The sequence below is a fragment of the Marinomonas pollencensis genome (genome assembly GCF_003387375.1).
In the GTDB taxonomy this organism is placed as follows: Bacteria; Pseudomonadota; Gammaproteobacteria; order Pseudomonadales; family Marinomonadaceae; genus Marinomonas; species Marinomonas pollencensis.
In genome coordinates this window covers 57,672-115,342 of record NZ_QUNG01000002.1, presented here as the reverse complement: position 1 = coordinate 115,342, position 57,671 = coordinate 57,672, and the positions used below count along the sequence as shown (strand labels likewise).

Here is a 57,671-nt window from a genome sequence, read left to right as displayed (position 1 = left end):
TCTTGAAGCACTCGAACCAGCTTTCGTTGAACCGAAGTGGGTAAATCTTGTATCTCATCCAAGAACAATACTTTTCCATTTGCTTCTTTCAAAAGCCCATTGCGATCCTTTTCCGCCCCAGTGAACGCACCTTTTACGTGACCAAACAACATGCTATCAACTACTTGAGAGTCTAACCCTCCACATGCAAGCGTAACTACCTGCTTTTGCTTCACCTTACCGACAACGGTTTCAATTAACCTCGTTTTCCCAGTACCACGTTCACCGAGTACAAGTAACGGAGCTTTGGGAACGCAAGAGAACTGCTTTAACGTTTGTAATGCATCCTGCCTTGCTTTTGATTTAGGGTCTAAATCGTAAAGGGCGTAACCACCCTCTGAACTTGAAATAGCAGAGATCTCTGCCAGATACGTGTTTACACTGAAATCAACTTTGGCAATGCTAGTTCTTTTGGTATCAGGGTTATATTGTGATGACCAGAGGATTGTTTCCCGTGGAAAATACCCTCGAGCATGAAGAATCAACCAAACCGCATGCATCGCCGGAGTTCCCGGCGATACATTAATATGAAGATGCTGTTCAAGCTTTAGTTCTGGAATCATCTCAGATTCTATTGCGTGATAAATTTCGTTGTGATCAGCTGGGTTCTCGATAGCTACAGTTCGAAAGGTAATCTGTATATCGCCAAATTCATGCTCTTTGTACAGACTGCTATCTCCAGCTGACTGAGTAAGCACAATTACTTTGCCAATATAAACTTTACGATTCTTAAGCCGCTTTAACGCTTCATCTAATACCTCAACCCCAGCTCTTTTTGAGTGCCAACAAAGCAGCGTGTTTTTGATATCCAAAGTTATGCCTCCAACACAATTCGGGCGTTTGGCAATTCACTTTGCTTTAGCCTTTTTGCCATGGAAAGTTCAGATTGTTGACGAACTATAATCGCTAGCTGTTTTTTTGTCAGTCGAACAACCTTTGGTTCATAACTTTCTCTAAGCGAGCCTGTATCCTGCTTTTTAGAAGTTTCATCCTTAGCTGCTGAAGGTCTGAAATACTCTGAGCTTGTGTTAGTGATAACAGGCGGCTCTATGCGCCATTTATACTCAATCCTGTGCGAGGTATTTCCCCGCCAGTTTGCATTGGGTATGTTTGGTTGTTTATCCATATCAGACAAACAATCTGCTTTTATAGACGATAACTCAACTATGTCTACCTCGTTGACTGAATACCCCTTGAATGTATTATTTTCCCAAGCTTCAAAACCACCAGAAATCATCCCTAGACTCATATTTATGTGCAGTTCATTGTGGGTATTAGCTAAAAATACATCGAAGCAGTTCATCAGCTCTGTTACCTGAGTACCGGTGAGTTTCACACCTAATTCAAAGCCTTGATCCATACCATATGTTTGAAAATTGGCCGACATCACCATGCCATGTATTCCATCCACTATAATCGCTTTTGCATGCAGCCATTTAAAACACATCACAGATGCACCAGCCTGCTTCATAGCCAATAGCGCTGGCATGGCTGCGGGTCTTTGGCGGGATAGAACGGTGACTTTTATCCCCGATTTCGCACGCTCACATATTGCTTTTACAAGCTGATGGTCTTCTTGCCACCCAAAACTCGATATGATGAGTTCTTTATCTGCTTTATTGATCAACGTTAAAGCGTGTTCCCTAATTCGAGCGTCTTCACTAGATGTGACCAGTATTTCAGTTAATTCTCTTGGATATCCGACATTTCCCGGAGACTTGTATGCTGAGAATTCACCAGGACTTGTCATATGGTGCTGCGCACTCTCGAAGATTGCCCAACGGAACACTTTAACGATCTCATCTATTTGATGGCGTGAAAGCGAGACACCCAACTCTTCATTTCGTTTAAGTGCTTCTTCTGTAAGGTTTGCCGTTAAAAGCAACCCTTTCGCATTACCGGTTTCATGTAATGCGTCTATGACAACAGCTTTTGCATGGAAATGCGGCGCAGATGCAAAGTGAACATATCCAGACAATTTGTTTAACATTTCCTTATGCTGCACAAGACACTTTTTACCAAAGTCATCATCAGGCACATCGCCATCAAGACGAGTCTCACATGCCAATAGTATGTACACACGAACTTTGCGCTTGGCAGCTTTTAAGACCGCCGACTCGACATTCTCATCAGCAAGCAAAAACGTACTAAGAATAACCGAGTGCTCAGCTTTATCGATTAATTCGACAACTCTTGATTGCAGCTCATTGCAGAATAAAGAACTATTGATAGGTTGTGGATCAGATACCTGTTTAGTTAAAACAGGTAAAAGCACAGGGGGTAACTTGGTATTAGATTGATCAACAATCTTGGTTTCAGTCTTAGTAAACTTTTTAATTAGATTCATCACTATTATTCCTTATAGGTTCCAATCATGGGCTGCAATGACATGCCAGGTATGCTGATTTTGCTGGTCTTCTTTAATCCAAAATTGATTTGCCAGCTCAGCCCTATCAGGTAGTGTGAAATTCCAACCTTTAAAAGGTTCGAGTGCTTTTTCTCTCCAAACTTGATACTTGCTATTGGTGACATACATATTGATATTTTTCTCTAATCTCCATTCAGCCCACTTTTTAGCATCCAATTCAGTCAATGCTGATATTGATATATTGTGTAACTTCATCGCATCAAACGAGCCAAACTTGTGAACAGATGGTTTGTTTACTCTTACCGAGCGCTTCATGTTGATCCGCTCAGATTCAGTTGTATTTTCAAAAACCACTGACAAGATTTCCGTTTGCTCATCCCATTGTTCAAGCAAGCCCTCACTATGCAGAAGTACTTTCAAAACTTGCAGACGACTGATTGGCTCAACCCGACGTGAGAAAATAAGGCTCTTTCCGCACTTAACATCGACATTACCATCAGTCACATTCCATTCGATGTAATACGGTTTTCCTTGAGATGAGATGCGCTCACCTTTATGTTCAATTTTGTCCACACGGACTTCCGAGCCACCACCTATTGGTTCAACCTTCAGGCCACGAACGTCTTTGACTAGCTGTGGAATCTCAACGAGTCGCTTTGCTCTTTCATTTAGCTCGTTTCTGTTCTTACCAAGTCCGACTGAAACTGCACTTGGCTCTGTGTGCGCATCAATTGTAAGAAGTGGATGAGGCAATAAAGGCTCATGAGAAACGCAAAGGCTCCAACATCCATCTTCTGGCACTAGGATTTGATCTTTCTCAAGAGCAATCAGTCCTGATTTAGTGAGCCTGTATTGGTCTCGACTAGACTCAGCAAGCCCATATAACCGACAAATATTTAGTAACCTATCAGCAACGACACGACGTCCGATTTTGTCTCCAAATAAATGCTCGGAGCACTCAGCAGAACTAGCATTCGGATAGTCGTGAAGGAATTGCAGCACGCAGTTAATTTCTGGACGGCTATCTGCCAGCGCGATCTCACCCTGTATGAGCCAAGTTTCAGTCTTAATTTCTCGTTTTAGTATGATGTCCTGGCTCATAGTGCCTCCTGTGATTCAGTCTCAATGGTTGTAGACCAGTATGAATTGCTTGCAAAAGCACCTAACACACCCGATGCCTTTTGCATTGCAGGGCGGTTTCCGTACACAATGAGCTGATGCTTGGCCCTCGTAATTGCCACATTCAAGCGATTTGGGCTTTCAAGAAAACTCGTGGGATGATTATTTGCGAAACTAAGCATGACAAAGTCAGCCTCATGTCCCTGAAAGCGGTCTACGGTACATATCTGAATATCAATATACGGTGAGGATTTTTCACCTCGATAGAAATGCCTTACTCCGTGATGATTTCCCGTCCACTTTCGTAAAGCTCGACGTATAGCTCGCTCTTGCACCCGATAGAAAGCCAAAACAGCAACTTCCCAAGGCTTTTGTTGGTTTTTCTCAACATATGGGTTTGATTTTGCCCAAGAATCAAAGCGACTTAATTCTTTTAATATTTCTTCTACTTCAGCGGTGATTTCACCTTCTTTGCCTTTTCGACCTTTAACATCGTGCCATATACAACGATGTGAGCCGTTTCGGTAATCCCAATCCCGCTTTTCAGCCTGGCCATCAGGGCTTTGCAGTGCTTTTTCACGGTATATATGTACTCGGGGAAATTCGGCAATGTCTGGATGCATCCTGTGCTGATAGCTAAGCCGTATTTGTCGTTGATTTAAAACACTGCCTGGAAGTCCATCAGACAAAGCGGTGCCTTGTTTCTGATACTCTGTTCGTTCAAATCCAACTTGCAGTGATTCAAGAATAGAAGGCAGTGCTATCCTACGTACCCTGTCTATTGCAGTGAACGTATCTTTTTCTGAGTCAAATGGTAGTAGTGCTTTGATATCTTCCTCTAACTTGTTAGCAGTTTTAGAACTTCCGTTAGTTTCTGTATTTAGTCGCTGTTCGTACATACGAGCCAGTCGCCACGCTAACTGAGATTCCCAGCTATCGGACTCGGCCTTGATTTTTGTACGAGTTAACCTCGAATGCGCTGCAAGTCGCATTTCTAACTTTTTCGGTAACGCAGGCAGCCCCCTTATGGTCGTCAAATCTAGGGGAAGGTGATTAGCATTCTGAGCAATGAACGCTGACGAACCAAGGACTACTGATGCGTAAGGGAGATCTGTCTTCGGTCCTTTAGATGATGCAACCAATACATTTTTGGCCTTTGCTTGCTGATGATAAAATTCAATTGTCTTTTCATCGTCAGTGCAAACCAAGGATACTTCTCGTTTCTGAATATTGCTTTGTCGAGCAGAGAAAACATCTGCGCATGCTTCTCGCTGATAACTATCCTGTAAACATGGCTGCAAATTTACTTCGGTAGCTTCATCATCAACATAAGGTGAAAGCTGTTTTGGGTCTCCCACCATGATCCAACGCTTGGCAAGTACCGCTGGCACCAAAAACTCTTGAAACGTTGTTTTTGATGCTTCATCAATAATCATCACATCGAAGATTGGCGATGTTGATTGTTTATTTTTGATATCAGGATGCTGAAGCAAACCAATAGTTGTCCCGCAAACTAAATTCGCCGCTTCAAGAACAAGACGTTCAACAATATGCCTACCTTCACCGACCTTACTTTTAAGTAACTTCTGACTAACTGAAAGGTGTGGTTGTTGCTGAAGATGTTTTAGCAATCTTGTGCGTTCAGTTTTAACAAACTCTTCCAATTGCCATGGCTTTGCCTTTTGAGAAACGCTTGATTTATCTCCAATCCGCACAGGTAACACCATGTCGCGATAAATACTTTCCTCAGACATCATTCGTTCAAGAACATTATCAACTGCAACGTGTGTTGATGCGCAAAGTAAGATGCGCTTACCTCGCTTTATGAATTGAAGAATCAGCTCGCAAATGGCTGTAGTTTTGCCAGACCCAGGGGGGCCCTCAAGGAAGGCAAAGTCTGGTGTATTGAGTGCTATATTTACAAACTCACGCTGCTGAGATGTTCCCTCTCTTGCACCATCGCTAAGAACGTAATAGTCATCGTTAAATAAGTGCTCATCATAAGGAACATTCGGCCACTTAGCATGATCCTTACCTTCAAATAGCCTCAATAGTGGAAGATGGTGAATAGAAGGGGTGTCTTGTAAGCTTTGTAATGCATTTATCTGACATTTTAACTGGTATGTGTTTGGACGAATAACCAAATAGTCGTGGTTAGGTAAACGATCCAATAACAAGCTGTCATTTTCTACATTTCTGTCCAGAACTGAAATTTCGTTGGATTTGTTGAATCCCACGTTGCCTTGCGATTTCCCAGTCAAATGCCAACCATAACCGTCTGGACACTCATACGACGACAACCCATTACCTAATTCACTCGCAATTTCGTCCGCGTGCTCCTCAGTGGCATAAGCCATTTTAGGTTTACCGTGACTTCTACAATTTGGGCATTCTCTAGCGGCACTACCTACGGCTTTCCATCTAGCGGGGCTTGCTTCGTATACCGTGTCGGTACTTTCATCTAAAAAGAGCTTCAAGTTCTTTTCGAAATCACCGCAGTTATCAGCAGGCTCAACTAATTGTATCCATACTCCACTTTGAGCATCGTCCAGCTTTTCCCAAGCTATCGCTTTAACAGCCTTCGTACTTTCTAGGTATTTTCGAGTGATGTCTAAATACTTATAAAAGTCACCAAGACCACTCACTGCTTTACTAAGCAGGATGTCTGGCCTGTGAATTCCTAAGTTTGCGTATCTTAATAACGCCATGTTTCGTCCTTTTATCGAATAAGTTGTTCTTCCTAAATATCAAGCATCGTGCCAACAACCTTCGACTAAAAGGCCCTATTAATTGCGCACCACCGAAAAAATAAAGGTTTTTACAGAAAGGTATTTTTCACACTCTTTAGGTAAATTTATAACCTATAAGTACCATCTTGTACATCACATAACTCTCTTAGCCAAGACGATGAAAAGAACCCAAACTACTTTACTTTGGCTACTTCTAACTGAAACGCCGTCATGATAGACGGGTACGGGGTGGGATGACGCCCAAACCGTCAGATATCTGGCCGCTTGGGCGTTTTTGTTGTTATCAGGTGCCCAGTAAAACTGCGCTGATTGCTGGTGTTCTGGTCCGTTTTTTACACCCATGTGGACTCGGTTAGATAGATTGAAGAAATCGCAATCTAACTAGGGGGCTTATAGCTCGTTGATGTTTGTTATAAACGAATTACTCAGCGTTTGCGTTAACAAGCCAATCATCAAGCACTTGCTTCAATTTATCTAATTGCTCTTGATGTTTTGCTTTATTCTTTTCCAATTTTTTAATGTTCTGCAACTTCCAACGAATCGCTGGCAAGTCTGCTGCATTAGGATAATCAAACAATGCCCAGTCAGGTTGCCCTCTTTTGAATGACATGAGGAAGGCATGATCCCTTTCTGTGAAATGTTTTTGCAGTTCAATTAACATGATAGGCCTAACAGAGGCTAAGTCTTCGCATTCAACTTTTTCAAAAGTCATTCCGTCAAATTCTGCCTGAAATTTCTCATTCAGAGGCTGCCAGTTTGGCGACATGACTTCATTAATAGGCCGAGGATGACTTAGTGTATAGGTTAAAAAGCCCACTAAAATTTCTCTCGAAATCCCTTCACTACCAAGTAACATACGCACATCAAATAAGTCGCGAGGATGTTGGCGATCCATTGCAGCACACAATTTCCCACCATACAGATCGGGAAGACTGACTACCTGAATCTCAGCATAACCAAACTCGTCTTCAACAGACTCTTGAACTGGCATTATCTCTGCACTACGCAATGTACCTCTGGCGACGGGCGACACTTCAATTTTGATTGTCGCAACCGGACTTGATACAACTATTCTCAGTTCATCAGCTTTATTATCCTGAAATGCCGCTCGGATATCTGGTTGAGTATTGATTCTGTCTGTAATGCGCTGCAATGCAGCCCTGACATTAACCAAAGCCTCATTTCTTGGTTCAAGTGGAAGATAAGCAAGATCAATATCTACAGATAACCGAGGAAAATCTCTCACAAATAAATTAATGGCGGTGCCACCTTTAAGTGCAAAAACCGTCTCTGTTGCTACCACAGGAAGCATTCTTATGAGCAAGGAAACCTGTTTGTAATATGGGCTATCTTTATCCATTATGTTGTTCACCTTTTTTGACGCTTAATATCTCTGGCACTGTGATTTGATATCGCTCATCAAAACGTCCTTTTTCGACAACCTGCCGCTTTCCTGCACCCAATTTAATTCTCGTTTCATCTACGCGATTGACCCACTGGTGATCGTAGTATCGACCCAGAAATAGAAATATTCGGTTTGCCTGGACAGAGCTGCTTCGCTCAAGAATATTTTGTACTTTTCTAGGGCTAAGATTAACTAAACCCTGAAATAATTCTGCGACATGCTCAAAAGAAATCAGCTTGCCAATCGCGTCTACCACTTCATAGGCAGCAAGTTCTGCGCAGCTGACAGTGAGTTCTTTCTCTTTAACCGTGATCCTTTTCAAATCTTTCTCGGGATTCACTTCAAGCTTATGGTTTCCACAGTAAAACCAATTCTGATAAGGGAATTCACGAAACCATTTTGGTAAGGACGACTTGTTTTTAACGCAAATCCAAACTTGCTCTTTGTTCAGCTGTAAATAGTGACTCAGTCCTTGGTGAGTTAAGCTGCTCAATCCTGCCAAATGAACTGAAACGCCCAATTGCACATCTAATGCTTGAATGGCATCAACCCAAGCTGGCTTTATATCGCCCTGCGCATTTGGACGATAGTACACACCAGAACTAAGCTTCTTCAGCCAACCGTTCTGCGCGTACTTCTGAGCCAACGAGTAGCTCACGCCGTTTTCAGTCAGCCATTGCTGAAGTACTAGCGCACCAGGAGAAGTATGAGCAACAAGCCAGTTTATCTTAGATGACATTTTAACACCAAAAGTATGAATATCACGAAAAGTATAAACCATTTAGTTTATTTTGACAGGGATTTTAACACTTTAGGTATTAATATACTAAATACTGTAAACTAAACCCGCTAATGTGGCGTTGTTGAAATTAAAAGGTCTACACAACATCACCAACAACCCGATGTTGTGTAGACCTAGTTTGATTACCTTAAGTGAACTGCCTACTGTGGCTCACATTCAAGTGCCCAGTAAGACGCCGCTGATTGCTGGAACTGTTGTGCCAATGACTTCTTGAGTGCTGGCAACGACAGGTAAGGTTGCAGACATAACACTTTCAACGACGGTTGGCGTATTGTAGAGACCCATACCGCCACCAATGCCCAAGGCAAAAGCCATCAAGCTTTGGCGAGCAATACCGCCCACAATACCCACCAGAACCATGGCTCCCGCTACGATCCGTCCCAAAGTACCTTGGGTCCAATCTTTTAGGGTATCCCACACATCAGTGAAAGCATCACCACCGGTGCCCGCAAATGAGGGCTCCGAAATCATTAACGCCATCAAACTAAGTGCACCAATGGTCATTAGGCGCTGAGTCTGAATGGTGCGAACTGCATTTGTCATTCGTTAGTTTCTCCGTAGATACTCAAGTTATCGCGCTTACCATCAGCTCCCGCTGAGGCTGAATCGCTTTGAGTCTGAAGTGGACGTAGCACTGGCGAAACCGTTCGAGGTGCTGACACCCCAATATCCCACCGGCGCGGTTCAATTTCGGTAAACACGTAGCTGGATAAATTCAGATCCCCACGGTCATCCTCCCAAGGCGCAATCCAAATCCGCATTACCCTTGAAGGAATGCGAATAGGTGCAGATTGCTGCGTCTCGGGGAATGCTGGATGGCTCAGCAGTCCTGTCTCTAAATCAGATTGTGAATACCCAGAGGGAGAACCAATTCGAGTCGCCACAGCATCAATCGTCTTGGGCGAAGCGCCATTACTGGTAAGCTCATAGACTTCACGAGCGGATAAACAGCGCACACCGTCAGGCATACCTGAGCATCCATATTCACTACTCCCTAGACCCAATGAACTACAGCCAGACAATAAGGTTGAGCCGACTGCCAATAACAGTAATCCAGTTTTAGACCACTGTTTTGAATGGTACTTTTGGTTGTTCTGCATTAGTGTCGTCATGGTTAGCTCTCCTCTAGATACATATCTTATTGTCAGATACAGACTTCGATCGGTTAGCAACATGCAGAATTTTTTCATCTTCTTACACCTCCTCCTTGCGAAGTGGTCAATGACAACGAGGTCCCACGAGTTACTATGACTTCAATTTTCCTTGCCGCATCTACCTCTATGACTGGGAACATATTTTCAGCCATGTCCAAATAAAACTTGGCTACACGATCCAGTGCTTTGCCAGTGCCATTTATCACCGCACCTTGTAATGCTTCTTGACTCATGACTTGCTGATACAGCTGAGTATCACTAGCATTGCCCGTCTGAATCGTCGGTATTGGATTAACATCAAATGCGCCTGCTAAGCCCTGAAGAAATCCAGCTGCCATAGATTTGGCCACCAGCTGTCCTTGTTTAGATACTAAACGACCTCGAATGCCTGCTTTGCCATCTTCACCCACGGCATAAGAATCCAATCGCGTTTCAATGACGCCACCATCTTCTCTGACACATGAAATGGTCTCACCTCGTAAATAAGCACGCTCAGAACTCAAATCACCGTAACCTGCGGCGATCAAGAAACACTCTTTGATATCCGCTCTAAATCGGTTGGGTAAAATGGCTTCCTTATGAATCCTCAGCAATGCAGGAAAAGGTTCACGTCTTGCGGACTCGTGAGTAGGTGCATCCAAACCCGTGATCAAAGTACCCGAGATAATGCTGCCCGCCGGTAGATACAAAGGCGGGGCTTCTTGCACAACAACTTCGGGTTCGACAACCACTTCAGGCTCAATCATACGAATGGTATTTGAAGGTAATGACGAATCCCCTTTCCGCCCTTTTGGATTGCTGACGGATGTTTGATGTGCCGAATCAGGCAGCGGCGCATTGGCAAAATAGTCGCCTGGGTTAGACGGCAGTGGCTTTTCTTCTTTAGGTAATTCCATGGCAGATAAAGGCACTTCAAAACGGCTATTTTTGCCTTCAACTGCTGCATCACCTCCAGCGCGAACATCATCAAGTTCCGCTCGAAGGCGAGCCAACTCCGCTTTAACTTCACTTGGTATAGAAGGCGAACTTGGGCTTAGCCGTCCTGAATCGACGTCACGACGTAAGCGCTCAACTTCACGACGTAACTGTTCATTGCGCTCACTGAGTCGCTTTACGTTCGCAGCCAAACTATCAACCCCAACATCACGAGTATTAGTATCCGTAAGAATGTGCCGGATCGTTTCCTGTCGATTACGACTGTTTGAACCATCTTCAGGATTAGGTGAAAACACCATCACCATAAGGATTAAACCGCCAGCAATACCAACAACCGATAGGCCCCGCTTCATGTTCGGGCTCATTTGTTCCCATTGTGCTTTCATCGTTACTCACCTCCTACAAGAAGCGAAGGTCGCTGACTTTCCACCGCTTCTTCACGATGATTGCGAACAACCACATACAATTCAGTCTTTTCACTCGGCAACAAGATATTGCGAGGCCAGTAGGCGCTTGCCACTATATCTGGTGAATGACAGGCTATTTCACTGGCTTCTATCGGCTCATCGGCAAAGCTTTCAACCAGTCCTACATAGACGGTGAAGTAATGTCCCGTGACAATTTGCCCCTGCTTAAAGCCAAACTTCAAGCCAGGCTGAAAACATTTCGGGCTTGTGTCAGTTTGGCCAGCTAAACGGATGTCATAGCCTTGTGGTAACTCATTTAATGCAAGGCGTCTGAGTAAATCACGTAAGCTATCGACGTATGGCTGAGCTGTTTCCCAAGTGGCGGCTTTTCGGTTCACGACGCCCTTAATAGGCCACTGCTGACCATCAATAGCTAAAGTGATTTCACGCGGTGGAATACGACGAGGTACTAATGTGACAGATAATCCGGGCGCTTCCTTACCAGGCGGAGTGATGTAAAGTGAAACCGGTGATTCTTTGTCCGTGGCCACATATACAACATTCCCCTTGATTTGCGTCTGAGCATCACTGGTTGTTCTCACCTGAGGCGATTCAAACGGCGTGACAATCCGATTCAGATGCCCAAGAGCTACAGGGATCAGTTCATTGACTCCCGGTGTCATTAGTAGCGTTGTTGGCACATCCGTTGAAACCGTATTGCTTTGAACCGGTGGATTTGCAGTATCGGACTGCTTCATCACACTGGCTGGCACAATCGGCAATTCTACGTCTGCATACGACGCTTGAGATAACAGGACGCCACTTAAGCTGATTGCGATTAAGCTTGGTGTCATCCATCGACTAATTTTGGTTCGCATCATTCACCCTCCGGTTTTGCTCTTGGGTCAACTTTTCACGAACTCGCTTCGTTCTAGCTTGCCCCTCGTACGTATCCATCCAACTGAGCTTTGGACGGTATTGCTCAATATCGATGTCAAACTCATAAGTGCGAGTTTGGCGCTGTTCATCTCCAGATGGTCCAGAGACCAAGGAATAACCGGTCACAAAGACATGGCCGGTTTCATACTCATACTCCACTTGTCTGGGTTGGAATTTGAGCGTGACTCGGTCTTCACGGATTTGTCTTGCCTGAATCTCCAGTGCATCGACCACTTGCTGGTACACCGCAGGTGAAAGTAGCGGCTCGATAGCAACTCGTATAAAAGACACATTACCCGGCGTCACGTTGCCCATAAGCTCAGCCAGGTAGAGTCCCCAGGATTCCAGGTAAGGTTGAGTGGCTTGGTTTCGTGACACTTCAGACGTTTCAGACAAGGTTGGTGGTTGAATGGCCACCACGGTATTGCGAGAAAATGCCGCTACCGCAAGCAGCAAGTTAGATAGCACCAGCACCGCAATCAGGAACCGTTGCCATCGGTTCTCTAATTGCGTGCCTTGCCATGATTTTAAAAACACGTCGAACTTCACGGCAGATAGCTCCTGATAAATGGGTTAGGGATCGTCTTGGCTTTGGTTGGCAACAATCCGGCCCAGTAGATGGTGTGAAGAATAAAACCATCTGGGCGGCCATCACGAAAACGCCGATAGAGCTTGGTTGTTACCAACCCCAACAGACATAAAACCAAGGCATTACCTGTAAAAATGCCGATCACTAGCCCCAACAGAATAGGAGCCATCTCATCGGCACTCCAAAGCAGGAAGTGCGGCGGGTCATCGATATAGGATGGAATATTTACAGGTTCCATAGTCACTCCTCGTTGTTTTAATTGAGAAGTGAAGAATGCCTTGGGATTGACAGGTTCAGTGGTCAGCTAGATGCCGAATTCTTGAAGGTTTTTAGGTGGCTTAGCAATTCTTCTCTTACAATTACTTTGGTTTACAATTGGTTAACGATAATCGGTACATTACGTTCAGATTTAATGGACATGATGCGGAAATTGTTAACTATGAGGATTATTACTAATGACTACGTATAACCTCGCTCACCCTGGTGAGATATTAAAAGAGCTGGTTATCGAGCCGTTGGAGTTGATTATGAAGCATGGACCAAATTAAGAAAATTTGTTGTGAAAAAACATAACGAATAAAAAAGAATGTGTCAGTACGAGGAGAGAAATCACACATTACGGTAAAACACCTTGAGCTCAATATAAAAAACGGATATCAATGAAAGTGTGATCACTTGATCTTATGGAAAACAATTCTGGACTACACGATGACAAAAAATGAAGAGCTTAGAGAGGCTTACCTCGAAGTACTCAAGGACTTTGACGAGAGTTACCTCATTTCTAACCAATCAGACAATCCATCGACCAAAGGGTTGTCTGGTTTATTTTTAACCTCTGTAAGCCCTCACTACAACTCAGCTAAAAACAAAATCATGATCATTGGTCGCGAAACGAAAGGCTGGAAATGGAACGAGACAAAAGACCTAGATTTACTAGATAAAAAAGCTTGTATCGCACAAGCTTTAAAGACCCATAAGACATTCTTTTTTAATCAATTGAAAAAGAAAAACTCACGGGGACAAGCTTTTCATAACTTTACTCGCAGCGTGGCAAAAAAATCCGGAACAAAAGGCCTCATCTATTCCAATTTATTCTGTTTTGCCCTGAATAAATCTATTCCAACCCATTCCCCGATTTTTTCGGACATTAAAAGTATGTCCGAAAAACTGTTGCGAGCTCAGATTAAAATCTTAAAGCCAGATATCATTCTATTTATGAATGGTTTTGACAAGGCATCTATGGCGGCACGTCGCCAATATTTTCCAATCGACGGAGAGAATAATGTCTGCATAAATCGCAAAGATTACTTCGAGGATTATGGTATATCGAGTAGGCAGTTGTGGCGTTTTGACTTAAAGTTTGAAGACAAGTTAATCACTTCCTATCGCACTTATCATCCAAGTGCAGTATCTCAAAAAGCAAAAGTGGGACGTGAACTTCTCATCCGTTTACTACCAGATAAGGACAATATATGACAAAAACACTAATCATTCGAATAGGCGGACCTTGAATTAAAATTAGTCAGTTACTTGTAGAGAATTTAAGTGGTAGTTATGAACGGCTTCTGATCAACCTTTTGAAGCTTATTGGACTTATTAACTCGAACCAAGAGTGAGTTAATAAGCCGTCAGTTTTAAACTGCCTCTGATTCTTTCGGCGCATACAATTAATGCGCGTTTCTTTAACTCACGTGCGCCAGCTTATACCGAGTGCTCCGCCCCCCGGCTTCACTTTTTACCAAGCAACCAATCTCGACCAAAGCCGCTAAATGACGAGATGCGGTTGGCTTACTCACTTTCGCCACTTTATGGTATTGCGACGTATTAATGCCTTGGTCAAAATCTCCATCAAGCATTCGATTGAGCACTTTTACTTGTTCCGAGGACAGTCGCGTTTGATCGACATTTCGCCAGAAGTTTGCTTTAAAAACCGTTTGGTCGATTTCTTCAAGCACATTGGTGAATGTTTCACCTAAGGTGTTTAGAAACCACATAAGCCAAGCGCTAATATCAAGTTCACCTTTCTGGGATTGCTCTAATATTTCGTAGTAGCTTTTACGGTTGGCTAAAATCGCCACTGACATTGCATAGAAACGGACAGATTTACGCTCAGCCTGGGCCAGCGCCAAATCAGTGAGTAAGCGGGTGATCCTGCCATTGCCGTCATCTAAAGGATGGAGCGTCACAAACCAAAGATGTGTTATCGCAGCTCTAAGCAATGGATCTAAAGCTGGGTCCTCACGAGAGTCATTAAACCAGCGAATAAACACGTCTAGTTCGGACTCAAGCACATCTCGGCTCGGCGCTTCAAAATGCACCGTGGGTTTATCAATCCTACCTGATACAACCTGCATAGGCTCTTCGCCGCGTAACTGTCCTCCTATAACAGGGTTGAACAAGGTGTAGCCCTCAGGAAACAGTCGTTTATGCCATTGTAATATTCTCTCAAGTGAGAGCGGCGAGTCTAAATTATCCACCGCATCTAGCATTATTTCTGCAAGGCCATCAGTGCGTTCAGTGGTTGGAAATGGTTTTTCTTCAGAAAGACCAAGTTTATTAGCCAACGACGAGCGAACAGAAAAAGCGTTGAGCTTCTCACCTTCAATGGCACTCGAATGAATAATGTTCGCCAATAGCGTGTCTAACATACTTTTTTTTTGGTCTTTCGGTTGGCTCGACATCTTGCCCAACAACATTCCTTGGTGAAAGCGAATGTCTCGTAACTTGGGGTCAATAACCTTTTCATCCCAGATAAAGTTTGGCCAGTCAGCTTGTTGCCAGATCCACATCTTGTCGCCTTTTGATTTAAATAACAGCACATTCAAATCATAGCACGATTCGAATAAAACCCATAATCACATCCAATAATGATGCGAATAATACAGGTAATCATATCATCTTTCGTTGATATCATCCTGTCTTAGTAGACATTAACCTAGGCCTCATATCTTCTTCTGCAAGTGGCTTAACGCCAACCCAGCCATCAATGCCAAGCCGATAATCAGCGACGGTAGCACCACCGGTGGAATAGCTAGCGGGGCGAACAATCCCATAAACAGCAAAATGACACCTGAGCCCAGAATAACCATGCTGTAGCGGTGAATGATAGGGCTCGAAAAATCAAAGGTTGTCTTCTTAATTTTCCAGGTCATCAAGCCGTCCCACAGCGCTGGTAACATGAGAATAAGCGCAAAGGGCAACCAGACCATCAGTAAAGCAAATCGAGTGAACACTTGGTACAACACATCAAAAAATGCCTGAATACGGTCTTCTACCCAGACAAACCAAAAGCCCCCCATGTTCTCCATCCCTTTAGAACGAAGTCGCTGCTCTTCAGTGGGAATTAGAAAATCTCGCACAGATTGCTCCATCTGCGTATCCACAATCCATGACTGATACCAGCGATGGCTAGTTTGACCAATCCAATAACTTGTTTGTGTGCCCAACTGGTTTTGGATCATCTGCTTCTCTTTACTAATGACCCGGCCAGTCCAATCACCGGGCACTAACACGCCAATGGCAATAATCTCCAGCATCAGTACCAGACACAGTAGCCAAACCGACTTATGCTTGCTCATACCAAACATCCTCTTCCACTCGGGCCAGCATGGCTGCAACGGTTGGCGTCATAATCCGGGCTTTAATCACTTGTTGAAGCCGCTTTGTCGTCGTATGGCCACTGACATAACGCACGTCGATGTGTCCTTCAGCCAAATACGCCATCCGATTTGGACGATTACGAATCCAGGTGTGGAAATACACACCATCCACGGCGGCCCACTCAAAATGATCAGGATCTCGCAGGCGAATCCCTGTTAAAGCACTGGCGGCAGTCCAAGTCAGCGCCTCAATGAAATGCCACAGGCGTACACTGTCATCATCACAACTCACTTCTTCATAGCCACCCAGGCCATTACAAAGGCACAAATCAAAGACAGAGTGACCATCTAACGTGAAGGCATCCGTTAAATAGTCCGCCAAACAGTGCACCGAGGCCAAAGCATGAGGCCAATCGGTTTCAAGCAGTCTTAAAGCCTCCTTGAACTGAGGGTTATGTTGCTGCCACTGAGCGAGCATTTCTTTACTGGTAAGTGTTGTCATTTTCAGACAGACAGAATGATGCATACAGACTCCTTATGCTGCCTGTGTAGAGCTGGTTAAAATAGGAATGCGACCTTTAATCACACGGCCACCTGAAAGCTTGGCGATGTACTCAAGGTTCGGGAGCTGGCCTAATAACTGCGGTGGAAACATATCGCCTTCTTCCTCCATCAAGCGTTCGCCATGATTGCCGGTAAACAAGGCAGGGCTGTCCGAGTTGGACGACATACCTTGAGTTTGCATGATGTACTGCAACCGAGTCTTAGGCAGATTGTCGGTAATGTACTGCTGCGTTTCGGCATCCATCACCCGAAGAGCTATCAGGTTGTTGATGTTGCCCAACACCTGACGGGCCTTAGCCTCACTGCCTGTACGAGCAGCAAAGTCAGCAAAGGTCTGAGTAGCAATCACACAACGCATTTTTGCGCCACGGCCTTTGTTGAGCAGTTGAATAAAGGGATCGTTGACGACTTCAGCCGCCTCATCGATGAAGATATTTACGGGACGATTTTCAACACCATAGTTATAGCGATCACCGGCTACGGCGGTGAGATCGGATAAAAGCAACGAACCAATGGCGCTGCCAACCATGGCGTCGGTCAATGAATCCAACCCGATATAGGCCACTTGGGCATTGTTGATAATACGGCCAGAATCCGTAATTAACCGGCTGTCATCCACATCGTTTGCAATAGGTGATAGCAATGGGCCTAATTCACTTGAAGTGAGCATATTGAGCACCGGCATCAATGAGGCCACCATCTTGGAATAGTGGGTTCTGTCATGCTCAAACATGCTCAAAAGTCCTTCCAAATCGGTATTGGCGGCAACGGGCTGAATGCGTTCGTAGTAGAAAAGCAGCATCGCCATGGCTTGTTTAGCTAAGGTGCTGGCCTTTTCGGTAAAGCGTTTAATCTCCACAATAAAATTGGGATACACCTGCTCCCCCCATGCTGTGACGGCTTTTACTACCAAGCCTTCTGGGCCACCTTCCAAGAATCGTCTCAGTGTTTTCAGATCAGGACGTTGTGACGTAAGCAACAAACCTTGCACTATGTTATTCAGTGCCATTTGGCCAAAGGCTTTAAATGGATCAGCACCGGTTTCAGATGGGATTAGTGCCGCAATACGGCTGGCAATTTCAGTACCTCGGTTAAAGTTTCTCAGAGGATTAAGTCGTACTGAATGCTCAGGAAAACCCGGATGAAAATACACAAAGCGCTCAGGACTACCGGCGGCAATACAGGCTCGCTGCGCATTATCCTTAAGTTCCTTGTCTCCCTTGGGGTCAATAATAATCACGGCTTCATTGCGCAAAATGGCCTGGGTGATCATCGCATCAAAGCATCGGGTTTTCCCGGCACCGGTCGTACCGACAATTAAGGTATGGCCTTCTGTGTGACCAACTGGCTGGTACACATCTTCTTCTTTGGGCTCAACACCATGAATCCAGGTCGAACCCATTTGCTTGCCATGACCTTGGTTAAGCAAGGTTTGCTTATCCCGCTTTAGGATTTCATAAGCGCGTTGAGCATGGCGTTGATCCCACTCAAAGCCATAACCTAACCACAATTCATCAGGATGTTTTGCCATCACTTTTTGCAAATGCGACAGCGCCATAAAAGCCAATGGTTTGCCTTTTAGCCCCTTCTGCAACTTATAAAGACGATAAGCCTCAGGCAGGCGGTACAACGCCATGCCCGAGGAAATCCCTGTCATCCACCAAAATGGCTCAGGTGGTAGCTCAGTCAGCATTTCTGCGGCAATAGCCCCAGTGGCCCCAACCAGCCAACCTGCTGCTGCCATGGCCTCATAGTTCGTGCGCCAGGGCATTTCGTATGCGTTTTCTTTCATTCATGCTCCGCAAATAACCGTTTGCAATCCGCTTAATTTCAAATGGATTAACGTTTAGCGTGAGCGGTAAACAGAACCGTTTCCCCCTCATCAAACTGGCATTCGTCACTGGCCGAGATCCCCCGAAGCAGCTGTCCGGCTGGAATGCCATGCTCATTGGCGACTTGGCGTAAGGTTTGAATCGTGACGCGAATACCATCGGCACTATGATCCACGTCTGGGTAATCGCCATCGGTCAGTAAGATGGGCAAATCTTTCACAAAATTAACCATCTGTTGGCGCTGCACGTGTTTAGGGTCTGTACATGAGTTCGTATTGGGCGCTATCGGCTTTTGCTTACGCTCCGCTCTTGTGGCGGGCTCCTTTGCTTGGGCATTGGTTGTCTCAGTTCGACTCAGACGCTGTGAAGCCTCTTCGTTCTGAATTGCTGTCGCCGATTCTGTGTCTTGTTTGGAGATGTCTATCAGTGCAATTAGCCTTTTAGAAATCGATACCTTCAGCAGTAACCCTTGCTCCTGAACGCCATCATTCGTAGTCACAGTTCTGGCCTTACGAGTCGGGTTTGCAGGATCTAGTTCAAGCCAATCTAATCGACTGAGTTCAGCAAGCAGTTTTCGGGGGGCACACCAAGGCCTTACAGCATCGGGATAGCGGATCAGTATCTGTTCACCAACCATAACCAGCGCACTGCTGGCTTCTGGGAGCCACGCCAAAGATTCAGGGAGATTCAATGCTTCTGCATCGTGTTGGTTTACGTTATTTGAGATAGCGCCATCATATAAATTGTTAGGCTTTTCATATCCATCACCCGGAACATTTTCATTTGCCTGAAGGTGATTAACATCACTGGCATGACGAAGTTCATCATCTTGTTCGGACGATTTTTTCGATGGCGACTCAGTCGAATTGCTGTGATCGATTGATGATGACTCTTTAGGTAAGTCTGAATGCTCACTGGTGCGACTCTGAGGCTCTGCTTGTATTTGCTGTGTTGCTTCCCACTCAGATTTGCTGAACAGTCTAACGCTACTTGGTACATTCGAGCTGAACAATAAATCGGCCTCAGATATATGCAGCATGGGTAACCAGATTGGCTTGTCGTCTTTGATCAGTACTTCAGGGGCAAGACTTTCATATCGCTCATTTGAGGTGGATTTCGTGGCCAACCCTCGTTCAATGAGGATGTCAGCAAGAGTATCGGGATCTCTTGGAATGCCAGGTATCTTGTCTTTGGCCAATAACTCAATGATGTCCTTAGCCGCGCTTTTCCAGACCACGTAAAGATTGGTTGATTGATTTGATTTTCGTACCCAGACTCTGGCGTCTCGCTGATTGACTAACCATTGGGAACTGGCAAGTAATCGCCTCATGGCATCAAGTAGATAGCGTTCGACTGGGACACCAAGGGCATTGTCGTCAACGGAAATTCGTTGAGCTTTCAGGTCTCGCTGGACACTGGTTTGGTCGGCTTCAATGACCAATTTAGACAAGACATGCTCGGGATCAGTATTGCCAATTGCTTCCAGCATTGCTTGCAAAATTTCAGGGCCAGGTTGAGTTAACCAGGCGAGTAACTCAGGTGTCATCACCCGGTTTAATACCAGAATTGAAAATTGCTCGTGCCGCTTGCACCGTCCATCGCGCCAGCGAATGAAATAGCGTTCAATACTGTTATTACTGGTCCACTGGGATAAGGTTTCTAAAAATGGGTTCCACTGATAGCGTCCATCTTCGTCCGTGATGGACAAGTCTGAAACAGGCTTACCAATATCATGGAACAAACCGCCAAGAGCCGCCGCAACACGCCACCTTGGTTCCAGCTCTTTTTTTTCAACCGGTGTGCCACTGGCAACAAAGATGATCCCTTCAGCTGCTTGTGCCGCCCAGAAAGCAACTTCCAACGAATGACGTAATAAACCACCCGCACCACTGTGATGATGATGTTCAGAAGCTGGCAACAAATGAACATAAGCAACCAGATGATCAATGCAGGGCTGAATCAGCCTTTGAAAATCACGTTGATTAAAACCAAGTACCTGGCGGAGTTTGGCAATTAGCTCGTCTTGTGTGGACTGTAAATCCTCGGGTGACGCAGCTGGCAACCCCTTCAGGAATGGAGGGTAGCGTGGAATGTCTGTATCCAGTTGCGATGACAGCTCTGGTAGTGCTTTGGTTTGAAAAAATAGTTTTTTGAACATAGTGAACCTCCGACACGATAGTGTGAAGGTTCAATCTGGCGTTGCCGGTTGATTAGACTCAAAAATCCGATATGTATCAACACATACGCCATAAAATGCTGAGGGAGCTTATTAAGCTAAGGCGTATTTCTACTTGGCCTTTTAGTTTTTTCCCCAACTCTCTTTTTGGGTTTTTCAATCGGTGTAAAAGCTTCTTGTAGGTGATGGCGAAACCATCGGCGGCGCTCAACTTGACGAAACTCGTTCAAGACAAACCGATAGTCACACGAGCCAAGACGATCACCACAACCACATGGACAAGGTAATTTATTTGCCTCACGCTTGCGCAAACCTAACGCTTTCAGTGCCCGCAGAACTGATGCTTTACCATTAACATTGAACAACTGAGAATAATCATCAATCAGGCCTTTCTCACCATGGTCCAGTTCGCCATAGGGAAAGTTGCCAAATTCAACCCTATGGGACACCGAATAAAGAAACCTGACAACAATCTTTTCGAAAAAGGTTGTCAATGACGAGTCGGCTTTCAAAATTGACTTAATTTTCAGGTCTGAGCCAAGACAAAATGATCCATCAGAGTAAGTATGGAAGTCCTGATTACGAGGAAAGTAACCAGCGGTATCAAACACCACTGGTAAAGCCCTAGGATAATCACTTGGGCATACAATCCTTAGAGAAAATGTTCGCTCAATAAACCGACTTCCAACTAGCTGTGCTTTTAACTGATACTCTCCCTGCAACTCAATCTTATCTGCATGGACATCTACTAATCTAATGTTCGGATAGGCCGAGAGAAAAGCCTCTAGGCCTACAGCCTTCCAGTGCTTCATCTATTGCTTAAACCATGGCTTTGGATCAGATGATTGAATTGCGAAAGTTGGTTTTGCTGTCACCGCAGGAATTCCCAATAGACGTGCTACCGAACTTGAATCAAACTTCAAATCCAAACCATTTTGCGCCGCATTTACTATTCGTTGCGTATCATCACTTGAGCAAAGAGCACTAAAATCAGCTCTAGCTTGATACAGCCATTTAAAAAAGTTTTCTTGTAATCGGTATTGTGCAGATTTTTCGTCATACCACTTGTCTGCAAAATCTTCCGCTGGGTTGACTGGGTTCGGAATCATTGGCGCTTGTGCAGAAATATGGTCATCCATCTCGGAGAGTACCGTATTCAACGCTGAAGCCAAATCACTTTCACCTTTATACGATTTAGCCGCCAATGTAGTGATGATTACCGATATTGGCTTACTATCCTCATTGTTTTTAAACATAGTGTCACGATGACGCTTCAATAATTGGATAACCTGCTGTAAGGGTGTCTTCCATTGATAATATGGCAGACTATCTATACTGGCTTTAAATCGCATTTCACGTTCGTTTATTACTAACTGTGCCGTCTTCATGCGCGTTTCAAACCATCGAGCATATCCTTCAGGATTGCTGATACGCCAGTTTTCATTCACAACTGCATAAGTGAAATCTGTGTTGTCGGTAATCGAAACTGCAAGCTGAGACACGTTTTGAGCCAAATTTTCATCAAACTTAGAGTTGTCGACCATCCGCTTTTTCAAAAGGCCTCTTCCGGTATCACTCTCTGGCACACACGGAACTATGTCCATGTGAAAGCTAAGCCCATCAGCATACTCTAAGCGCCAACAGCGTTTCTTCTCGGCTAGCTCTTCCTTTATGCCTCTGGCGTTTCGATAAAGCTCTAATTCATGACCGACTAGCTGCTTTAGTTGCTTTTGAGTGATAGACGTTTTATCTAGGCCACGACGAAGATTGCACCCCATGTCCAGGTCATACTGTTCTTCTGAATCGGGCCTAATCGCCGTACCTAGACGAAAGGAACCTTGAGAAAACACGTGAGGATCAAAATTCACGCATGTTGACTCTGGGCGATGTAACCAATCGCCTAAATCCTTATAGCGTTTTTCAGCCTTTTCATAAGCACTGTCAGGTAGCTCAATTTTTTCAAGAATTGTGTTTAGAACATCGTTGCTTTTGATATTACTCATGTAGATCTCCTCGAAGCTCGATTGCGATTACAAATTGTTGTGTTTTTATGTCGTGGTCATAAATAAGCCATGGCATATCAGCCTTAGGCATTCTGGCCCGTCCAAATTCGACGGCACACGATACTGGCATCACAGGAAAAATTTGCAGTGGCGTCGCAACCCCGTGTGTATTTTTGATTTCAACAATCAGCTTTCTTATGCACTTTCTGAACAAGGAGAGCTGCTGCTTTGACTGCATGAAATCATTATTAGGCTGCTTGATAGTCACTTCCCAAATCGATGTATCTGGCCCTATAACCCGAGTAATTCGCTCATGCGACACATGGTCACTCAAAGAAAGTACCAGGGCTGGCTTGCCCTCCATATTTTGAGGTCTGTTGATGATATACTCAAAATCATCTGAACAGTCTTGCCAAAACCAGCCTTTAGGCTCTCGATGCAGCTGATAAGTCTCGATATCAATTTTGTCTGTGAGCAAAGCGCCAAGTTTTATTAACAATGGTTGAGGAGCCAACGCGAACAATGAGAAATGCTTACAAGAATCCTCTTCGATGATCGATGAAATTTTACTTTGAAAACGCTTCGTTAGGTGTTGCGACTCTGCTTGCCAATATTGTTCAGAGTGATCCTTCAGCTCTGATACCATGGATAGTGTCACTGGCTTTTCAGTTGCCGGATACCAATTCGGAAACATTGCCTCAACACAACCGTGATAATTAATCGGTGATCTTTCAGTTCCAATATTGGCACCATATAAAACAACATTTGATTTGCGATCAGGATCAATACCTGTGAGGATTTCTATACGTTGCTCATGCTGCATTTTCCAACTAATCAAGAGATCGGCTGGATACCTATCTTCGCTGCCTTTCTGATCAATTTTTTTGTGACAGTCATAGCACATCAGCATGAGGTTGCTGACGTCATTCAAGCTGGTTGGCTTAGTTTTAAAGGGTCCCCAACCACGAGGCCCATTCTCAGAAAATGCGTAAATATGAGCATTTTGAGAGACATTGACCGACTCCTGGGTCACCGCTGATTTGTATAACAATTTATTACACCCGCCAAACTGACAGCGAGCAGCTGCGCGAGCCCAAAGCTCTCGCTCAACTTTACGGTCTATGGGTCTTGTGACTTTAGCGACCATTCAAAACTCCTATAGTTTACCAATTAAAAGAAGTGAGCGCGGTGTTGTCGCATCACAGAGCAAATGGCTGACATAAGCACATCCGGCGATTAGCCCCAGCCCGCGAAGACACTTATCAATTGCCTCTTCCGGTTGCCACTCATACAAATATTTGAGACCAACACCTAGTGCAGTTAACACCAATAGACTGTGGCAAAACTGGCGATGATGAGGGTTACCCAAAGAGGGTTCCAAAATATCTGGAAGCTTGCCAAATAGAGAGCCAACCGTAATGGCAGTTACAGGATGGTGACTGACAGCTTGTTTTTTGTTGTCCGCCAAGGCAACGGTTAAACCAACCGCAGCCCCGACGACCAAATGGGTTTTACCATTAGCCAAACTATTTCTCCTTCCTGATACCTTTAAAAGGTGTTTTGTCGGATGTCTTTACATCCATGAATCGACCAGTATCAGCATCTCGCTTTACCCAATGTCCGCTTGGCGTCTGAGTCTGAGATCTGCCTTTAACGGCACCGTTTCTGTGTCCGTCACCTGATGGGGGATTTGTAGCCATAAAGCCTCCTATTCTGCTTAACTTAATCACATTTATCAGATATTAATAAAAAAGATCCAAAGGATCTGATCAAATAATAAACTTCAATTCTGATTAACGCAAGCAGATTAACCAGAAAATCAAAAAAAACTACACAATTGATCGGTAGACAAATTCCAGTCCACCTGACTCTGCCACTTCTTTTTGACCTAACACAAGACCTGTAGCATGAAGCTTCTTCAATCGACCACTGGCATTCTGTGCTGAAATGTCAAACTGCTTAGATACATGTGACGAAGTCACTGTCTTTTTTGCAATAACAAAATCTAGAAGCTCTTTGACAGTCGCACTAAGTTTCACACCGAGCACTTCGTAACCGCTATCGCTCTTGACTAGAAGAGGCTGATCTTTGGCTGTAGCGCCATAAGACCAATTGTCCAGTAGGTCACGATTCGGTACATTAGAAAGGTAAAAACCTTTTTCTCCTTTCAATGCTTTAGCCAACGAGATTACACTTTCACGAGGAAATGAAGCATCAGTGAATCGAATCCCTTCCAAGCTAATAGCAAAAATATCGCATGATGGGTGACCATCAACGATCTTTTTAATCTTCACATAGGCTTCACTACCTTCATCGTTACCAAAGGCATGGTCAGAACCTACGACTTCTGAAAGAAGAATTTTATGAGTTAACTGTTTCATCTGTTTAAGTTGACACTATTTATCAGAAATTGTCAACATAGAAGTCAAAACAGATATGGGTTCCTGTGATAGGGACCAACCCCCGATCTTCAGAAACATTGATGAGTTGTCCCTTCGAGTATTCCAAAGCCAATGAGAAAGTGAGCTGCCTAATAACAATGATAACTTTCTCTTTACTAGCGTGCTCTCGACTACTCTTAAAGCCTAGCCCCCGGCCTTTACCAAAGCGACTAACCTCACCAGATGTAAAAGCTTTTTGAACGAGCGCAATATCATTCTCAACAGTTTCCGCTGAAAACTGTGCGTATAACTTCGGATGTTCACTTTGTAACGTTGTTCTCAAGGTAGCGGCAATACCTAAACCAGAGTCGGATATGACTGTTTGAATATGCTTTGGTTTATTATACGGTCGATATACTTGCAGACCTGCTAGTCCAGGTATTTTGGATTCACTGTGATCAGTAACGTTGCCTACAAGCTCTGAAAAAACAGTCTTAGCCGCTAAGAAATAGCTAGCTGAAGAATGCTCTACAAACCTGTCGCCCAAACGAATTACAAGCTCTTTGTTTTGGATTGGATGTGCAATTTCTCCTAGTTCGACCAAGGTATCGCTATTATCCCGATAAGTTTTAGCAGCTGACAAAACGGGCCTTTCAGGAAGACAAGTGACACTTTGATTAAGATAATCAAAGAAGCCATTTCTGCTGAAAAAACTGTGAGTATTAGGACATGCTGTAGTATCCATCACCACATCCTTACCATTCGCAGTAAGCTGATTCGTGAGAGCAAGAAAACGGGCCAATGCTATCAGCAAAAACTTACAATCGATGCCGAATCTAAATGTTACCTTTGTTGCATATTTTTGATACGCAAGCTTACCGATAGCACTCTCAAAGGCTTTCTCATCAATCCAACCTGTACCGAAATCAATTTCCACATGCTGAGCCCGTACCAAGCACCATTCATGATTTGAGTTTTTCACAAACGTATCCTGGTTTTTGTGAAGAAACGAGTTCACTTGGGACTTATCCAGTCCCAGCTCCTTGGCAATTTGACGTCCTTTCAGGCCTGGTGACCCACCTAATAACTCTGAGACTGCCTTCAGCAAACCATCACTCCTTTCTACCTACATACCTACCATTCGTTGCATACTTTGCGTCCACGAGGCTTTAAATGCTGAATCTCCTGCGAACAACTTGTAGAGCTCAAGTTCATCTTTACGGCGTTGCAGCATAATTTCCTTGAGCATTTTTTCGAAGGCCAAATCTCGATTATGAGGATCTGGGTTGTTTTTGTATTTAGATTCAAAATCTGGGTGATTGCGGATACTCTCAGCGATGTTCACGAACTTAACCTTTTGCTCTTCAGGTGTGGCACTCCAGCCTTGGAACCATCGTTCATTAAATGTGCGAATGATTTCATCCAGCGGGTCAGTTTCTTTTTCACCGCCATGCGCCCCACGCGGGTTCGGATTTTGAGGATCAAGCTCCGCTTCTTGGTCACTAAGCTTAATGCTGTGGTTAAGCTTCACACGTTGCAAACCGTATGAACTCAGATCGACAGAATCGAGAAGCTCATCAATAGCATCAGCATCGGGATCTTCCACTTTCAATTTCGGTATTAAAAACTTCAGGAACCAAAACAGTTTTTCCCAGCTGACCATTTCATAAGGCATGATAGAAGCCATCTGCCCATAGATTTTAACGAACTGCTTGGCTTTAATCTTAAAGTCCACTTTTGCTTCAGCTTCAAGCTCCAGCTCATGGTCAAACCGTGCTGCTGCAACATCAATGATTGGACTGAGTGTCTGGGCGTCTTCATTCTTGAAATAACGCGTCACAAAGTCTTCAACCTCATACCACTCGTACACACCGACATCGTCCATTTCATCTTTCAACTCGTGCAGCACGTTTATATCTGTAGCCTGGGACAATGACGTTGCAGTGTAGAAAGGATCGAATGCTGACTGAATATCTTCAACTGAGTTAAAAAAATCCAGGATAAACAAGTCTTCTGTTTTCTTCCCTAGCTTAAGTGCACTGCGATTTAGCCTAGATAGCGCCTGAACACACAAGACACTGGCGAGCTTCTTATCCACATACATGGCGCAAAGTTTAGGCTGGTCAAACCCAGTCAAATACTTGTTCGCAACCACTAAAAGTCGATACTCATCGGTATCAAACATATCTTTGGTATCTGACTCGGCAAAACCATTAATATCTGCTTCGGTATATTCAATACCATCAACTTCTTTGGTTCCTGAGAAAGCAATGGCAACTTTAAACGGGTTCCCTTGCTCCTCAAGTATCCGCCTAATCGCTTTGTAGTATCGAATGGCCGTCTCAATATTTTGAGTGACCACCATTCCTTTACCTTTACCTTTGAGCTTTTTCGCATTCACGACATGTGGAACAAAATGTTCCAGCATAATCTCAGCTTTGGTATCAATCGTTTGCTGGCTTCGCTCTACATAAGCTCTGAGTTTTTTTTGCGCTTTTTTGGTATCAAACTCAGGGTTATCAGCGATTGATTTCTCAATCTCATAATAACTTTTGTACGTCGTATAATTTGCCAGCACATCCAATATGAAACTTTCTTCAATGGCTTGTTTCATCGAATACAAGTGAAACGGCTTGAAAGAGCCATCTTCTTGGCGCTGACCAAATTTCTCCAAAGTGCTGTTTTTTGGTGTCGCAGTAAATGCCAGGTACGATGCATTCCCGCGCATCTTTCGCGATTTCATCGCTTGAAGGATTTTATCCTGGGCATCTTCGGCCTCTTCGATTTCAGACTTGCCCATCGCTCGGTTCATATTGTCATGCGCCGAACCAGACTGAGAGCTGTGTGCTTCATCAATAATCACCGCAAAGCGCTTGTCGCTAAGATCAGCGATACCACTGATAATGAACGGAAATTTCTGAATCGTCGTTATGATGATCTTTTTGCCATTTTCAAGAGCCTGCTTAAGCTCAGATGACTTGTTCGCTGGGGCAATAATGTTCTTTACTTCAGAAAACGCTTTAATGTTATCCCGCAGCTGCTTGTCCAATAGGCGTCTATCGGTGACCACAATCACAGAGTCAAACAACGGCTGCTCCAAGCTTTTTCCGCCTGCCACATCAGACGATGCAGGATAGGTTTCAATTAACTGATAAGCAGCCCAAGTAATCGAATTAGACTTACCTGAACCGGCAGAATGTTGAATTAAATAAGTCTGACCGACACCGTGCTGGGCAGCATGGTCTACTAATTTTCTCACCACATCCAATTGATGGTATCGAGGAAAGAACAGAGTTCGCTTTGGTAATGGATCTTTGCTTGACCCATCCAGACGCACAAAATGTTGAATAATGTTCGCCAAGCTTTCTTTGGTGAATACTTCTTGCCATAGGTATGCCGTTTTATGACCAGTTGGGTTCGGTGGATTACCCTGTCCAAGATTGTGTCCTTTATTGAACGGCAAGAAGAAGGTACAGCCACCTGATAACTTGGTGGTCATATACACTTCGTCGGTATCGACCGCCATATGCACTAGGCAGCGGCCAAAGGTCAGCAATGGCTGAGTTGCATCTCGATCATCTCGATACTGCTTTTGGCCGTGATAACGTGCTGTTTGCCCCGTCCATGCGTTCTTCAACTCCAGCGTTATCAATGGTATTCCGTTAATAAACAATACCATGTCGATTTCTTGTAGGGGATTTGCCATGGAATAGCGCACTTGGCGAGTACAACTAAACACGTTGTCTGCAAAGTTTTGTTTTACCTTTTCACTGCTGCTTGCCAAAGGAGCTGGATAGAGCAAATTGAAGCGAGCATCGTCTACGCTTAGCCCTTTCTTAAGTAAATGAAGAATGCCATGCTTCTTAATCAGTCGGTCAAATCGTTCGAGTAACTTACGCTGCCAATCTGAGGGGTTGTTCTTTTGCAGTTTGGCCAACTCTACTTCTTGTGTCTTTTGCAGAAATTGCCAGAAAAAACGTTCATCAATGGCATATTGCATATTAAAGTCACTAGCAGCACCAATGAAGTATCCAGCACCCAGTGACTGCTGACTCAGCCCCTCTTTGAGCTCTTCAGTACTGATCCCAGCCAGACATTTCTCAATGGCCGACTCTAATGCTTGTTCATTGGTTTGACTGACCATAATTGTAAATTCCCTTAATCAAAATTCTTCTGTTTCATTGCCTCAGCCGCTTTTTGCAGCGGTCCTTTTAAGGCTTTTTCTAACTTTGTCATCTGCTCTAAGTGCCATGCAACCGCTTGGGACCAAGTCTCTTTATTAAACCCATCAGCTTTGGTCGAAAACTGAATACGGCAAGATTTCTTCTCATCCAGCCTCATCCACTCAAGTTCTGCACCAAAAGTATGTTCAATGTCCTGTTTGGACTGACTCAACAAGTCAAAAAGGTATTTATTCTCTTCGGTAACCCCACGGCTGATCCAAAGCTCTACTCGAAGCTCTTTTTGCAGAAATATCAGGTTATACGGACATCCACTTAGCCCTGAGCCTGCTGATAACCAATGATCTTTGCTTGGGCTAATGTTGTTATAGAGTTGGCAAGCGCTTTTCTGAAACGCCTCTAAGGCACGCTCCCAGTACTCGCGCCGCACCGTATGGCGGTTTTTTAGTACCACTTCGGTGGTTTTTTCTTCCGCTTCTTTGGCATTAATGCCAATCATGAGCTCTTTAGCTTCTGGCGTTGGGATGATCTGGTCAATATTAATCAGTAGCTGTTCACCCAGTGAATAAGGCGTGATTTTGAAGCAGGCAATGCTAATGCCTTGACCCAATAACCACAGCGCGGTGCTGGTCACTTCTTTGCGAAAGTTTGCCGCAACTAGCATAATGCGCTGGCTGTTACCCAGGTTTAGCTTTAACTCATCCAGATCGGGCGCATCCAAAAACTCACATATTCTCGCCGAGGCACTTGCAGGGGCATTTAACAGGTCAACCTCTCCTGTCACAGGCTCATAGCGGTCTAAGTACTGCTGGTAAATTTCAACTATTTGCGCTTTGGTTAAACTTGCACAGTAAGAGGCATATTTAAGCGCCTGCCACACGACATCTCGGCCACTGTCGTCCAGCTTGTTTTCAATAATGACCAAGTTGCCATCTTTATCCAGCGCCAGTAAATCTAAACGTTCACGGGTATCATCAAAGCCATCGAACTCCTTTTGAATAATCAGTAGCTCTTCACCCAGTGCGGAAGGCTCGTGTGCCAACCATTCCTGAAGATGTTTGCGCTCAGTAAAGCCCAACTCACTGAACTTCTTTGTCCTAACAGGACTAATCCTGTTGGTTTGATAATTTACCGTGAACATATTCGCGTCCTATTGCTCAACCATTTCTGGGGTGATCTTGATTTTTCCTGTCACGGCGCTGTTGATCAGGGAGGTTTTGTATTCTTTGAGCTTTTCGATTTGCATTAATTGAATTTGTATCGCCGAATAAAATTCCTTTTCAAGCTCATCAATGTACTCAGCAATTTCTACCTGTTGGGCTTCTGGAGGCAACGCGATATAGAAGTTTTTTAACGCTTGAAAGTTAAGCCCCTCTCTACCTCCGCCTTGCTGAAAGTACCAAATTTGGCCCTGACCGATTTCTGATGCCAATACAGCATTTAGAAAGACGGTTTTAATTATCTTATTAGGCCTCACGATACATACATGTTGATTCACATTCATTTCGTCGCTTGAATCGACGTAATAGCAACGACCAATTGAACCCCCAGTAATATTGAGTAACACATCACCCTTTTTCACCTTACTGTTGCTCATGCCCTCATGTGTTTTATTGGAAATTCGAGCAACATCTGTGAGATCTATTCGATCAAAATGTATGTTTTGGCTTCGTAAAAGTGGGATTCCATCATCTAGATATGTAGAGCCACCCCCAGTTGGAGTAACGCCGCTTCCAATTTTTGATGCCACATGCTTTATTTTTTTTAAAACCCAATGCGCTGGAATCATACCTATCCAATCCACACCGGAGTCTTTCATTGGCACATTGGGATCAAGCCCTTGGGTTACCGCCTGTTGGATGATGATCTGCTTACGTTCCTTCAGCAGGCTAATTTGCTGCTCTTTAATAGCAATCGCATCGTCGATTTGAGCGGTTTTCTTGTCTAGGAAGCAGGCAATTAGGAGTTGTTCCTCGGTTGGAGGCAAAAATACCAAGGCTCGTTTTAATTGAGGCCAATATAGGTTTCTCTGAATTGTTCCTACACCTTTTGAGCTAACTAAGTAATTAGCCACCATTGCCCCATCTCTGAACAGGTAGTTACCAAAGCGGGGAACTATATCTTCTGATAAAGAAAGAACTAAGTAAGCTGGACTGACTATTCCTCGATAATCAGAAACCCCGACTGAACCACGCCAAGCTTGCTGATTATTTAAAACAAAGTCACCTGGCTCTACCAACTGATACTTAGTCAGATCTGAACTGGTTGCATTTGTACGTTTTGCATCAACGTCATCGAATTTTATTACCCCTTTGTCCAAATAGACTGATAGAAGTTCTTCATTTTCATTATTAGAAATTGATTTTAATTTTGATTTTGCGCACAAAGGAAATGAATTCCAGTGAACTGGTATGGCCCCTAACCATTCAACACCTGAGTTTTTATAAGCCTCATACTTCGGCATCAATGCTAAACGTTCCATTACGCTTCTCCCTGAACTTCCGCCACGTTCACCCCCAAACTCTCTATTCGAAGGATTTGCGCAATGAGACCTTCAGCTTTTTGTTCTAGGTTGATGATGTCTGTTGCGACCTCTTCTAAACTACGCAGCGGTTTATGACGGTAGAAATACTTATTGAAGCTGATTTCATAACCAATTTTCACCGTATCCAGGTTTATCCATGCTTCATCAACATGAGGCTTCACTTCGTTTAGGAAGTACTGGTAAATGCTTTGCTGCTCTCCGTCTTTACGTAGGGGAACAGATTCTGTGTCACGTAGGTCTGAATTGGTCTCGTAAGTAATGAACTCGCCTTTTTTGCCGCCTTCTGTTGTAGGAACGGGGTAATAACCAAAATCTGGCAGGTCAGCGACTTCACACTCATAGCGCTCCAGCAGGTCGTTTAATTTATCATCCGTTAATTTAACGATCTTTTTCACCACTTTCTTGGCGGTTTCGTCATACCAGCTCACCGCGTTCAGGATGGCATTTTTCTCAGGTGCTGAAAGCTTAATGGCATGAGCTTTTAGCGATTTATCAACTTGGCTTTTAAAGCTATTGAAGTCATCAAATTCAATGCTACCGATGTCAGCCATCAGCGTTTGTGCAGTTTCAAGCAATGCTTTTAGCGCCAGCCAGTGCTTCACATCAAGCAGTTTTGCCTTAGCCTTGGCATTGAGACTGATGTCGTTCTCTTCACACCAAGAAAGAATGTCTTTCTCAATGGATTTCAAGAAGCTCTTTTTCTTTTCTGTACCATAGCCAGTTTTTTCGTAAACACGTTCGCCTTGCTCTGCGTACACGTACTCCATCACTTCACTAAGTTGCTTATCAAAACGCAGTGGAGCTATTGCTTCTTGAGTGAACTTGGCTTTGCGGCGATCTGGGCGCTCGATAGTGACTTTGTAGTAGCCAAAATCGTCATTGCTGAACACCTTACTGGCGATACCGATAGGATCATTGTTTGCATCAAGTGCTCTTTCAACGTCCACACACGCGAGGTAAGTATCGGTGATTTCCGTGATGTGCTCAGGCGCAAATTCGCAGTTTTTGTTACCTAAGTTCTTACGCAACTTACGGTATAGCAAGCTGGCGTCAATCAGCTGCACCTCTCCTTTACGTGCCTCAGGCTTATTGTTGTTCAACACCCAAATGTAAGTGGTAATGCCGGTGTTGTAGAACAGGTTATTTGGTAACTGAACTATGGCATCTAGCATGTCGTTTTCAATGATGAAGCGACGAATATTACTTTCGCCACCGCCCGCATCACCGGTAAAGAGCGATGAGCCGTTATGAACAGAAGCAATCCGGCTGCCTAATGGGCTTACACTCGGATCTTTCATCTTGTTGACCATTTCCATTAAGAAGAGCAGCTGGCCATCACTTGAACGTGGCGTGGCATCGACCACTTCGATATTTCCCCAATAGTCTTTCAGGCTAACCTTAAAACGTGGGTCAATTACGTCACTGCCGTCTTTAATGTGCTTCTGTTCAGACGCCCAACTCTTACCGTATGGCGGGTTAGACAACATAAAGTCAAAGCGTGAAGCCGCAAACTCGTCGGTAGACAAAGTTGAGCCTACTTTGATGTTCTCAGGGTTGTTGCCTTTGATCATCATGTCCGATTTACAAATCGCGTAGGTCTCGTCGTTGATCTCTTTGCCGTAAAGGTAAACATCACGGCTGTCATTAGGGTATTTCTCTTCAATGAAGTTTTGAGATTCAGTCAACATACCACCACTACCACTCGCAGGATCATATACTGTCATGGTAAGCGGCAACTGGTCTTTCACCGGGTCAAACACCAGGTGTGTCATCAGTTCAATAACTTCACGTGGCGTGAAGTGTTCACCTGCTTCTTCGTTGTTTTCTTCGTTGAACTTACGGATCAACTCTTCGAACACGTAACCCATACCCAGGTTAGTAAGGGCTGGCATCTTGTTGCCATCCGGGTCTTCGACCGTTTCATGAGTTAGGTTGATGTAAGGGGAAACAAACTTTTCGACGACATCAAGAAGGACTTGCTTGGAAGCCATGTGACGAATTTGCGATTTGAGGTTAAAGCATTCAATGATTTCTTTAACGTTATCGCTAAAGCCAAGCAGGTACTCTTCAAAGTTGGCGAGTAGTATCTGTTGGTTATTAGTCGCGGTGTTGAACAGGGATTTCAGCGTCCATTTAGATGTATTGTAAAAAACATAACCACTGGCCGCTTTTAATGGTTCATCATCAAGCTCCGTGGCTTGCATCTCTTCTTTTTGGAAATTTACCTCATCAAGCACGGCTTCTTTGGTGGGTTCTAGTAACGTATCTAAACGTCGTAATACCACCATAGGTAAAATCACATCACGGTACTTACCGCGAACATACACATCACGTAAGCAGTCGTCGGCAATGTTCCAAATAAATGAGATGAGCTTGTTATGTACACTATGATCCATTTTCTTTTCCTGTTCAGTGTTAGTTGCACCCCATTAGGTTGCTGCAACGGCTTCACTATAAATTTAAAATTCTGTTCTTTATGTAACGCCTATATGGCCGCTACATCGTTCTATTAACTTGCTCTGCCCGGCGCAATGCTTAAGTTTGTGACACCATAAAGTGCCTGGCTGTTACGCAACCAAAGCTGATACTCAAAGCCCATTAACGAGTGTTCAGTGGAACAATCCACATGCCATTGGCGTAGCAAATACCCAGCGGTTGCAGCCCTAATCTCAACCTTTAGAACGCCACCCGTCATACCATAATCCAGCTCAATCGCTTCGCTATGCTCTATGCGTGGGTGCGGCACTAACTCTAACTCAACAAAGCGATTCCATTGCCGATCTTGGGTTTCGAGCTCCGTTTCAGACAAAGTGGAATCTTCAAGCACAACCGCTGCTTTAATTCGGGTCAACACAAAGTCACGGAACTCATTATGCTTGCGGTCAAAACCACGAACATGCCAACGCAGGCCATTGTCCACCAGCGTATGCGGTACGATTTCACGGGTTGTTTCACCGCTCGATAACGACACATAGGTGATACTCAAGGCTTTGCCTTTGTGGATGGCCTCGGTGACCTTTGCCACTATAGATAGGCTTGGCTTGTTAAGGTGATAAGGCGCTTCACAAGCCAGTGGTGGTTTTACCTTTCCAGTAAAGCCATCTCCGTAACCTTGGCTAATGGTTGCCAGTGTTCTCACAACGTCATAGTCGAACAAAGGTTCAAATGCTTCACCACGCTTATGCAACTTGAGTTTTTGGTCATACTCAATGTTGCCTGGTGCAAGCTCTCGGTACATGGTGAAGTCTTTTGTTGCCTGTGCGGCGGCTATGCTGAAGCGATCGACTAAATCCGCCCGCACCGCTTCGCCCTTAAACAATAAGGTGAAGTCGATGTGGGCAATGCGATCCCTGGTTGCTTGTGGCAACTGCGCTATCTGCGAAAGCTTATCTGACTTCGCCACTACCGTTTGTTTCAGACCATCATTTGTCATGCGTCTTGTTTATCCAATTCAACCAGTTTTTTAAAAATTCTGTTTATAAAGTAAGGACCGACATCGCGAAATCACATTGAAAAGCGTCACTCAATGCTGCTCTTCATCCGCAATGACTTAGCAATCTCTACCGGTTGAAGCTGGACAGATGGCCATAAAACACTGAATAGGCTTCAACCTAATTAATTTTATTAGGTATCATCCTATCACAAATTATTTTGTAGGGAAGACTAAGCGGCAACTTTTTGATCTGGATTGCAATTGCCGCTCAGGTATAGACTTGAAGACCTTGTTTCGTGTCATTGCTGATAGCCGCTATCAATGCGCTACCCGAACCAGTGGCACCACGATGCTACCGCGATGAGCTCCCCCTTTGTCCGACTCTGTAGACATAAGGGCTCGTTGCTCACTCTCCCGAACACGCCTAGCAACTTCTGCCTGGGCTGGTAGCAATGGCAGCATCCCTTCAGCAATCGCGTCTGGGGCAGACTCTTGGCCACAGGACATCAAATGCTTCCATGGATCTTTAAGAAAGCGCTCGAACGTGATGCCAAATTCAATGATGCGGGCAGAGACGAAGATTTCGCCCCAGTATTCAATATAGGTGTCTTGGTACATGGAAAGATTCCTCTTGTTGGTTAAACCATGAGTTCACTTTCCATTTTCCTGAGGTTTTCAAATATGCAAGGGGCTATGACAAAGCTTTAAATCGATTGCGGGCATCTTTGTAGTCATAGTGGGCATGTTCTGAGCCACGATGGTACAAATCATCCAGGTAAGTTTGTTCCTGCGGCAACTCGTCTTCGCTGATTTCGCGCCACCAATGTTTGTTAGCACCTTTAACACCGTCATGCCAGCGGTAACCACGCTCTTTTAAATAGTCCTTTACGTCAAACGGCGCACCAAACGCACGAACTAACACAGTTCGCCTGTCCGCTTCAGACAACAAGTTTGCAACGGACTCGGGCAACAAATGGAACAACCAGGCCATCGCCAAACAATCGGTTGCCGCTCGGTGTCCTTCATAGAACCAACCTAAGCGAAGCAGCAGGTACTCAAGTTTTCGACTTTCAAAACCCAGCGCCTTCCAATCTATGCCACTGGCTGAACAGGCCCAAGATAGATGTCTTAATGCAGCAAACCGCTTTTCAAAGAAAGGACGATCAAACTGAGCATTGTGTGCGACCACCAGCGGATCATCGGATAACCAACTCACTACCAGTGCATCATCAATGCGCTGGCCTTGCACCATCTCATCGGTGATACCAGTTAACTCGGTAATCAGCTCGGGGATTGGCTTACCGGGATCTTCATACAGGCTGATCACATCAACAATCGACACAATCCGCTTAGCCGAGGGGCTGTAAAGCACCTTAACCATACCAAGCTCAATAATGGACTCGTCATCGGCAGACAATCCGGTTGTCTCTGTATCGAGCAGCACCATTGGCTGTTCATCACCTACCACAGGAGAGAGTTCAAGTGGCCAGGACTGCGGCTCACGCGTTAAAGGAATGCGTTCCAGCAATCTAAAATCTTCTGGTCTTTCTGGGATATCCGCGAGGCGCTCTAGCGGAAATGGCGCAGGGGCTCTTGTCATTGATGGTTCCTCTTCAATTCTATTGTTCGCTTTGAGTTATTTCACTGTGCCCTGTTCGTTTATAAACGCATTTGTACAAAATGCACCTTGGATACCTCAGAGTTTTTTTAATCTTTCTACTGGGTGAACCCATGTATGAAGGCTTTGGCTAAGCCTTTCAAAAAGCCTTAGCTAAACCGTTTAGGTAACCCTTACCGATACCCTTTACGTATGACTTAGCCAACCCCTTTTCAAACGGTTGCAAAAGGCTTTAACTGAGTTCGACTGAGCATTTTAATGATGCTCCTGACTTCGCTTTAAGCCTGTAAATTCAATACGAAGCAGAATTTTACTAACTGTTTTGAAACCCTTTACTAAGGGTTCAACAAGCCCTATCTGACGGTTACTTGACCCATGCGTTAACCAGTAGCAGTAACAGGATCAGTAACAAGAGCAGTAGGCAGAAGCAGTATTGTCCAAGCCTTTTTGGCCTTGCCCAAGGCTTGTTTTAATTAGATATTGCTTGCTAAACACCCTCTTCTTTTCCAAGCTCATTAGACCTAAAAATTTGACTAGTTAAACCTTAAACCAAAATTAATTCTGAGACTCAAAGTCATAAAAATCACTAATGATTGCTAATCACCACTCATTGTATTCTCTAAGATATCTCTTGATGTCGCTTTCCCTGACAATGACCCTTGCTTCATTGTACGTTTAGAACCATTTCAAAGTACTTAGTTAAAATAAGAGCAAAACCACTGACTGCGCTCATAAACCAATATGAAAGTATGCCTATTTTATTGATACAATTAGTAACCTATTGAATATGACTGGAAGTGAATTTTGATATCGATTTTAAAAACACTATTGCACCTATCTCTGCTCTTTTCCCTTTTATACCAGCCTGCATGGGCTGACTTAGTCGTTAAAAAGTCAAGATCATCAATTTGTCACACGCCTGAGTCTGCATCGTACTCTAGAACTAAAAACTTCAAACCATACGATACAATTAATGATTGTTTGGCAAGTGGTGGACGCTTACCAAAAGGACAAAAAAACGACTCTTCAACCATAAATCAAACAGCGCAAGGCAAGAGTAATTTAGTTACATATAAACGTAGCTATTTTGGTCATGGCTGGGACGACGAAGACAGAGACTGCCAAAACACCCGACAAGAAGTATTGATTTCTACCTCAGCAGCCTCTGTAAGGTTTGCAGACAATCAAGAATGCAGAGTCACTTTTGGACGCTGGATATCTATGTATTCAGGAAAAATACTATTTGATGCCTCCAAAGTAGACATCGATCATGTGGTACCACTCAAATGGGCGTGGGAGCATGGTGCTCAGGTCTGGAATAAAACTAAACGTGAACAATTTGCGAACGATCCAATAAACCTTGTTCCAGTAGAAGCATCTTTAAATAGATCAAAAGGAGCAAAAGGACTAGATGAGTGGCTACCGCCAGCCAATCAAGCACAGTACAAGGCACGCTTTCAAAGAATTGTTCTGAAATACGGATTACACTACTAAATGTTGTTATATTTTGTTGTACCGACAACGAATAAGATTAGCAGGTACTTAGGCTTTAATAGACATATCTTAAAGACATAATGAGATTCTTATTTATTTTAACACCCTCAAAATATGATGAATTAGCTTAATGACAACTATTGAAATTCAAAGCTTTCAAGAAATGCTTACTATTGCGAGCGACTTTGGAATCCAAAGTGTGGCACAGCTTCACTTCTTTTTAGAAGTCGCTAAAACTAACGCCCCAACATTTACCATTATAGACTTAGCTTCTACAAACGATGCCAGCTCGAAGTCTTATAAAAAAGCACTAGGGCAATTTAGAAAACTTTCCTCAGGTAGCCCTTATCGATCTAATGATGGATTAAACCTTTTGGAATATGTGGAAACAGGTATGAACCGAAGGATTTGGCTTACACCTAAAGGGCATGTGCTACTCCAATCATTAAATATAAAAGAATATGATACCTGCTCCGAACACCACTGACTAAAGTGTTAATAGACAAATCTCCATAGACAATGAAAATTAATGAAGTGTATCTCCCGTTTTCACAAAAAACTGGGACCAGTTGCCGCGAGAGAAGTAGTGCCGATGATTCAATAGGCATTCACTCTGCGACGTAGCATGTTCAGCTTATCGACTTGCCGTCGAATATCACTAAAGAACCCTTCTTTTTCGATGGCCAGCGCGAGCTCCCATTCTTTAGCCAAACCTTGGCAGTCCAAAAATGAATATCTCAGCTTCGTCTTTGAAATGCGCAGTCCCTTACTAAAGACCACCCGCTTGCCTCGTTGACCGTGAAAACTGTTGATGTACCACTCAATGCCAAACCCATACTTAAAGTCCCTGATACGGACACCAAGTAATCCCCAGTTTTTAAAAGGCTCACTCTCTCGAACCTTGTAATGAGTAACCCAAAAGTCATCAACTTCAGCTCGTGCCAGCGCTTTTAACCTGTTCGTTTCTTGCTGCAATAAATTTGATACTTCCGATTTCCATTGTTCATTGACGATTTCTACCAAACCAATTTCCCCATCCAATTAACCCCAAAAGCCAAAACCACTATCCGTTTGGCTTTTGGATCGAAACGCCAAACGTAAAACTGCCGTAACAATCACTGTTTGGCGTCTCGATATAAATCAACTCGCGCAACCCCATACCTGACAAGGGATACAGCCCGATTTCACTTAAAAACACCTAAAAAGACGTATCGTCATGAAGATACAAACCGTTTGGCGAGTTCAGGCCAGAATGCAAACGACGTTTGGCGTCTCGATTTTTTTGGCTCAGTCATCCGTCGCCAAACAGAGCCTATTCTCATACTTTTGCAAAAATGCAATAGGCAGATAGATGAAAGGATTTGTCACCTTTCTGCCCACCGCCAGTGCACCGAATCCTGATAATGACATTTGAGTGAACAGCCAGAGCACTTGGACATGCCCAAGCGTGACCAGCGCGGTTGATTGAAAACCGTTAGAGCACTTTGAGTGCACAGGAGATAAGTATGTTTGTACTAGGCGTAGATATCGGTTACTCAAACCTGAAGCTGGCCATTGGCCAATCAGGCAGTGAACCGAAAACCATTATTCTGCCTGCGGGTGCCGGTCCTGCGGATCGTATGCCGGAGCGTATCGGTGGAGGCGATGATGACACTTGTTTGTATGTGTCTGTCGATAATGAGCGTTGGGCCGCCGGTGTGCCTGCTGGACGCCTTCAAGGCTGGGAACGAGAGCTTCACCCGGAATATCCCACCACAAAAACCTATAAGGCGCTTTTTCATGCCGCCTTGTTAATGGCTGAAACAGAATCCATCGATTTGGTTGTCACTGGATTACCGGTTTCCCAGTTTCATGAACCACAACGTAAGTCTGACCTTGTGCAGCGTTTAAAAGGTGTCCATCAAGTGACGCCAAAGCGCAGCATCACCGTTCATGACGTCAAAGTGCTGCCGCAGCCTGCCGGTGCCTATATGGATCTGGTTCAAACAGGTGGTGATTTGGACTTGATTGAAGAAGGTCGCGTCGTCGTTATCGATCCCGGCTTCTTTTCTGTTGATTGGGTTGCCCTTGAGGCCGGAGAAATTCGCTACAGCTCATCAGGAACCAGTCTTCAGGCAATGTCCGTGCTACTGGAAACGATTGATAAGCTGATTTCGGAAGATCACGGTGCCAAAGTGGGTATGGATCGACTTGAAAAAGCCATGAGAACCGGCGACTTGCAGGTCCTGCTATTTGGAGAAAAAGTCGATATTTCACCTTATCTGAATGCTGCCATGAAAAAGGTAGCGCCTGTTGCTCTTACTGCCATGCGACAATCAATGCGGGACGAAAGCATCAATGCAGACTTGGTATTGATCGCCGGTGGTGGTGCCTTGACATATAAGGACGCAGCCAAAGATGTTTTCTCACGAAGTAAAATCATCGCACCAGAAGAGTCCGTACTGGCTAACGCCCGAGGCTTCTGGTTTTATGGAGCCTAATTATGAGAGTCGTCGTCAATATTCCCCAAGGGAGCCACCCTGAACTGCTCAAAGAATTGGAAAAGACGCCGCCACGGGAACGTGCTGAGCGTCTGCGGATGCTGGCTACAATAGGGATTATGCAACTTAATAGCATTCTGACTGAAGCAGCAGAAAAGCCTTTTTCAGAAGATTTTGAAATCCAAGAGAGCTCATCAACAAAGCATTCTGAATCACTCGAAGTTAAGGCTAAACGTCAGCAGTTACTAAAATCAAAACTTTCAGTGTAGTCCATGCGATAAGCAAAAAGTAACGTTTGGTAAATATCTATAGCCAATACCTCAAAACCTAAACTAAACTAAAAAATACACAGAATTCAGGGAGGAATGCCGTGAAAACACAAAATTTAGAAAAATTGCTAAAAACTTTAGCAACAATTGATTTTGAAGATATTGCTTCTGTACCTCAAGAAGAGCAACCACAGTTCGTTGAGCATGTTGAATCACTTCAAGATCAGCTGATAAAATTCTTGAAATATGAGCAAATAAACAAGAACATCACTTCTCTTATACACACGAGTTAGTCATCAAAAAATATATAAATGCCCATACCCTAGCTTAGGTACTGGGCATTCTTACTAACTAATATATTAAGCTTTATTGTTACTCAGTTGACCCGTATATCGCTGAACTTCTTTTTGGGCAATCCATTCATCTACCTCACTTTCAATCCAGCCAACTGCTCTCGCACCTAATGGTATAGGTTTAGGAAATTCATTTTTTGAGATAAATGAGTAAATCGTGCTTCTTGAACAACCAGTTTTTTGACTCAGTTCTCGCATTCGAATAATCTTTAATGACATATTTTCCACCCTCCTCACAAGAAAAAACTTAGTATCAAATATTTAGTTTTCTACAGTAGTTAGCAAAGTTCAAAAAAAATAAATCTATCTAGCCATTAACACTGTTTACGACCGAGAAAGACCCGAGAGAATGCTTAGTCAAGTAGCTACTCCATCGCTGCATCATTTCTCTACGACGCTCTAGATAGTCTGTTCGGTTATAGGCATTACGTATCTTATCTTTACCAATATGAGCAAGCGCCACTTCGATTAAATCAGGATCTTCTCCCCATTCATTCAATGTAGTGCTCGCCAAAGATCTGAATCCATGTGCAGTAGTTCGATTTTTTAACCCAATACGTTTTAATGCTTTATTGATTGACTCAGGATCAACATGACGACTGTTACTTCTTGTCGAAGGAAAGACATAAGGGCTATTGGACGTAAGTACTTTTAGTCCATCAAGTATAGATAAAGTCTCGTTAGTCAATGGAATTCGATGTTCACGTTTCATTTTCATTCGTGAGTCAGGAATCACCCACACTTTACTTTTAAAATCAATTTCATCCCAACGTGTGCCAGCTGCTTCAGAAGGCCGTGTCATAGTATGAAGCTGCCATTCAATTAGATAACGAGTTACGACATATAAATTTGCATGACCTAAAGCTCTCATTAAATCAGACACCTCATGAGGATTTAAAGACTTCATATGCTCGACAACGGGCTTTTTAAAAACATCTCTGATACCAGAAAGCGGATTATGATCAATAAAACCACTATTGACAGCGAAGTTCATAATTTCGTTTAGAAGTTGGGCTGTTCTTTTAACCGTTTCTAACTTACCAATACTCTCAGGCTCACGAAGCACCTCTATTACCACTGGAGCATTTAAAGACTTAACCGGGATATCACCAAGTTTATGAAACGCGTACTTTTCAAGTTTACGCCAGTTATCAAGCATGGTTTTACTTTTGACTTGAGTGATCTTTAACTCATGCCACTGGTCAGCAACATACTTCAAAGTATACGTTTGTAAAAGCTTGAGTTTGGCTTTGCGCTCTACACGCTCAATTTGCGGATCAATACCTTCGTGTAATAGCTTTCTCATTTCATAAGCTTTATCCCTAGCTTCTGAAAGTGTGACATCAGAGAATGAGCCAATGCCTATAAATGTCTTTTTACCAGTAACAGGTCTTGTGTATCTAAACTCCCAAAACTTTAAGTTATTAGGTTTAACATAGATATAAAGACCACCACCATCGGATTTTCGAATAGATTTGCCATTAACAGCCTTTAAGGTTTGAATTCGTTTAACAGTTAACTTATTTAAGCTAGCCATGATGCCTCCTTAATCAGCCAGTGTATGACGAGTTCGATGAAGGTAATCACGAAAAAAACAGTCATACAAAAAGCCGATTTATATCAATATTTTCAACAACTTAAACATTGTTGATGGTTAAAAAATAATGATTTTTAATTTTGAGATAGGCATTTTAAGTTCAATTAAAAAGTGTATGACTCATATTAAATGCAAGAATAGTCCTACTATCTGCACTACACTTTCTTACTGGACATAATCGTCCATATTGGACTTAATTAAACATAACTAATTGATTTATATGAATTTCAGACACAAAAAAAGACGTCCTTGGACGTCTTTTCTGTAAAGATGGCGGTGAGCAAGAGATTCGAACTCTTGATGCCTTTCGACATACACGCTTTCCAGGCGTGCTCCTTCGGCCACTCGGACAGCTCACCATATACCGGCCAATCACGCTCTGCGTAATTTGTGCGCGTATAATAATGATGAAGTCGTTGTATTGCAAACACTTTTTATAAAAAATGTGCTTTTAATTATCTATCCACTCAACACGGTCATTAATGCCTGTGTCCACTGGAGATTTTGGCTTATTGCCCACTGGAGTGCCGACATAAATCAAGCCAACAATTTGATCATTCATTTCAAGACCAAGCAGATCTTTGGTTTTCTGCGTGAAGCAAGCAGGCCCACTGCGCCACATGGTGCCATAACCCAGCGAGTTTAGCCCTAACATAGCCTGCTGCGCAGCGGCAGAGGCAGCCATTATTTGTTCTACTGCTGGCACTTTTGGGTGCACTTGAGTGCTGGCATAAACCAATAAGATCGCTGGGGCTCTGAAAGCTTTTTTAACAAACGAAGCTTCTTTATTCGCCTCAAGACCAGACACTTCGCTCAGCGCCTGCTGCCAGTAAATTTGTCCTATTTGGTTACGCCCTTCTCCTTCATACACTCGAAACCGCCAAGGTTTAAGGCCACCATGATCGGCTGCACGACTGGCTGCATCCAACACTTCAAGCCACTCATTTTTCGCTGGAGCTGGCAACTCAAGAGCTGGCTGAGACACGCGGTTGCGCATAAATTTAATAATATCATTACTCATAAAGAAGAAGGTTCCTATCGATCGGTATCCGGGTGCTGAGTTAAAAATCATTTAATGATAATGAATATCATATAACGCTTTTTAAGGTCTACCCTTTTAAAAAATAAAGAGAATTCAAAAATAAAATAACGAGGAAAAATGAGGCGGGAAAACAAAAAAATAAGGCGGTTATAATAACCGCCTTATTAGAAATTAGCTTACTTGAAAATCCAACATGCGTTGCAGTGGAATGAGCGCTTTGGTACGCGTCTGCTCTTCTACGAAGATCTCATCAGTGCCGTCTCGCAATGCATTGCGCAGTAGCTCCAAAGAGTTTAACGCCATCCAAGGACAATGCGCACAACTGCGACAATTAGCACCAGAACCGGCTGTTGGCGCCTCTACAAAACGCTTATCAGGTGAGGCCTGCTTCATTTTGTAAAAAATGCCTCGATCCGTTGCCACAATAAAGGTGTCGTTAGGCATTTCTTTAGAGGCTTTTAACAGCTGAGAAGTAGAGCCCACAACGTCTGCCACTTCTACTACTGGCTCAGGAGATTCTGGGTGAACCAATACAGCGGCATCAGGGTAAATTTCTTTCAGGTCAAGAATGCCTTTGGCTTTAAATTCTTCATGGACAATACAAGCACCGTCCCAAAGAATCATATCAGCACCTGTTTCGCGCTGGATATAACCACCAAGATGTTGGTCAGGCGCCCAGATAATCTTCTCACCCATGTCATTTAAGTGATTTACCACATCCAGTGCAATACTTGATGTAACAACCCAATCTGCACGCGCTTTTACGGCTGCGGATGTGTTGGCATAAACCACAACTTTGCGATCTGGGTATTGGTCACAGAAAGCAGAGAAATCATCAATCGGACAACCAATGTCCAATGAGCAAGTGGCTTCCAGCGTTGGCATTAAAATGGTTTTTTCTGGGCTTAAAATTTTAGCCGTTTCACCCATGAATTTAACACCAGCCACTACCAGAGTGTCTGCTTCATGATTGGCGCCGAATCGAGCCATTTCTAGGGAGTCAGCGATCACACCGCCAGTTTCTTCTGCCAACTCTTGAATCGCATCATCAGTATAATAATGAGCCACTAATACGGCATTTTTTTGCTTCAAAAGTGTTTTGATTTCTTGGCGAAGCGCCTCATTGTCTAAGGCTGGGCTTTCAAGGGATTTTTCAGCGGCAGATAGGTGTTGTTGAACAGTAGCTCGTAATGCAACTTTATCGAAAAGTTCGGACATACTATTACCCCTTTTAGGCACTTAGACCGAGGTGATATTTGGTGGGTCGTACTGGATTCGAACCAGTGACCAATTGATTAAAAGTCAACTGCTCTACCAACTGAGCTAACGACCCAAAAATCACGGAAAGATATTAAATAAGAAAAAGTTGGTGGGTCGTACTGGATTCGAACCAGTGACCAATTGATTAAAAGTCAACTGCTCTACCAACTGAGCTAACGACCCAACGGGTTGCGTATAATACAGAGCCCGTTGAGAATTGCAAGCTATTTCATACCAGTTAAATAACTTGTTGCTAGCTTAGCAGATTTGCTTTCAGGAAAGCGGCTAATGACATCTTGTAGATAAGACTTAGATGCACTGGCATTGCCCAACTGGTCATTGACAATTCCAAGTTTATACAGAGCATCAGGCTCTTTGCTGTGCCCTGGGAACTTTTTAATGACAATGTTGAAGGATTTTGCAGCCTCTTGGGGCTTACCCAAGACAAGCTTTAATTCTCCAAGCCAGTAATAGCCATTACCAGTCAGAGTATTATCAGGATAATCTTTTACGAATTCAGTAAAAGCAACTTCGGCCGTTTCAAATTGCTTACTGCGGATCAAACCATAAGCATCATCGTACGCAGAGCGAGCTTGTGGTGAAACTGGCGTGAGTGCAATCGGTGCCAACTGAACCGAAGACAAGCTACTGGCCGCCTCGCTTTTCACAACAGGTGCCGGCGCGGGTGCTGCACTGGCAATTGCTTGAGAAGCTTGGCTTTCTTGCCGAGCAGCAGAAGCCGACATTAACAGAGAAATACGCTTATCAAGATCAATATAACGATCTCGCTGTTGGGCTTTCATTTGCGACAACTCATGCCCTTGCTCTTCTAACTGCCCCCTAAGATCTCGTACTTCCGATTGGAGCGCATCTAACTGTGAAAGCAATTCGGCTGCGGCATGAGCGGGCAAGGTTCCTGCCTGCTGATTAGCAGCCATTGCTAGTGGGGCTGTTAAAAACAGCCCCACTGCAAAGGAGCGAGAAATAAGCTTATTTACGATCATTTTTCGTAACGCACTTCTACTCGACGGTTTAACTGCCAAGAAGAGGCATCATGAGCAAAGGCAACTGGCACTTCTTCACCGAAGCTAACCGTTTCGATTTGAGATGCTGCAACGCCTTGAATGGTCAAGTAACGGCTAACTGCTTTAGCACGACGCTCACCCAATGCCATGTTGTATTCACGAGTACCACGCTCATCCGCATGACCTTCTAAAACAACACGTGCTTCTGGGTTAGCGATAAGGTACTGAGCATGCTTAGCAAGAGCTTCACGGGCAGCTGGACGAACCACAGATTTATCGAAGTCGAAGTAGAATACAGTTTGCACGCCATCAAGCATCGCCATGCTGTTTGCATCGTCAGCCGCAGCTTGACCATCATCAACAATAACACTGCTTACTGCGCCATCTTGGCCTGCGCCGTAAGATTGATCCGCTGCTGCTGCAGCATCTGCCGCCGCTTGTTCAGCTGTTGCAGTAGCTTCGTCTGTTGCTGTTGTTGCAGAATCTGTGTCAGTTGATGTTGTACTACAACCTGCAATCCAAGCCGCAGATAAACCAATTACAGCAAACTTACCTAGTTTATTTACACTCATTATTCACTCCTTAATGTCTTTATTTGAAGTACGGAGACCATGATGGTTCACGTACATCTCCATCTGCTGACGGCAGCTTGTATTTAACAAGCCCATCAACGGATACCACTGCCAATATGCCTTTTCCATTTTCAGTAGTGGCATACATCACCATGCTACCATTCGGCGCAATCGTTGGCGATTCGTCTAAATAGGTACGAGTTAATATTTTTACTCGACCTGTTTTCATGTCTTGTAATGCGATGTGGTAATTGCCATCGTCTTTTTGAACAGTAACCAAGTAGCGCCCATCAGGTGTTGTCGCGGCTTTGGTGTTTGAATCACCTTCAAACGTAACACGCTCTACACGCTTTGTCTTAACATCCAAACGATATATTTGCGGATTACCACCACGGTCTGAGGTAAAGATAATGCCTTTACCATCTGGCTCCCAGCTCGGTTCTGTATCAATAGCATAATGATTCGTCATACGCTCTAATTTTTGTGTAGCAATTGTTAACGTATAGATTTCTGGGTTGCCATCTTTAGATAATACCAAGGCCAATTTCTTACCATCTGGCGACCAAGCCGGCGCACCATTAAGCCCTCTAAAGCGAGCCACTTGCTGTCTTTTACCTGTCGCCAGCTCTTGAATAAAGATATTAGGACGACGATTTCTAAACATCACATACGCAATGTATTTGCCATTACGGCTCCACGAAGGAGACAAGATCGGCTCTTTGGACTCGACAATCACCTGAGGTCGGTGCCCATCGGCGTCAGCCACTTGTAATTTGAAAGTAGGCGCTAATCTGTCCCCTTCCGTGGTCACATAAAGAATGCGTGTGCTGAATGCACCAGGAAGCCCAGTTAGCAGCTGATAAACCTTATCGCTAATATAGTGCGCAGCATCACGAAGATTGCTGCTGTTAACGTCAATAGAAGCGTGTTTTTCAACCGGTTTTTGACTCAATACGTTAAGCAGTTCAAAACCAACTCGGTAACGGTTCGTGGCAATTTTTTTGACTGAGCCAATAACCACATAATCGCTCTTTAACAAACGCCAGTCGCGGTAAAACACATCCGCTTCTTTTGAGGGCTGGCTCAACATACTAGAACGAGGAATCGCCTGAAACAAACCACTTCGCGTCAAATCATCTTGTACGATTTGAGCAATATCTTCAGGCAGTGCGTCTGTGCCATCATAACCAAAAGGCACCACGGCAATAGGCAATAACTGGTCTGCGCCGCTGGTCACTTCAATAACAAGCTGCGCACGAGCGGTGCTTGCAAAAACGAAGCAGGTGAAAAATACTAAGAACCATTTACGTAACATCATTAGTTTCTTAAGTCCTGTGGATTAAAAATAATTACAACTTTACGGAAGTTTCTATCAAACACATAAGGGTCCACATCCGATAACTCTTTAACAACAATACTTCTTGCTGCATTGGCGGCGCGCTGGTCAAACAACGCATCACCACTTCCTTTTATAATATTCACCGCTAAAACCTCACCCGAAGGTAAGAAAGAAATAGCCAACTCAGTTTTCATGCCATTACGAGCACTCGGTGGTCGGTTCCATGCAGCGGCGATACGATTATTAATCAAACCACTAATAGATTGAACCATCTGCGCTTCTTCTGCGGCTTTCTTTTCTTGCTCCGCTTGTTTTGCTGCGGCGGCTTCAGCCGCTTCTTGTGCCAAACGTTCTTTTTCTGCGGCTCTAGCTGCAGCTTGTTGTCTCTGTTTCTCTTGTTCCGCTAAACGCTTCGCCTCTTCTGCTTGTCTTTTCTTTTCTGCGGCGGCTTTCTCTTGCGCTATGCGTTTTTTCTTTTCTGCTTGTTGTTTTGCCAGTAAGGCTTCTTGCTGTTTCTTCTTAGCCGCGGCCGCAGCCTTTTGCTTCTCTTCAGCCGCTTTTTTCTTGGCAGCAGCCTGTTCAACGGCTCTCTTCTTCGCTTCTTTAGCTTGCGCTAATTTTTTCTTTTGGGCTTCCAGCGCCTTTCGCTGCTCAAGCTTTTTGGCTTTTTGCTGCGCTTCCCTTTCTTTTTCCTTTTTGGCTATAGCCTGTTGCTGAAGGGCTTTTTTCTTTTCCTCTTCACGCTTACCTATAACGGTTTCAGACACATCCACCACAGTGGCATTCACAATGGGCGGCCGTTTAGGCGCTGGCTTTTCGCTGTCGCTGAAATCCACGGCAACAAAGAAAACCCCGATAATCACCATATGAAGCGCAATGGCGAAAAAAGCAGGCACTCCATAACTGTCTTTACTCAGCAACTTCATTAATTATTGTCCGGCTCAGTAACCAACCCTACATTTGGCACCCCTGCCCCCTGTAAAGCCACCATCAAACCAACCACAGCACCATATGAAACGTCTTTATCACCACGCACTAGCACTGGTGTATTAGGATTTTGGTTTAATACTTTCGTCACACGGTCCTGCAAAGCGGCCAGCGTGATAGGCTCTTGTTTGCCACCAACATCAAGGTAAAACTGCCCACTGCTGTCCACCGACGCTATCATGACGTCTGTTTCTGTCTGCTGAATCGGAGACGCATTTGCATTAGGCAACTTAACATCCACTCCCTGGGTCAGCATGGGTGCGGTAATCATAAAGATCACCAACAAAACCAGCATAACATCAATGTAGGGAACCACATTGATTTCCGACATTGGGCGACGTTTTTGTCTTCTTCTTGCGCGAGGCACTATGCTACGCCTCCCTCTTTCACATGCACCTTGCGGTGAAGAATGCTGGTGAATTCGTCAGAGAAATTTTCATAACCAGATGCAAGAGAGTCGGTAACGGTGGAGAATCGGTTATAAGCAATAACCGCCGGAATCGCCGCCACCAAACCAATCGCGGTGGCTATCAGTGCTTCTGCAATACCTGGTGCAACGGTCGCTAGAGTAGCTTGCTGCACGTCTGCCAAACCGATAAAGGAATGCATAATCCCCCAAACCGTACCAAACAGGCCAATATACGGGCTGGTCGAACCAACCGTGGCCAAAAAAGAAAGGTGCTTTTCTAATTTCTCTTCTTCACGATATAGAGCCACTCGCATAGCACGCTGAACCCCTTCCATCACAGCATCAGGCTCTACATTATGGCTTTGACGTAGGCGCGTAAATTCTTTTATACCCGAGGTAAAAATACTCTCAATGCCTTCTACTTTGCGGCCTTCTTGAGTCAGTTTTTTATACAATTTGCTCAAATCAATGCCAGACCAAAATTCGTCTTCGAATGTCGTTCTTACTTTTCTCGCTTGCTTTAGGACACGCATTCTTTGAAAAATAACAATCCAAGAAAAGACGGATGCTGCCAACAGTATCAACATAACCATTTGCACAACAAAACTAGCGCTGGCAATTAACCCCAAAATGGACATTTTTAACCTCTATTTAAAATCTGTAGGTAACTGATAATTAAAATGCTCGTAGGCACGCTTGGTGACTTGGCGACCTCGTGGCGTTCGTATCACAAAGCCTTGTTGTATTAAAAAAGGCTCAATCACGTCTTCTATTGTGTCTTTGTCTTCGCCAACGGCAGCAGCAACACTGTCTAGCCCGACCGGCCTTCCGTCGAACTTCTCTATCATAGTCAATAACATACGTCGATCTAGGTGATCAAATCCCTGACTATCTACACTTAACATATCTAGCGCTCGCTGGGCAACTTTTTGGCCCACCAATTCTTCACCACTGACTTGCGCCACATCCCTCACGCGGCGCAATAAACGGTTAGCGATACGCGGCGTGCCGCGAGAACGACGCGCCACTTCAAAACTACCTGATTGATCCAGTTGCATGCCCATTTTACTCGCCGAACGCGCCACAATGGTCGTCAGCGCTTCAACATCATAAAACTCTAAACGCTGCACAATGCCAAAGCGATCACGCAATGGCGAGGTCAACAACCCTGCTCGCGTGGTTGCTCCGACCAAAGTAAAAGGCGGGAGTTCAATTTTAATTGAGCGCGCCGCTGGGCCTTCACCAATCATGATATCCAATTGGTAATCTTCCATTGCGGGATACAAGACCTCCTCAATGGCAGGGCTTAAGCGATGAATCTCATCAATAAAAAGCACATCCCCTTCATTAAGGTTGGTTAGCAAAGCCGCCAAATCCCCCGCTCTTTCAAGCACAGGTCCAGATGTGGTTTTGATCTCGGCGCCCATTTCATTGGCGATGATATTCGCCAGTGTTGTTTTACCCAGCCCAGGAGGGCCAAATATCAACGAGTGATCTAATGGCTCACCGCGCTGTCGCGCCGCTTGGATAAAAATATCCATTTGCTCTTTTACCACGGGCTGGCCTATGTACTCAGCCAGTGATTGCGGTCGAATCGCTCGATCTACTTGGCGATCTGTGCCTTTTAATTCTGCTGAGATAATGCGATCACTTTCTATCATCTTTTATTACCTTAGCATGGCTTTTAGCGCAGCTTTAATGACCTCTTCACTGCTGGCGGCATCCACCGGCACAGTCGCAATCGCTTTAGCGGCTTCTTGTGGTTTGTACCCCAAAGAAACAAGCGCCGCTTCGGCTTCTTGTCTTGGGTCAGCTTTAATTTGTTTCAATACCGCCGGAGCAGTAAATAGGTCGGTTTTGGCAGCTTGCCCGAGTTTATCTCTCAACTCGACGATTAAACGCTCAGCGGTCTTTTTGCCAACTCCAGGAATGCGAGTAAGCGCCGTCACATCCGAATCCTGAACATTGGCGATCAATTCTTCTGATGACATGCTCGACAGCACCGCCAATGCCATCTTAGGGCCGATGCCATTGACCTTAATCAGCACTTTAAAAAGCGCTCGCTCGCTTTTATCAATAAAACCATAAAGGGTTTGTGAATCTTCTTTCACTTGAAAATGCGTGTACAGCACGACACTACCGCCAATCGGAGGCAATTCATAAATCGTGGTCATTGAAGCACTTAATTCATAACCGATGCCATTTACATCCACCAATAATTCCGGTGGTGTCTTTTCGATCAATGTTCCAGCAATCCTACCTATCACACCGTTTTCCTTATATCCATTTCAGACCAACGTTTTGCCGTTCGGCCTGCTCTCTTGCCCACACCGTATTCCAGTCCGCCCGAAGTTCTTGTATTTGCATGACACAAGGCAATGGCCAATGCATCGGCAGCGTCCGCTTGCGGGGGAGAAGGCAAACCTAATAATAACTGCACCATTGACTGCACTTGTGTTTTATCGGCATTACCGTTGCCCACCACAGACTGTTTTACTCGGCGTGCTGCGTATTCGTTAACCGACAATTCTTGCAACGCGGCCGCGACAATCGCCGCCCCTCTTGCTTGCCCAAGTTTTAGCGCTGAGTTAGCGTTCTTTGCTAGAAACACTTCTTCGATCGCAAATTCATTAGGAATGTATTCTTCTAGTAAGGTGGTGACAGAATTAAAAATCACCTTGAGGCGCACCGACAAAGCTTCATCTGGTAACCGGATACAACCGCTATTCACATAAACAGACTTACCATTTGTCACATCAATAATGCCAAAGCCGGTGATTCTTGAGCCTGGGTCGATTGCTAAAATCCTGGTGGTCGCCATCATTTACCTATCAAAAGAAAATATTACTGTATATTTCAACAGCCTTTAATTTACAGAGTATACAATCCTGACATAAAAAAAGGCCGTTTAATAACGGCCTTTTACATTTTTTTTTCGCTCTCTTAACAAACATTGCCGTCAATCGAGCGGAGTCAGCACTAAGCTTACTCGGTAACGGGTTTTCTAACGCGAATATTCAGCTCTTTCAACTGTTTATCACTTACTTCACCTGGTGCTTGAGTCAGCAAACAGGTCGCACTTTGCGTTTTCGGGAAGGCAATCACATCACGGATTGAAGCAGAGCCTGTCATCAACATAACAAGGCGATCCAAGCCAAATGCCAAACCACCGTGTGGTGGCGCACCAAACTTCAATGCATCTAGCAAGAAGCCGAATTTCTCTTCTTGCTCTTCTTCACTGATGTTTAGTAGCTCAAATACAGTTTCTTGCATAGAAGACTGGTGAATACGGATCGAACCACCACCCAACTCAGTGCCGTTCAAGACCATGTCGTAGGCTTGAGACAATGCATTTAGAGGGTCCGCTTTCAACGCTTCTGGAGAGCAAGAAGGCGCAGTGAAAGGATGGTGAATCGCAGTAATGCCGCCATCGGAAGTTTCTTCGAACATTGGGAAGTCAACTACCCATAAAGGCGCCCACTCGCAAGTGTACAGATCAAGATCTTCACCTAGCTTGCAGCGTAATGCGCCCAATGCTTCGTTAACCACTTTCGCAGAGTCAGAACCAAAGAAGATCAAATCACCGTCTTCAGCTTCAAGGCGTGTTAGCAACTCTTGGCGAACTTCAATTGGCAAGAATTTAACAATTGGAGACTGTAGGCCTTCTTCAAGGTTAGATTTGTCGTTTACCTTGATGTAAGCCAAGCCTTTCGCGCCATAAATACCGACAAACTTGGTGTAATCATCGATTTGCTTACGTGTCAGTGAGTTACCACCAGGTACTTTCAATGCAGCAACACGACCTTTAGGGTCTTTCGCTGGGCCAGAGAAGACTTTAAAGTCAACCTCAGCCATCAAGTCAGACACAGTAACTATGGTCAATGGAATACGTAGATCTGGCTTGTCACTACCGTAAGTTTCCATGGCTTCTGAGTATGGCATGCGTGGGAAAGCGCCCAAATCGATGTCCATCAACTCTTTAAACAAGTTGGTGATCATTTCTTCGGTCATGCCCATGATTTGCTCTTCGCTCATGAAAGAGGTTTCGATGTCGACTTGAGTAAACTCAGGCTGACGATCGGCACGCAAATCTTCATCACGGAAACATTTTGCAATTTGGTAGTAGCGATCAAAGCCAGACACCATCAACAGCTGTTTAAACAGTTGAGGAGACTGTGGAAGAGCAAAGAAACTGCCTTGTTGCGTACGGCTAGGTACTAAGTAGTCACGTGCACCTTCAGGAGTTGCACGAGTCAAAATTGGCGTTTCGATGTCTAAGAAGCCGTTGTCATCTAGGTAACGACGCAATACCGACGTTACTTTTGAACGGAAACGCATTTTTTGCTGAATTTCTGGGCGACGCAAATCGATAAAACGATTTTTCAAACGTACGTCTTCACCAACAGACTGATGCTCATCAAGCTGGAATGGTGGCGTTTGTGCCGCATTAAGGATCTCAAGCTCCAAGCCAAGAACTTCGATTTCACCCGTGTTCATATTTGGGTTAACCGTGCCTTCTGGACGAGCGCGAACAAGACCTTTTAGCTTAACAACAAATTCGTTACGAACGCTGTCTGCAAGAGCAAAACTGTCGGCACGATCTGGATCAAAAACAACCTGCGTAATACCTTCGCGGTCACGCACGTCTAAGAAAATAACCCCACCGTGGTCACGGCGACGATGTACCCAACCACATAAAGTGATTTCTTGTGAAATGTTAGAAGCATTTAATTCGCCGCAATAATGGCTGCGCATAATTTCTATCCTATTACTGTCTCAGTAAGAGAGTGGAGTGTTCTTTGTTCGCTTTTTGTTAAACCAGAAAACACAAAATCTTTTCTATATAAGGCGGAAAACAAAAAGCCAAAATATTTTAAGGCAAAGCATTATATGCGAACCTAGTCATACTCTCTAGAGCAAGAGAGAAATTTGTCTATAACAGACCCATCTTCATAACACACTGACTATTTCGTAAACAGTTTCTTTGCCCGATTGCTTTAACCCCACATCATCTCCTTCCATTTTTCCCATTAAAGTCAAGCCAACTGGGCTCGACGGGGTCACCAAAAAGACACTTCCCTCACCCTCAATATCAATACTTAGGCCACCAGCACAGGCAGAAAGGTAAAACCACTTCAATCCTGACACCGAACAGTCCTGCGTTTGCAGCCCGACCAAAGCCCCCAGCTTTATTTCATCCTGTGGAGTAAAAAGCAGCGCCTTGTGGTTTGAAAAGTGGAGATAATCATTTTCACATTCGAGCACTCGTTGCGATTGTCCGTGGGCAAGGTAAGACGCCTCTAAACCAAAGGTGTCGTACTTGTTCTCTGCCACACTTTCCTCGCTGGTAGCCGCGTCATAGGCTTGCCGCGCCGCCCATTGCGCTGTTTCAAAACGTTTTTTAAGGGCACTCACAATGAGCTCATAGACAGATATTTTATTCATAAATTGCTACTTTATTTTGTTTTCTCACCCTACCCCCACTTGCCGCTCTTGTTTTGCCCCGCCCTCTTGTTGCAATGAATAAGCAAGTTACAAGGAAGCCGTGACGCGCAGCCAAACCTCAATTGACATTATCAACTGAGAAATATAGACTGATAATCGTTCTCAAATGAGAGGGTAGATTATGTCATTAAACCTTGATGAATCACTGCATAGACTCATACATTGCTATAAATCGGAGATAAAAAACGCTATCACCGAATCAAATTTGAGCCTTCATGTTGGCCATATACGAGCATTAAAATGCATTCAGAGGATTCCTAATTGCAGCGCTCAGATCATTTCCAAGAAAATGAATCTGGATAAATCACAAATCGCTCGGATTATAAAAGAACTGCAGACTAAAGGGCACATAGAAAAACACCCTAACCCGGACAATCATAGAAGTCAGCTGTTAGTCCTGACGGAGCAAGGCAAACAAGCCATAGACACCATCACAACACTTGATGGTGAGACTTCGTTAAAAATGACCAATGGGCTGACCGAACAGCAGATACATGATTTCAAACATTACGTAGAAATCATGACTAAAAATTTATGCGCATAATACATTATATTCAGGAGAAACTTATGAGTAGACCACAGCCAAGAGAGCTCGTTGTCATTAGCAGCACATTAGTGACGCCACACATGCTTAGAGTCACCCTAGGCGGCGAAAACATAAGTACCATGCCCGAAGATCAAGAAAGCGGCTACGTAAAACTTATTTTCCCAAGCGACAGCGGCCGCCTAATGCGCACTTACACGATTCGCAAACAACGTGCAGATGCCATCGACATTGACTTTATGCTACACGAAGACTCTGGCCCAGCCTCTTCATGGGCAAAAAATGCCAAGCCTGGCGATCGCATTTTAGTCGGCGGCCCAGGGCCTAAAAAAATGATCGAGGAGTCTGCCGAATGGCAACTATTGATCGGCGACATGACCGCTCTGCCTGCGATCAGCGTCAATCTTGAAACCTTGCCTGCCAGCGCCAAAGGGTATGCGGTAATAGAAGTGGTGTCTGAAGACGATATCCAACCTCTTAACCACCCTGCCGGCATCGAACTTAAGTGGGTCATTAACTCTCACCCAGGCAGCGACGATCAAGCCTTGCTGAAAGAAGTTCAAGCGCTTAACTGGTTGTCTGATGATGTTTCTGTATGGGCTGCTTGTGAATTTGGCAGCATGAAGGCACTACGCCGCTTCTTCAAAGAAGAGAAGAAAGTCCCTAAAGACAAACTTTATATCTCAAGCTACTGGAAACAAGGCAGCAACGAAGACCAGCACAAGGCAGTAAAACGCGCCGATGCAGAAACCGTATAACAAGCTACGACTGTCAGTGGTTTGCGCGCACTAAGGTTAACCCTAAACCAAAAAAAACCAGCTTCATAATGAAGCTGGTTTTTTTGTTTCAGCAGTTGCTGATCAATTACAAGCGCACTTGCTCAACAATCAAATCGATCACATCGTCTACTTTGCTTTCAGCGATTTCGATGTCGGCGATATTAGTGTCAGACACCAATAAAGTCACACCCGTTTCACGAATCAAAGCGGCTTCCGCTGCGCTCGCATCGGCTTTCGCTAATGCCACCACTCCTTGACGAAGTAATAGTCGCTCAATGGATTCGGCTTGCGCTAACGCATCAGCAGTCAAAGCAATAACCGCAGGCTTCTGGCCAAGACGAGCAGCACGGTCTTCCGCACTCACAATCTTGTCTTCATCTAGGTCAGCAATGGCTTGCTCGACCATACCAGCACCAACCGTTACGTTAGTTAGACGGTCAATAACAATCAGAGCGCCGGTGAAACGACTGTTAGTGTATTCATCAAACGCGACTGGCGCGTCAAATTGAATCACACAATCGCCAATGCCATTTAGCTCAAGAGCTGAAATTTCGCTGGTTTCTAAGGTGTTTACATCAATACGGTGATTAAAGTGATGCACTTTACCCGGTACTGTTTGTGTGCCCAATTTAAAGTCATACAACTTACCCGGCACCAATGGCTGATCGGCCATCCACACAACAGATGCTCGTAACGCAGAAGAAATCAATGGCTCTTGGTCTAGGTGTGCCAACATGTCACCACGACTGATATCAATCTCATCTTCTAGAGTAATGGTCACCGCTTGACCCGCTTTCGCAGACTCAAGGTTGCCATCGTAAGTTACGATCTCGGCGACTTTCGATTTTTTGCCTGAAGGCAAAGCAACGACCTCATCACCTGGCTTAACCACACCTGCAGCTATGGTTCCAGAAAAACCACGGAAATCCAAGTTTGGACGGTTCACATACTGCACTGGCAAGCGGAAAGAATCGCGTTTTACGTCGCGATTGATCTGCACGGTTTCCAAGATCGCCATCAACGGCTTACCTTGGTACCAAGGTGTGTTCTCAGAGGCGTTAACTACGTTATCACCTTGCAACGCAGACATAGGCACAAAGTGGATATCCGCAGGTTTACGATCGCCAAGTTGCTCTACAAAGGCCAAGTAATCCGCTTGAATTTCATTGTATTTCT

The 57,671-nt window shown here is 44.4% G+C and carries 55 protein-coding genes and 3 tRNA genes (2 of these 58 cut by a window edge); 8 read left to right on the top strand and 50 right to left on the bottom strand.

Going from position 1 to position 57,671, the window contains the following annotated elements; translation table 11 throughout:
- From DFP81_RS03450 to traL, 12 genes are all read right to left on the bottom strand, one after another.
- A protein-coding gene (locus tag DFP81_RS03450) for a sigma-54-dependent transcriptional regulator (RefSeq protein ID WP_115896378.1) crosses the window boundary here: on the bottom strand, positions 1 to 851 show its 5' portion. It extends 595 nt beyond the left edge of the window; only the first 851 of its 1,446 coding nucleotides appear in the window; its start codon is at positions 849 to 851; its stop codon lies beyond the left edge, outside the window.
- A 2-nt stretch (positions 852 to 853) separates the two neighbouring features.
- Complete coding sequence (locus tag DFP81_RS03445; protein WP_115896377.1) at positions 854 to 2,386, bottom strand: phospholipase D-like domain-containing protein; 1,533 nt, start codon at positions 2,384 to 2,386, stop codon at positions 854 to 856.
- Between the two features lie 12 nt (positions 2,387 to 2,398).
- Positions 2,399 to 3,508: a hypothetical protein gene (locus tag DFP81_RS03440; protein ID WP_115896376.1), complete on the bottom strand. Its 1,110-nt coding sequence runs from the start codon at positions 3,506 to 3,508 to the stop codon at positions 2,399 to 2,401.
- Complete coding sequence (locus DFP81_RS03435; protein ID WP_115896375.1) at positions 3,505 to 6,234, bottom strand: DEAD/DEAH box helicase family protein; 2,730 nt, start codon at positions 6,232 to 6,234, stop codon at positions 3,505 to 3,507. The genes DFP81_RS03440 and DFP81_RS03435 overlap by 4 nt, the downstream gene beginning before the upstream one ends.
- 463 nt (positions 6,235 to 6,697) lie before the next feature.
- Positions 6,698 to 7,636 (bottom strand): nucleotidyl transferase AbiEii/AbiGii toxin family protein, encoded by a 939-nt coding sequence (locus DFP81_RS03430; protein ID WP_115896374.1) that lies wholly within the window; start codon positions 7,634 to 7,636, stop codon positions 6,698 to 6,700.
- Positions 7,629 to 8,420 carry a type IV toxin-antitoxin system AbiEi family antitoxin gene (locus DFP81_RS03425; protein WP_115896677.1) on the bottom strand — a complete coding sequence of 264 codons (792 nt, stop codon included), beginning with the start codon at positions 8,418 to 8,420 and terminating at the stop codon, positions 7,629 to 7,631. Before DFP81_RS03425 ends, DFP81_RS03430 begins: the two co-directional genes overlap by 8 nt.
- A 219-nt stretch (positions 8,421 to 8,639) precedes the next feature.
- Positions 8,640 to 9,026, bottom strand: a complete 387-nt coding sequence (traA, locus tag DFP81_RS03420) for a TraA family conjugative transfer protein (RefSeq protein ID WP_115896373.1) — start codon at positions 9,024 to 9,026, stop codon at positions 8,640 to 8,642.
- Positions 9,023 to 9,595: a type IV conjugative transfer system lipoprotein TraV gene (traV, locus tag DFP81_RS03415; RefSeq protein ID WP_147299432.1), complete on the bottom strand. Its 573-nt coding sequence runs from the start codon at positions 9,593 to 9,595 to the stop codon at positions 9,023 to 9,025. The genes traA and traV overlap by 4 nt, the downstream gene beginning before the upstream one ends.
- 74 nt (positions 9,596 to 9,669) lie before the next feature.
- Positions 9,670 to 10,959 (bottom strand): TraB/VirB10 family protein, encoded by a 1,290-nt coding sequence (locus DFP81_RS03410; RefSeq protein ID WP_115896371.1) that lies wholly within the window; start codon positions 10,957 to 10,959, stop codon positions 9,670 to 9,672.
- 2 nt (positions 10,960 to 10,961) lie between these two features.
- Positions 10,962 to 11,861 carry a TraK domain-containing protein gene (locus DFP81_RS03405; protein WP_342769959.1) on the bottom strand — a complete coding sequence of 300 codons (900 nt, stop codon included), beginning with the start codon at positions 11,859 to 11,861 and terminating at the stop codon, positions 10,962 to 10,964.
- The gene (locus DFP81_RS03400) at positions 11,842 to 12,468 is read right to left on the bottom strand and encodes a TraE/TraK family type IV conjugative transfer system protein (RefSeq protein ID WP_115896370.1); all 627 of its coding nucleotides are present in this window, start codon (positions 12,466 to 12,468) and stop codon (positions 11,842 to 11,844) included. The genes DFP81_RS03405 and DFP81_RS03400 overlap by 20 nt, the downstream gene beginning before the upstream one ends.
- Complete coding sequence (traL, locus tag DFP81_RS03395) at positions 12,465 to 12,746, bottom strand: type IV conjugative transfer system protein TraL (RefSeq protein WP_115896369.1); 282 nt, start codon at positions 12,744 to 12,746, stop codon at positions 12,465 to 12,467. The genes DFP81_RS03400 and traL overlap by 4 nt, the downstream gene beginning before the upstream one ends.
- Before the next feature lie 470 nt (positions 12,747 to 13,216).
- Here traL and DFP81_RS03385 point away from each other — a divergent pair, with 470 nt between their 5' ends.
- Positions 13,217 to 13,984, top strand: coding sequence for a hypothetical protein (locus tag DFP81_RS03385; protein WP_115896368.1), 768 nt, complete (start codon positions 13,217 to 13,219; stop codon positions 13,982 to 13,984).
- Between the two features lie 206 nt (positions 13,985 to 14,190).
- Here DFP81_RS03385 and DFP81_RS03380 read toward each other — a convergent pair whose 3' ends face one another.
- From DFP81_RS03380 to DFP81_RS03295, 18 genes are all read right to left on the bottom strand, one after another.
- Positions 14,191 to 15,297, bottom strand: coding sequence for a Fic family protein (locus DFP81_RS03380; protein WP_115896367.1), 1,107 nt, complete (start codon positions 15,295 to 15,297; stop codon positions 14,191 to 14,193).
- A gap of 153 nt (positions 15,298 to 15,450) precedes the next feature.
- The gene (locus DFP81_RS03375) at positions 15,451 to 16,086 is read right to left on the bottom strand and encodes an IncC plasmid conjugative DNA transfer DtrJ family protein (RefSeq protein ID WP_115896366.1); all 636 of its coding nucleotides are present in this window, start codon (positions 16,084 to 16,086) and stop codon (positions 15,451 to 15,453) included.
- Complete coding sequence (locus DFP81_RS03370) at positions 16,073 to 16,633, bottom strand: conjugative transfer protein (RefSeq protein WP_115896365.1); 561 nt, start codon at positions 16,631 to 16,633, stop codon at positions 16,073 to 16,075. Before DFP81_RS03370 ends, DFP81_RS03375 begins: the two co-directional genes overlap by 14 nt.
- A 9-nt stretch (positions 16,634 to 16,642) precedes the next feature.
- Positions 16,643 to 18,463, bottom strand: a complete 1,821-nt coding sequence (traD, locus tag DFP81_RS03365; RefSeq protein WP_115896364.1) for a conjugative transfer system coupling protein TraD — start codon at positions 18,461 to 18,463, stop codon at positions 16,643 to 16,645.
- A 47-nt stretch (positions 18,464 to 18,510) separates the two neighbouring features.
- Positions 18,511 to 20,661, bottom strand: a complete 2,151-nt coding sequence (gene mobH / locus DFP81_RS03360; RefSeq protein ID WP_115896363.1) for a MobH family relaxase — start codon at positions 20,659 to 20,661, stop codon at positions 18,511 to 18,513.
- A gap of 116 nt (positions 20,662 to 20,777) precedes the next feature.
- Positions 20,778 to 21,491: a ubiquitin-conjugating enzyme family protein gene (locus DFP81_RS03355; protein WP_115896362.1), complete on the bottom strand. Its 714-nt coding sequence runs from the start codon at positions 21,489 to 21,491 to the stop codon at positions 20,778 to 20,780.
- Positions 21,492 to 22,682: a nucleotidyltransferase domain-containing protein gene (locus DFP81_RS03350; RefSeq protein ID WP_115896361.1), complete on the bottom strand. Its 1,191-nt coding sequence runs from the start codon at positions 22,680 to 22,682 to the stop codon at positions 21,492 to 21,494.
- Entirely contained in the window at positions 22,675 to 23,829 is a 1,155-nt protein-coding gene (locus DFP81_RS03345) for an SAVED domain-containing protein (protein WP_115896360.1), read from the bottom strand. The genes DFP81_RS03350 and DFP81_RS03345 overlap by 8 nt, the downstream gene beginning before the upstream one ends.
- 9 nt (positions 23,830 to 23,838) lie before the next feature.
- Positions 23,839 to 24,207 (bottom strand): metal-dependent hydrolase, encoded by a 369-nt coding sequence (locus DFP81_RS03340; RefSeq protein ID WP_115896359.1) that lies wholly within the window; start codon positions 24,205 to 24,207, stop codon positions 23,839 to 23,841.
- 304 nt (positions 24,208 to 24,511) lie between these two features.
- Positions 24,512 to 25,063 carry a MarR family transcriptional regulator gene (locus tag DFP81_RS03335; protein ID WP_115896358.1) on the bottom strand — a complete coding sequence of 184 codons (552 nt, stop codon included), beginning with the start codon at positions 25,061 to 25,063 and terminating at the stop codon, positions 24,512 to 24,514.
- A gap of 22 nt (positions 25,064 to 25,085) precedes the next feature.
- Complete coding sequence (locus DFP81_RS03330; RefSeq protein ID WP_115896357.1) at positions 25,086 to 26,171, bottom strand: ATP-binding protein; 1,086 nt, start codon at positions 26,169 to 26,171, stop codon at positions 25,086 to 25,088.
- Between the two features lie 18 nt (positions 26,172 to 26,189).
- Positions 26,190 to 29,207, bottom strand: coding sequence for a type I restriction endonuclease subunit R (locus DFP81_RS03325; RefSeq protein ID WP_115896356.1), 3,018 nt, complete (start codon positions 29,205 to 29,207; stop codon positions 26,190 to 26,192).
- Between the two features lie 14 nt (positions 29,208 to 29,221).
- Complete coding sequence (locus tag DFP81_RS03320; protein ID WP_115896355.1) at positions 29,222 to 30,385, bottom strand: DUF4268 domain-containing protein; 1,164 nt, start codon at positions 30,383 to 30,385, stop codon at positions 29,222 to 29,224.
- Positions 30,386 to 30,394: 9 nt separating this feature from the next.
- The gene (locus DFP81_RS03315; RefSeq protein ID WP_220342800.1) at positions 30,395 to 31,726 is read right to left on the bottom strand and encodes a restriction endonuclease subunit S; all 1,332 of its coding nucleotides are present in this window, start codon (positions 31,724 to 31,726) and stop codon (positions 30,395 to 30,397) included.
- Complete coding sequence (locus tag DFP81_RS03310) at positions 31,726 to 34,185, bottom strand: type I restriction-modification system subunit M (protein ID WP_115896354.1); 2,460 nt, start codon at positions 34,183 to 34,185, stop codon at positions 31,726 to 31,728. Before DFP81_RS03310 ends, DFP81_RS03315 begins: the two co-directional genes overlap by 1 nt.
- Before the next feature lie 113 nt (positions 34,186 to 34,298).
- Positions 34,299 to 35,222, bottom strand: a complete 924-nt coding sequence (locus DFP81_RS03305; protein WP_115896353.1) for a WYL domain-containing protein — start codon at positions 35,220 to 35,222, stop codon at positions 34,299 to 34,301.
- A 318-nt stretch (positions 35,223 to 35,540) separates the two neighbouring features.
- On the bottom strand, positions 35,541 to 35,840 hold the full coding sequence (locus tag DFP81_RS03300; protein WP_115896352.1) for a hypothetical protein: 300 nt from the start codon (positions 35,838 to 35,840) through the stop codon (positions 35,541 to 35,543).
- A gap of 73 nt (positions 35,841 to 35,913) precedes the next feature.
- Positions 35,914 to 36,822 carry a 3'-5' exonuclease gene (locus DFP81_RS03295; RefSeq protein ID WP_115896351.1) on the bottom strand — a complete coding sequence of 303 codons (909 nt, stop codon included), beginning with the start codon at positions 36,820 to 36,822 and terminating at the stop codon, positions 35,914 to 35,916.
- Positions 36,823 to 37,644: 822 nt separating this feature from the next.
- On the opposite strand from DFP81_RS03295, the gene DFP81_RS03290 reads away from it, so the two are divergent.
- Both DFP81_RS03290 and DFP81_RS03285 read left to right on the top strand, forming a co-directional pair.
- Positions 37,645 to 38,334, top strand: a complete 690-nt coding sequence (locus tag DFP81_RS03290) for an HNH endonuclease family protein (protein WP_220342798.1) — start codon at positions 37,645 to 37,647, stop codon at positions 38,332 to 38,334.
- Between the two features lie 130 nt (positions 38,335 to 38,464).
- Complete coding sequence (locus DFP81_RS03285) at positions 38,465 to 38,821, top strand: hypothetical protein (protein WP_115896350.1); 357 nt, start codon at positions 38,465 to 38,467, stop codon at positions 38,819 to 38,821.
- Positions 38,822 to 38,931: 110 nt separating this feature from the next.
- On the opposite strand, the gene mobI is transcribed toward DFP81_RS03285, so the two are convergent.
- Positions 38,932 to 39,375 carry a conjugative transfer protein MobI(A/C) gene (mobI, locus tag DFP81_RS03280; RefSeq protein ID WP_115896349.1) on the bottom strand — a complete coding sequence of 148 codons (444 nt, stop codon included), beginning with the start codon at positions 39,373 to 39,375 and terminating at the stop codon, positions 38,932 to 38,934.
- Between the two features lie 464 nt (positions 39,376 to 39,839).
- Between mobI and DFP81_RS03275 the strand changes: the two genes are divergently transcribed.
- The 3 genes from DFP81_RS03275 to DFP81_RS03265 all read left to right on the top strand — a co-directional run bounded on the left by DFP81_RS03275 (position 39,840) and on the right by DFP81_RS03265 (position 41,376).
- Positions 39,840 to 40,814 (top strand): ParM/StbA family protein, encoded by a 975-nt coding sequence (locus tag DFP81_RS03275; RefSeq protein WP_115896348.1) that lies wholly within the window; start codon positions 39,840 to 39,842, stop codon positions 40,812 to 40,814.
- Between the two features lie 2 nt (positions 40,815 to 40,816).
- Positions 40,817 to 41,083 carry a hypothetical protein gene (locus DFP81_RS03270; protein ID WP_115896347.1) on the top strand — a complete coding sequence of 89 codons (267 nt, stop codon included), beginning with the start codon at positions 40,817 to 40,819 and terminating at the stop codon, positions 41,081 to 41,083.
- A gap of 101 nt (positions 41,084 to 41,184) precedes the next feature.
- Positions 41,185 to 41,376 (top strand): hypothetical protein, encoded by a 192-nt coding sequence (locus DFP81_RS03265; RefSeq protein WP_115896346.1) that lies wholly within the window; start codon positions 41,185 to 41,187, stop codon positions 41,374 to 41,376.
- Between the two features lie 66 nt (positions 41,377 to 41,442).
- Here the strand turns inward: DFP81_RS03265 and DFP81_RS03260 are convergent, their stop codons facing one another.
- The 18 genes from DFP81_RS03260 to DFP81_RS03175 form a co-directional block, all read right to left on the bottom strand.
- A complete protein-coding gene (locus tag DFP81_RS03260) occupies positions 41,443 to 41,655 on the bottom strand; it encodes a helix-turn-helix transcriptional regulator (RefSeq protein WP_115896345.1) in 213 nt (70 codons plus the stop codon).
- 88 nt (positions 41,656 to 41,743) lie between these two features.
- Positions 41,744 to 42,973, bottom strand: a complete 1,230-nt coding sequence (locus DFP81_RS03255; RefSeq protein ID WP_115896344.1) for a tyrosine-type recombinase/integrase — start codon at positions 42,971 to 42,973, stop codon at positions 41,744 to 41,746.
- A 331-nt stretch (positions 42,974 to 43,304) separates the two neighbouring features.
- Positions 43,305 to 43,392: transfer RNA gene (locus DFP81_RS03250), tRNA-Ser, on the bottom strand.
- Positions 43,393 to 43,484: 92 nt separating this feature from the next.
- Entirely contained in the window at positions 43,485 to 44,054 is a 570-nt protein-coding gene (locus DFP81_RS03245; protein WP_115896343.1) for a nitroreductase family protein, read from the bottom strand.
- A 192-nt stretch (positions 44,055 to 44,246) separates the two neighbouring features.
- Positions 44,247 to 45,293 carry a quinolinate synthase NadA gene (nadA, locus tag DFP81_RS03240; protein ID WP_115896342.1) on the bottom strand — a complete coding sequence of 349 codons (1,047 nt, stop codon included), beginning with the start codon at positions 45,291 to 45,293 and terminating at the stop codon, positions 44,247 to 44,249.
- Between the two features lie 39 nt (positions 45,294 to 45,332).
- Positions 45,333 to 45,408 (bottom strand) — tRNA-Lys (locus DFP81_RS03235).
- 34 nt (positions 45,409 to 45,442) lie between these two features.
- A tRNA-Lys gene (locus tag DFP81_RS03230) sits at positions 45,443 to 45,518 on the bottom strand.
- A gap of 41 nt (positions 45,519 to 45,559) precedes the next feature.
- Positions 45,560 to 46,339: a tol-pal system protein YbgF gene (gene ybgF / locus DFP81_RS03225; protein ID WP_115896341.1), complete on the bottom strand. Its 780-nt coding sequence runs from the start codon at positions 46,337 to 46,339 to the stop codon at positions 45,560 to 45,562.
- On the bottom strand, positions 46,336 to 46,932 hold the full coding sequence (gene pal / locus DFP81_RS03220) for a peptidoglycan-associated lipoprotein Pal (protein ID WP_115896340.1): 597 nt from the start codon (positions 46,930 to 46,932) through the stop codon (positions 46,336 to 46,338). The genes ybgF and pal overlap by 4 nt, the downstream gene beginning before the upstream one ends.
- A gap of 19 nt (positions 46,933 to 46,951) precedes the next feature.
- On the bottom strand, positions 46,952 to 48,250 hold the full coding sequence (tolB, locus tag DFP81_RS03215) for a Tol-Pal system beta propeller repeat protein TolB (protein WP_115896339.1): 1,299 nt from the start codon (positions 48,248 to 48,250) through the stop codon (positions 46,952 to 46,954).
- A complete protein-coding gene (tolA, locus tag DFP81_RS03210; protein WP_115896338.1) occupies positions 48,250 to 49,197 on the bottom strand; it encodes a cell envelope integrity protein TolA in 948 nt (315 codons plus the stop codon). The genes tolB and tolA overlap by 1 nt, the downstream gene beginning before the upstream one ends.
- Positions 49,197 to 49,625 (bottom strand): protein TolR, encoded by a 429-nt coding sequence (gene tolR, locus DFP81_RS03205; protein WP_115896337.1) that lies wholly within the window; start codon positions 49,623 to 49,625, stop codon positions 49,197 to 49,199. The genes tolA and tolR overlap by 1 nt, the downstream gene beginning before the upstream one ends.
- Entirely contained in the window at positions 49,625 to 50,305 is a 681-nt protein-coding gene (gene tolQ, locus DFP81_RS03200) for a protein TolQ (protein WP_115896336.1), read from the bottom strand. The genes tolR and tolQ overlap by 1 nt, the downstream gene beginning before the upstream one ends.
- A gap of 9 nt (positions 50,306 to 50,314) precedes the next feature.
- A complete protein-coding gene (gene ruvB / locus DFP81_RS03195) occupies positions 50,315 to 51,328 on the bottom strand; it encodes a Holliday junction branch migration DNA helicase RuvB (protein WP_115896335.1) in 1,014 nt (337 codons plus the stop codon).
- 6 nt (positions 51,329 to 51,334) lie between these two features.
- Positions 51,335 to 51,934, bottom strand: a complete 600-nt coding sequence (gene ruvA / locus DFP81_RS03190) for a Holliday junction branch migration protein RuvA (protein WP_115896334.1) — start codon at positions 51,932 to 51,934, stop codon at positions 51,335 to 51,337.
- A complete protein-coding gene (gene ruvC / locus DFP81_RS03185; protein WP_115896333.1) occupies positions 51,931 to 52,488 on the bottom strand; it encodes a crossover junction endodeoxyribonuclease RuvC in 558 nt (185 codons plus the stop codon). The genes ruvA and ruvC overlap by 4 nt, the downstream gene beginning before the upstream one ends.
- Positions 52,489 to 52,652: 164 nt before the next feature.
- Positions 52,653 to 54,422, bottom strand: a complete 1,770-nt coding sequence (aspS, locus tag DFP81_RS03180; RefSeq protein ID WP_115896332.1) for an aspartate--tRNA ligase — start codon at positions 54,420 to 54,422, stop codon at positions 52,653 to 52,655.
- A 195-nt stretch (positions 54,423 to 54,617) separates the two neighbouring features.
- The gene (locus DFP81_RS03175) at positions 54,618 to 55,112 is read right to left on the bottom strand and encodes a GreA/GreB family elongation factor (RefSeq protein ID WP_115896331.1); all 495 of its coding nucleotides are present in this window, start codon (positions 55,110 to 55,112) and stop codon (positions 54,618 to 54,620) included.
- A 181-nt stretch (positions 55,113 to 55,293) separates the two neighbouring features.
- Between DFP81_RS03175 and DFP81_RS03170 the strand changes: the two genes are divergently transcribed.
- Together DFP81_RS03170 and DFP81_RS03165 are read left to right on the top strand one after the other, a co-directional pair.
- Complete coding sequence (locus DFP81_RS03170) at positions 55,294 to 55,716, top strand: MarR family winged helix-turn-helix transcriptional regulator (RefSeq protein ID WP_115896330.1); 423 nt, start codon at positions 55,294 to 55,296, stop codon at positions 55,714 to 55,716.
- A 23-nt stretch (positions 55,717 to 55,739) separates the two neighbouring features.
- Entirely contained in the window at positions 55,740 to 56,474 is a 735-nt protein-coding gene (locus DFP81_RS03165) for a siderophore-interacting protein (protein ID WP_115896329.1), read from the top strand.
- 106 nt (positions 56,475 to 56,580) lie between these two features.
- Here DFP81_RS03165 and cysN read toward each other — a convergent pair whose 3' ends face one another.
- Positions 56,581 to 57,671, bottom strand: the 3' portion of a protein-coding gene (cysN, locus tag DFP81_RS03160) for a sulfate adenylyltransferase subunit CysN (RefSeq protein ID WP_115896328.1). It continues 523 nt past the right edge of the window; the window shows 1,091 of its 1,614 coding nt (coding positions 524–1,614); its start codon lies off the right edge, out of view; the stop codon is at positions 56,581 to 56,583.

Excerpts from the sequence above, each read along its gene's own strand:
- DFP81_RS03445 (WP_115896377.1), bottom strand. The coding sequence starts at position 2,386 with ATGAATCTAATTAAAAAGTTTACTAAGACTGAAACCAAGATTGTTGAT.
- DFP81_RS03440 (WP_115896376.1), bottom strand. The coding sequence starts at position 3,508 with ATGAGCCAGGACATCATACTAAAACGAGAAATTAAGACTGAAACTTGG.
- DFP81_RS03435 (WP_115896375.1), bottom strand. The coding sequence starts at position 6,234 with ATGGCGTTATTAAGATACGCAAACTTAGGAATTCACAGGCCAGACATC.
- DFP81_RS03430 (WP_115896374.1), bottom strand. The coding sequence starts at position 7,636 with ATGGATAAAGATAGCCCATATTACAAACAGGTTTCCTTGCTCATAAGA.
- DFP81_RS03425 (WP_115896677.1), bottom strand. The coding sequence starts at position 8,420 with ATGTCATCTAAGATAAACTGGCTTGTTGCTCATACTTCTCCTGGTGCG.
- traA (WP_115896373.1), bottom strand. The coding sequence starts at position 9,026 with ATGACAAATGCAGTTCGCACCATTCAGACTCAGCGCCTAATGACCATT.
- traV (WP_147299432.1), bottom strand. The coding sequence starts at position 9,595 with ATGACGACACTAATGCAGAACAACCAAAAGTACCATTCAAAACAGTGG.
- DFP81_RS03410 (WP_115896371.1), bottom strand. The coding sequence starts at position 10,959 with ATGAAAGCACAATGGGAACAAATGAGCCCGAACATGAAGCGGGGCCTA.
- DFP81_RS03405 (WP_342769959.1), bottom strand. The coding sequence starts at position 11,861 with ATGATGCGAACCAAAATTAGTCGATGGATGACACCAAGCTTAATCGCA.
- traL (WP_115896369.1), bottom strand. The coding sequence starts at position 12,746 with ATGGAACCTGTAAATATTCCATCCTATATCGATGACCCGCCGCACTTC.
- DFP81_RS03385 (WP_115896368.1), top strand. The coding sequence starts at position 13,217 with ATGACAAAAAATGAAGAGCTTAGAGAGGCTTACCTCGAAGTACTCAAG.
- DFP81_RS03380 (WP_115896367.1), bottom strand. The coding sequence starts at position 15,297 with ATGTGGATCTGGCAACAAGCTGACTGGCCAAACTTTATCTGGGATGAA.
- DFP81_RS03375 (WP_115896366.1), bottom strand. The coding sequence starts at position 16,086 with ATGAGCAAGCATAAGTCGGTTTGGCTACTGTGTCTGGTACTGATGCTG.
- DFP81_RS03370 (WP_115896365.1), bottom strand. The coding sequence starts at position 16,633 with ATGCATCATTCTGTCTGTCTGAAAATGACAACACTTACCAGTAAAGAA.
- traD (WP_115896364.1), bottom strand. The coding sequence starts at position 18,463 with ATGAAAGAAAACGCATACGAAATGCCCTGGCGCACGAACTATGAGGCC.
- mobH (WP_115896363.1), bottom strand. The coding sequence starts at position 20,661 with ATGTTCAAAAAACTATTTTTTCAAACCAAAGCACTACCAGAGCTGTCA.
- DFP81_RS03355 (WP_115896362.1), bottom strand. The coding sequence starts at position 21,491 with ATGAAGCACTGGAAGGCTGTAGGCCTAGAGGCTTTTCTCTCGGCCTAT.
- DFP81_RS03350 (WP_115896361.1), bottom strand. The coding sequence starts at position 22,682 with ATGAGTAATATCAAAAGCAACGATGTTCTAAACACAATTCTTGAAAAA.
- DFP81_RS03345 (WP_115896360.1), bottom strand. The coding sequence starts at position 23,829 with ATGGTCGCTAAAGTCACAAGACCCATAGACCGTAAAGTTGAGCGAGAG.
- DFP81_RS03335 (WP_115896358.1), bottom strand. The coding sequence starts at position 25,063 with ATGAAACAGTTAACTCATAAAATTCTTCTTTCAGAAGTCGTAGGTTCT.
- DFP81_RS03325 (WP_115896356.1), bottom strand. The coding sequence starts at position 29,207 with ATGGTCAGTCAAACCAATGAACAAGCATTAGAGTCGGCCATTGAGAAA.
- DFP81_RS03320 (WP_115896355.1), bottom strand. The coding sequence starts at position 30,385 with ATGTTCACGGTAAATTATCAAACCAACAGGATTAGTCCTGTTAGGACA.
- DFP81_RS03315 (WP_220342800.1), bottom strand. The coding sequence starts at position 31,726 with ATGGAACGTTTAGCATTGATGCCGAAGTATGAGGCTTATAAAAACTCA.
- DFP81_RS03310 (WP_115896354.1), bottom strand. The coding sequence starts at position 34,185 with ATGGATCATAGTGTACATAACAAGCTCATCTCATTTATTTGGAACATT.
- DFP81_RS03305 (WP_115896353.1), bottom strand. The coding sequence starts at position 35,222 with ATGACAAATGATGGTCTGAAACAAACGGTAGTGGCGAAGTCAGATAAG.
- DFP81_RS03300 (WP_115896352.1), bottom strand. The coding sequence starts at position 35,840 with ATGTACCAAGACACCTATATTGAATACTGGGGCGAAATCTTCGTCTCT.
- DFP81_RS03295 (WP_115896351.1), bottom strand. The coding sequence starts at position 36,822 with ATGACAAGAGCCCCTGCGCCATTTCCGCTAGAGCGCCTCGCGGATATC.
- DFP81_RS03285 (WP_115896350.1), top strand. The coding sequence starts at position 38,465 with ATGACAACTATTGAAATTCAAAGCTTTCAAGAAATGCTTACTATTGCG.
- DFP81_RS03275 (WP_115896348.1), top strand. The coding sequence starts at position 39,840 with ATGTTTGTACTAGGCGTAGATATCGGTTACTCAAACCTGAAGCTGGCC.
- DFP81_RS03270 (WP_115896347.1), top strand. The coding sequence starts at position 40,817 with ATGAGAGTCGTCGTCAATATTCCCCAAGGGAGCCACCCTGAACTGCTC.
- DFP81_RS03260 (WP_115896345.1), bottom strand. The coding sequence starts at position 41,655 with ATGTCATTAAAGATTATTCGAATGCGAGAACTGAGTCAAAAAACTGGT.
- DFP81_RS03255 (WP_115896344.1), bottom strand. The coding sequence starts at position 42,973 with ATGGCTAGCTTAAATAAGTTAACTGTTAAACGAATTCAAACCTTAAAG.
- DFP81_RS03245 (WP_115896343.1), bottom strand. The coding sequence starts at position 44,054 with ATGAGTAATGATATTATTAAATTTATGCGCAACCGCGTGTCTCAGCCA.
- nadA (WP_115896342.1), bottom strand. The coding sequence starts at position 45,293 with ATGTCCGAACTTTTCGATAAAGTTGCATTACGAGCTACTGTTCAACAA.
- ybgF (WP_115896341.1), bottom strand. The coding sequence starts at position 46,339 with ATGATCGTAAATAAGCTTATTTCTCGCTCCTTTGCAGTGGGGCTGTTT.
- pal (WP_115896340.1), bottom strand. The coding sequence starts at position 46,932 with ATGAGTGTAAATAAACTAGGTAAGTTTGCTGTAATTGGTTTATCTGCG.
- tolB (WP_115896339.1), bottom strand. The coding sequence starts at position 48,250 with ATGATGTTACGTAAATGGTTCTTAGTATTTTTCACCTGCTTCGTTTTT.
- tolA (WP_115896338.1), bottom strand. The coding sequence starts at position 49,197 with ATGAAGTTGCTGAGTAAAGACAGTTATGGAGTGCCTGCTTTTTTCGCC.
- tolQ (WP_115896336.1), bottom strand. The coding sequence starts at position 50,305 with ATGTCCATTTTGGGGTTAATTGCCAGCGCTAGTTTTGTTGTGCAAATG.
- ruvB (WP_115896335.1), bottom strand. The coding sequence starts at position 51,328 with ATGATAGAAAGTGATCGCATTATCTCAGCAGAATTAAAAGGCACAGAT.
- ruvC (WP_115896333.1), bottom strand. The coding sequence starts at position 52,488 with ATGGCGACCACCAGGATTTTAGCAATCGACCCAGGCTCAAGAATCACC.
- aspS (WP_115896332.1), bottom strand. The coding sequence starts at position 54,422 with ATGCGCAGCCATTATTGCGGCGAATTAAATGCTTCTAACATTTCACAA.
- DFP81_RS03175 (WP_115896331.1), bottom strand. The coding sequence starts at position 55,112 with ATGAATAAAATATCTGTCTATGAGCTCATTGTGAGTGCCCTTAAAAAA.
- DFP81_RS03170 (WP_115896330.1), top strand. The coding sequence starts at position 55,294 with ATGTCATTAAACCTTGATGAATCACTGCATAGACTCATACATTGCTAT.
- DFP81_RS03165 (WP_115896329.1), top strand. The coding sequence starts at position 55,740 with ATGAGTAGACCACAGCCAAGAGAGCTCGTTGTCATTAGCAGCACATTA.